Source organism: Paraburkholderia sp. D15, from assembly GCF_029910215.1.
Lineage (GTDB): Bacteria > Pseudomonadota > Gammaproteobacteria > Burkholderiales > Burkholderiaceae > Paraburkholderia.
The window spans coordinates 228,945-285,149 of record NZ_CP110395.1; the positions used below are offsets into that span (position 1 = coordinate 228,945).

The following is a 56,205-nucleotide window of genomic DNA, read 5'->3' on the forward strand; positions in this document are numbered from 1 at the left end:
GGCCACCACATACAGCGCGGCGGCGGGGTACTGCTGCCCTTGCGCGAATTCGGAGAGAGGAGTCATGAGACAGAAGACGCAGACGGACGGAATGAGGCCGACATTGTGCCACGCAGGACAAGGCGGGCTTCGGGGAGGGGGCGCTTGCGGGTCCGGCGCCGGTCATCGTGCCGGCAATCCCCGCCCATCCCGCCACAACTTTTCAGGACCAGCCGGGTCCAAAGTCGTCGGCTCGATTTTCGAAACGCGCGCGCTGGAGTTTTTGCAGCGGCAGCGGCTACGCTTCGTCGCACGCAACGTCGTGTGCCGCGGCGGCGAGATCGATCTGGTGATGCGCGACCGTGACGGCTCGATCGTGTTCGTCGAAGTCCGCGCGCGTCAGGGGCGCAGCCATGGCGGCGCGGCGGCGAGCATCGGCTGGCACAAGCGGCAGCGGATCGTGCGCGCGGCGCGGCACTATCTGGCGACGCGCGGCCAAGGTTCGCGCGACCAGCCCGCGTGCCGCTTCGACGTGATCGCGTTCGAAGCCGGCCGCCTCGTCTGGTTGCGCGACGCGTTCCGGGCCGACGAAGTCTGACGCCCGCGCGGACAACGTCCGTGAGTGCGATAAACTTGCGCTCGCGTGCGGGCCACGGGGCGACGCCGACGACGCGGGACGTGGTGCACGAAACGCACAGCGCGATGCATGGGCGTTCGCGCTGCACGTTCCCGGCGAGATTCACTGGCGCGGCCCGATTTCGCAATACAACTTCGCAATACGACTTCACAACACGGCCGCCCGGTGCGGCTCATTCGCGGTAGAAGATAGAGACTCGATGTCAGTCGAACGCATTCAACAACACTTCCGCGACAGCGCGGCAGTCAAACTCGAAGCCTTGGAAACACTGTCGATGCCGATCGCCGCCGCGATCGACACGATGTTTGGCGCGCTTGCCAACGGCAATCGCATTCTCGCGTGCGGCAACGGCGGCTCGGCTGCCGATGCGCAACATTTCGCCGCCGAGCTGATCGGCCGGTTCGAACGCGAGCGGCCGGGCTTGCCGGCCATTGCATTGACCACCGACACGTCCGTGCTGACCGCGATCGCCAACGACTATTCGTTCGAACAGATTTTTTCGAAGCAGGTGTGGGCGCTCGGCCAGCCGGGCGACGTGCTGCTGGCCATTACCACGTCGGGCAATTCCGCCAACGTGCTGGCCGCGATCGAAGCCGCGCACGAGCGCGAAATGATCGTGATCGCGCTGACCGGCAAGGGCGGCGGACGCATGCAGGAAGTATTGAGCGATACCGACATCCACGTGTGCGTGCCGTCCGATCGCACCGCGCGTATCCAGGAAGTGCATTTGCTGACCATCCATTGTCTGTGCGACGGCGTCGATGCCATGTTGCTGGGCGAAGACTGAGACTGATCCGAAGGAGAGCTGGTTGATGAGCGTATTCCGCGTCAAGAAGACACTGGTGAGAACCGTGCTGGTGGTTGGGTTCGCGGCGGGGCTGTCCGCGACGTTGCAGGGGTGCTTCCTCGCCGTTGCGGGCGCGGCGGGCGGCGGCGCGCTGGTGGCGACCGACCGGCGCACGCTCGGCGCGCAGACGGAGGATCGCGAGTTGCAGGTGAAGGCGCTCTCGCAGATCAGCCAGAACCTGCCGGACAACGCGCACGTGAACGTGGCGGTGTTCAATCGTCGCGTGCTGCTGACCGGCGAGGTGGCGGGCGATGTGTCGAAGCAGCGGGCGGAGTCGATCGTGCGTGGGCTGAACAACGTCAATACGATCGTCAACGAGCTGGCGATCATGCCTGCGAGTTCGTTCTCGTCGCGCACCAACGATACCTATCTGGAGACGCGCGTGAAGACCGCGCTGATCGCCGAGAAGAACATTTCGGCGAACAACTTCAAGGTGGTGGCCGAGCGTGGTTCGGTGTACCTGATGGGCCTCGTCACGATGGACGAAGGCAATCGCGGCGCCGACGTCGCGAGCCGCGTGCCGGGCGTGGTGCAGGTCGTGAAGGTGTTCCAGTACATCCAGCCGCAGGAAGCGGCGGCCGCTGCTGCCGCGGCGGCGACTGCGCCGACGGCGCCGGCCGCTTCGCAGCCGGATGCGAGTGCGCCGACGGTGGGCGCGATTCCGGATTCGTCGGTGAGCTCGCGGCCGCTCGATCAGCAGGCGCCGGCGCCGGTCAGCAATTCGAACTCGGTGCATCCGGGCAATCCCGCGGCGACGACGCCATGAAGCGCGGCGTGATCGTTTTCGCGTCGGTGCTGGCGGGCGCGGTGCTGGGGATGTTTGTATCGACGGCGCATGCTGCGGATGCTGGGGCTGGGGCTACTGCGACGGATGCGGGGCGTGGGCAGGCCATTGCCAATGCGAACGCCTGCATGGGGTGTCATGCGGTGGACCGGAAGCTGGTCGGGCCGTCGTTCCAGCAGATCGCCGCGAAGTATAAGGGCGATGCGCAGGCGCCTGCGAAGCTCGCCAGTAAGGTGAAGAATGGCGGGTCCGGCGTGTGGGGCATGATCCCGATGCCGGCGCATCAGTCGATGAGCGATGCGGATATCCGGACGGTGGTGGATTGGGTGTTGAAGGGGGCGCCGGGGAAGTGAGCGGTGGTGAGTTGCCTTTTTTGACTCTCGTCGTCTTCTGGTTGTCGTAGGGGCGGGCTTGGCAAAACGGAAAATCCTTGTGCTAGAATCGTCAGCACGTTGGGGGGGTAGCTCAGCTGGGAGAGCGTCGCGTTCGCAATGCGAAGGTCGGGAGTTCGATCCTCCTCCTCTCCACCAGGAATATCAAAGGGTTACAGGTGATTTGCCTGTAACCCTTTTTTGTTTCTGTGGGTCATGTAAGCGCTGTGTAACCGGATTTGGTCGACATCGATCAATCTCGTTCCGCGTGGTGACTGGGGCACCCATTCTTCGCTTCTTCGGAGTAGAACCGGATTGCAGCAGCGTTCACTAGCAGAAGACCAGCGCCCGGGCGTCCTGCACCGCAAACGAATAGCAGTGAACTCGGCGAGGTCTGCCTCATGCTGTTTCACGGCCGCTGCTGAGGACTTTTTCCAGGGTATCAAACCACGAACGTGTGCGTACGAACTGCGTCACATATTTCAAAATCAACAAACCGCAACGGGGCTATGGCGCACGACCAATCACCAAGCGACCTAACTGTGGACGGCCGAACACAGCACGGGAACACCGCTGCCACGCGGCAGCCTTATGCCCCACCGGCACCTATGCCCTTAAGAAGCAACAGAAGAGCCAAAGTCGATTTTTTATCACTATCCAGCGTACTGGATGTGATAGCTCGCTGCATCGTGATTTGCGACGACGAACTGGACGGCAGTCCAAACACCAGTCGCATTGAGGACGGGCCAACCGCATATTTGAGGATGCTCGAAACGGGCGCAATCAAGCAATGTTACCGAGCGTCCCGAGCGGCAGCCATTTTAGGCTTGAGTCTTTCCAACGCGCCCGCTGATCGGCGGCCACGGTGGTTCGACATCGCTGTGGCTAGGGGCGAGCCATGGCAAAGCGATGTGGTATCCGTCGAGGGATACAACGTTCTTGCTGAGAACGCGAGATGGGAGCACTCCCACAAGCACGAACTGCGGCGGTTCGACCAGACTGCTGGCTCGCGTTGGTCAATCGACGAAACAGGGTTCCTGCCGGCCAAGGCACGTTTAGCCGATGTGCCGCTGGTGCCACGCATGCGTCAGATAGGTTTCGATCGCGCTGAAATACTCGAGTTTCTGCTCACTGAGCACATCCCAAATACTCTCGCCGTTCCGCTCCCGGAGCGGGAAGCGCCCGTGTTGCAATCAGAAGACGGCACGGCAACTGCAACTGCGGATTGTGGATCAAATCGACCGAACGCGCGGCAGGCTAGCCGGGAGCTTGCTCACCCACTAAAAAAACTCATTAACCAAGCCATTGTGGATATAGGGGGAGATCGTACTGACGTCAATGCCGTTTGGAGTCGGCTGGTCGAGATGGCTCAAAGTAGGCCGCCGCCGAAGCCTATGCGCAAGTTCGTCGAGAAGGAAGGCATCGAGTACATATCAGGCGAGTCGACAAAATTCTTCAAGCACGACTCGCTGCGCAAACAGTTGATCCCCTCCGCTCGCGGAAAAAAAAAGAAGGCGGCGGCTAGGGCGTAGCCGCCCGTTGATCGGCACCCTGCCCGTTTCCGCCCGCTGACGCCGCTTTCCGCCCGAACTCTGGAGCGGGCGGGGACTCCGAACTACGCTTGCATCCAATCGATCGACACGGAGTTGCGAGTTGCGGGATAGATTGATGTCATCCTGCCTCCCAACTCCGAGCGACGAGAAACATTCGTTCGTCAATCCACTGGAGGCAATATGTCCCAACCCCTCTCTGTTTCCGCCCTCGATCGTTACCTCACGACTGAAGAACTCGCGGGTTTCGTCGCGTGCAAGGCACCGTCCATCCGCAAACGCTATAGCCAGACGGGCAGCTACCACGGAGTCCGGCCAATTAAGTTGAGGAATCGCCGTCTGCTCTGGCCGATGGATTCGATCGAGCAACTTGTAGCATGTGCCGGCGGTAGGATCGCGGTACACGCTGAATCCCCGGATGCGGCGTGAGGAGGCGACTATGGCCAAGATCACCACTGCGGAGCCAGCGAAGGTCGACGTCGACGCTATAAAAAAGGCGATTCGCGAACTCGAATCTCCAAGGGCCAAGCGCGAACGCGAGCGTGTGGCCTTATTTTCGGAGCTCTACCCGGACCTCCGCGATCAGCTCAAGGCGGACGTTTCCAAAACAGCGATCATCAAGAAGCTGGTTGACCACGGCGTGTCGATGAGCAACCTGATATTCGAGGAATTGCTGGAAGCTGAGGCGCTGCGCCGGGGTGAGCCGGTACCGGGAAAAGGCGACAAGGCTGGTGAGGACTTACCGGCGTCCGATAACGCTCCGCCGGATGCGCCACAGGCCGGCACGAAGGTGGAGGTGGCGACGTGATTAATCCCCTCGCCTATCCAACAGGCGGGGGCCTCATGCCCTCGTCAAGTTTCGGCTCGCAGTCACGCCCGATTGGCTATCTGCCGGCAGGCTACTATCCGCCTTCGTTACCGCAAGCTATCAGTGCTTTAACGCCGAGCCTGTACCGTGCGGCATGCGAATGTCATTCGATATACGGACCCGGCTACGGAGCCGTTCTGGCTAACTTGCTCGGCAAGGTGTCTTTCGCGGTCTCGTGCAATTTTCGTGTTTGCGATCGCAATGGCAGATCAATACCGCTAATTTTGCATATTCGGTTCGCCGGTGCACGCTTGAGCGGCAAGTCCGAGGCTCACGTGCGATTCAATGCGCCTATCGTCGCGGCGATGAAGGGCTGGAGGAGGCGTTGGCTGTTCGACAACGTGTTGCCTCCGACATTGCTGCGCAAGATACGCACTGGTTCGGTTCTGACCTTACTCAGTATGGCGGAAGGGCGCGGCCATCTGGGAGGTCCGCTCGGTCGCTCATTTCAGGATCTGAGTGACCTGTATGACAGCAATATGCCGTCGTTTGATCGTGCGAATGACGACGATGACGATCTCGTGGAGCACGCTCTGGACAGCGCTATTCTCGTCAAGTGTGTGAACGTACAGGACGATGCACATCGCGAATGGCTCGACAAGTACGGGCAGAGCGCCATTGCTTCGGGCTACCTGTTTCGCCTGCTCATGATGGAGAGCAACGAGCTCGCCGTTGAGGGCGCCGACGAGCAGCAAACGGAATTCGAGCTGCTCGACTACGATCAGCGCATCGCTGAGTTGATCGAGAGTGGCCTGAACAAGCTCAAGCACATGCCAGTAAACAGGCTCCCGGAAATCAAGGTTGAATCCGCCGCTGAACAGATCCTGCGGCAAAGTCAGAAGCGCTTCGAGTTCATGGCGAGCGCAGTTCTGCCGGAGCGTGACGCGATCGTGTTCGCAGTACGTCTGGCAGCTAACGCGCGTCGGATCGCCGGATGCATGCACGTGTTCGAGGGTTATGAGGGTACTGTATCGCCCGAGACGATGGCGCGCGCCGTGACAATCGCGGAGCATTTCGGGGCGTGCTGGCTCGCAACGATGTTTCCGTCGAAGCCGATGCCCGATGCTGTGCAACGTGGACAGCGCCTCTTGGATACCCTCCACAATTGGGCTCGTCAAGCGGGAATGTGGGCGCCGAACTGGAGAGAGGCCGACGTCGTTGCCACTGCGCCAAACTTCGGCTGGAGCAAGTCAGAAATGAAGGCGGCGATTACGTGGATATGCGGGCAGGGTTTCGCCCGGGTCGTGCCGCGCACTGAAAATGGTCGCCGAGTCATCAAGCTCGAGCTGATCTCCAACACCGTCGCGCTTCAGCCAGTCAGGCAGGCTTGGATGCCACACCACTTCTGACATCCTCTCAGACCTCGTCCGCCGTGGGGCGGACGGGGCATTCGCACGCCGAGCAATACGGGTGCTCTGTTTTGAAACGCATCACCGGACGCTACAACGCCGTCATGAATACAACGAAACCAGCAATTACTATCACTCCAGAACTCCTCGCTGGGATTGGACAGGAAATCGGCCGTAACTTCGACTTCAGAGTCAATCCTGATGGCAGCGGATCCTTCGTAGATGGCCCGGCGATTGCCCTTCTGGCGTTGCTCGATCAAATCGTCCGGTTGTCCCTTGAAACGTCGCTTCCACCTTTTCATATCAGCCGGAGGACGGTTAAGGGGCATGGTGGACCTGACTGGCGGCATGGGGAGCTTAGGCATGTCGAGTTGAAGACTGCCACCCCGAATCTGCGTTCGCCTGCCTCTGCGGAATTGGCCGCCCTTTTGCAGACTCTCAATAGTAGCGGCGCGGCACTTGGCCCTTTCGATCCGATGGCAAGCCGGCTGCAATACGCGCCGCATATTGGCTTGTTGCTGGACGTATTTCTAGCTCACCACATGAGCGCTTGCCAGGGCCACAAACGCAATGAGCCCGTAGGCGACACTGGCCTGATCAAGGCAGAGATCGATAACGATTTCGTAGCCCGGTTTCGTCAGTCAATGCTTGAGAGGAAACTGCTCCGGCGTGAACGGCACAACTGGAATCTTGGCAGTCGCGAGAACGCTGGGACTCTCACGGCTTATCTGCACGATCTGTTCGTGAAGCATGACAGCGTCACCGTGCTGCATCTGCGTTTGTTCCATACCAGGGAGCGGGCCAGCCTTCTCTCCGCATCGGCGCAGGACCAGCATCTTGACCTGCTTGCACTTCGGACCTGCCGGGCAAAGTTTTTCGACCGCATGAGGCGCAAGCCAGCGCTATTCACCGACGAGCCCGGGTACGCTTGGGCCATCCTGCCGTCGTTGACGGGAGGGTACGACCTGCACCTCACACTGCTGTTTGATACCGCTGCTTTACAGAAGATGCTGGACGACAGAAGGGTGGAAGCCGAACACACTGGAGCGGTCTTGGAAGATCACGCAGACCAGGTCGGTGAGTATTGGGTGAAGGGCGCAACCGGAGGGCGGGGAAGCTATCTTCGAGGCGATCGGAACCCCTGGCTTTATGGCCCGGACTGGGTACATGGCAAGGTTCGTGCCGATGACCGAGTGCGGCTCGGAAAGCTCACGGAAATGCTCAGCTATCTGGCGATGCGCCGTGCGCTGGTGCGCCTGAAAAACGAGCCCGCAGGGGTGTATTTCAGGACGCCAGACCGCAAGGCGCGACCCTTACGCCGTCCAAGCAAGACGGTCCAAAAGGAGCGCCAGAGCCGCGCGCCCGCACTGGGACTACACTCGAAAATCGGTATCCAAAATACCTAACCTATTGATTTTATTGAGTCGCTGATTTCGGCGGGTTCGGGCGGCGGGTGCCAGACTTCCCTCACGGTGTTGACCATCACTGCACGCTTCCTGTGCCGACTGCGCAAAATTTTTGAAGAATCGTCTGCGAGAAAACTTCGGAACAAACATGATCGCGTCCTCGCGCGCGCTATAAAACTTTAACGCTTAATCCCGGAGGAAAGTCGCGCGTAGATTTCTGTCTGCCTTGGGCGGTGGTGCACGGCATGCTGTCAGTGTAGTCGACATTGTCCGCCGTCCTAGAAACGCGGCCGGGTCGCTTACGAACTGGATGATCGACGCCAGTACGATTGAGCGTATGGAGCGACAAGTGTCGCGCTTAAGGATCGATCCTCTGTTCCTCGTGCGGCGATGCATCATCATCGGTTTCCTGCGCCCGATCCCTTTGAGGCTCTTCGGTTCAAGACCCTGCATGCGGACGCGCGTTCTGTTGTGGCACGCAGTCTTCGGCCAGCCAGCGAAAACAATGAGATGCGATGTGAAATTGCTTCCGGCGCATCATCCTGACCGGCAGGCATAGCCTGCCGCCTTGTTCGCGCTCTATCCGGGGTAGTCGTCGACAGCGTGTCATCGTTACGCAAATTGCTGCCGGTGTGCGTTGTAGTGCTCGCGATCTTCCTTCGACATGGCGCGAATCCGGGCTTGACCCATGTGGCGTTCCGGCGGCCGGTCGATGCCTTGGTCCTTGAGCGTTCGATGATCGACGCGCGTCGTGTGACCGTACTTCTCCAGCGCAGCGTTTTGCAGGTCAGCGCATTTCTTTCGCGTCGCAATCAGTTCGTCGCGGAGTTCCATCCGGTTCTTCCCGCCGCTGCTCTTTTTGCGGCCACCGTGTTCCGGATGCGTCGGGTTGTAGCGTCGGAATGTCTGCTCGGGTGATCTCTCGATACCATCATCTTCACGATCGGAATACATCAGGTGCATGTGTGTGTTCGTGCCGTGTCCGAGCGCAGCTTTCGGCGCATGGATCGCATATTGAAACGGCTTGTTGCCCACCAGTCCGGATACCAGTTGATTGACCAACTCTTGTTGCTGATCGTGCGTAAGTTCGTCGGGCAGAGCGATTTCGTGTTCGCGGTATACGGCGCCATTGGCGCGTTCGTATTTGTCGCCAGTCCTCCAGAACTCAGATGCATCATGTCGTGCCCAGTTCGGCATGTTGCCGTGACCGGAGGCGATCAGATCTTCCTTGCGGTTGGTGTGCTTGCCCTTTCTCGAGATGTATGCGCTGTGATCCGTTGCCGAACCCTTCTTGCCGCTCTTGATCGTGTGGTGAAAGCTTGCCATAGTGTGACTACCCTTTCTCTTGCGTGAATGAAAGGCCAGCGAAGCACGCTTCGCTGGCTATGTCTGAGATGGGTAGGTCAATCGGATTTCTGCATTCTTTGGTAGAAAGGTTAAGTGCGCGTCCTTTATTCCCCCTCTCTTTGCTCATGACTCGGGAGATCTTCTATCGATGCACTACACGCTTCTGTTCTACCAGTGACTTCCTACCTCCGTGACTACTCACCTCACATCATGAGAGGTGAAGTAAAAAAATATTCGCAGTAGTACAGGAGATGTTCGCGCTCGACTGAAAGCGTGGTACCGAGAGATATGCGGTGACTGCGGCCATGCAACGAGGATCTAGACCATGAAGTCGACACATTGTCGATGGCAGGTGAGCAATCTCGGCAAGGTAGCCATAGCGAAGCTCGGAAAAGCTACACTGGAGTCGTTTAAATCGTGCGAGGCATCGATGGGCATCAAAATGTCGGCGACTTTGTATGTGGTTCCACGGGCGGGTGACTGACGATGGCATTGCCTTCTTTCGATAGTGGGTGGAAAGACAGCGGGCGGACCAAGCCCCGCATTTATGTGCTAGAGATTCGGGATTGCGAGAAGCTCGGAAGCGAACTCGTTGCATGGCTGCTTATTGAGCGGCAAGAAAACTATCGACGGGATGCCTACGATGATTCCATTTGCGAGGCATCGATCCGTCTGTCTTACCAACGCGTTTTGCCGAAGTATTCTCGCCATGCAGATAGCAAGGGCTACTTCTCTGGAGGATACTCAAGAGGTTTCGGCGATGGCTCAGTGATTTCATTGACCTCGGAGTCCACTGCCAAGGGGGCTGTGTTTCTCGATCTTCCTGGCCTGAAAGGGCATCGGATCGGCACCTACCTCATGAACGAGATAGTTACCTGGGCGAAGCAGTGGGCCGATGCGCGGGTCCTTTCTGTTGAGTTGCTTGCGGGTCAAGCTGACGAAGAAAACAAGTCGAGGCGCAATCGCTTTTATGAGCAGTTTGGCCTTGTATTCGATTACCGTGATCCGGACCGGCGTGAAGGACTGTCCAAGCCGATGTTGGCTGCTGAGTTGATCAAAGTCGACACCTGGAAACAGAACATTTGCGAGCGAGATGTCCGCGAGTACCTTGGCGAGGTTTTATACGAGCGGGAGCGGGATGGGTTTGAACTCTTGCAGCGTGGACGAGCCAACAAGGATCTTTTGGATGAGATCAAGCGGGCTGAGGCGCGTCCTATGCGCTGGGCATTGCGGCGCTTGCTGTGGCGATTTATCCCATCATTCGGCCAAGTAGCGATACTGCTGGGTCTTGTCGCCGTTGTGTGGTTAGGCCTCAAATCAAGATAGGCAATCAAGAGGACAGGCGAAAACGTGGCGATCCTGCAAGGTGGGCCGAGACATATGGCCGTGAAGAAATCCAAAGAGTAAAGTCGGGCCGGCGTGGCCAACGTGCATGCCATCGCAACGGTAGCGAAGGGGCAGCATCCGGCTGCGTTCCAGCAATAACGGCCGCCTGTACTGGTGTCTTTTCGACACAATGACAGCCTGAACGAGCGATCACCCGGTGAAGCGCAGTCTCATCGCGGGTGGTTTGTAGTGGGCGAGAGGATTTCGGGCGTGAAGGTGCTGGTGGTTTGCGGGAGCGATCTACTAAACGATCAGCTAGATAGCTGACGCGATAGTTCATGAGATCCCGTATTGTGGTCGTTCGATGTTCAGCGGATTTTACTCGGGAGTGTGCTTTGACCTTCGTAAAGCGCGGCAAAGGCGCTACGCTAGAATGTGGGCGGTGCTATTGCAAGAAATGAAACTGAGTGGCGCCGATGAGTAGCGTACGCCGGCAAAGCCAACGACGAATAGGGCGGCTTCCTGGCTGTCAGTCATGAGCGGCGTAGCAGAACGAAGAAACCGCGGTCGTTCTGGCACGCCTTCCGACGGGGCGCTATCATCGGGGCTTTGACCCCATGCCGCGACTCGCGAAGTTAGAAGAGCCAAACCTGATGTCGACCCAACTCCAAACGCCGGCCGCTAAATTGACGACCTGGTTCATGAGACGCACTGCACCCAGCGCCGTGCGTCGCGTGGCGCCGCTGAACGCGGCCGTAGCGAGCGACGTCGGTGTTGTGCGCGCGGAGAATCAGGATCGAGTTGCCCTTGTGCGGGGAAGCGACCGTAGCGGGGCACCTTTTATCCTGGCCGTATTGGCAGATGGCATCGGCGGCATGAGGCATGGCGCGGAATGTGCGTCGCTAACCTTGGCGACCTTCATTGACACGGTGATTTCCGAGGCGCAGCACACCGTCGAACCTAAGGACTGGCTACGTCGGGCCTCGCTACGGGCGAATCGAGTCGTGCATACGCTCCAAGGGGGAGATGGTGGTTCCACTCTGGCGGCCATTCTACTTGCCAAGGGCCATCGAGCCGTGTGGCTCAGTATCGGCGATAGCAGGGTTTATCACGTAGCCGAAGGAAAGATGACGCAGCTTTCCCGGGATGACACGCTTGATGGCCAGCTCGGAAAGCCGATCGACGGCGGAAGGAGGTCCGAGCTGCTCCAGTTTGTAGGCGTTGGCGATGCGCTTGAGCCGCACATCGAGTTCGTCCCTTGGGATCTATCTGGCACGCTACTTCTCACTACCGACGGTGTACATTTCATCGATGCCGATTACCTGGGTAAGGTGGCGCACTTTGCCGCAGACATAGGGGTATGTGCTCGCCGCTTCATGGATCTTGCCAAGATGTTGGGCGGGCCTGATAACGCCTCAGTGGTTGCTCTCAGCGTAGACGCGCTTTCTGCAGACCCTGGTGCTCAGGTCGAGTCGGCCTTTGAAGTTTGGGATCCTTTTGGTGATCTTTGCGTGATGTTTGATCGTGGTCGCAGCTACCGGACAAACGGACCGTCGTCAATTTCAGCAAACCTTAAAGCGGGAGCACCGGAATCTAGTCCCCAGGATACCTCGGCTGCGGGCAACCCGGAGGCAGAGGGCGAGCTACCAATGGAGGAGCGTTCCGTCGGCACTGCGGCCAAGGGCAAGCCATCTAGGCAGAAAAGCGGAAGCCGCCGCAAGGCTAAGGTCAAAGGCGTCAAGATTGAAGGTGGCCCCGAGGACGGCCATGAGGGCGAAGCTCCGCAATTGTCCATCGAGTTTCCACACAAGAAGCCCTAATCATGCGCGCTATCCCCGACCGCTATGTTTCCTCCGGCCATGCGATGTCAGGCGGGATGGGTAGCGTGATTGTCTGCCAGGACACAATCCTGGAGCGCCCTGTGGCCATCAAGTTCATAAGCAGCGCCACTCACAAGCGGCGTATGGACGACGAAGTTTCAGCGCTTCTCAAACTGCGTTCGAAACATGTCGTTCAGGTATACGACGTGTTACAAGCTGATGTCGACGAGATCGGAATTGTCCAGGAATTCATCGACGGCAAAGATCTCTTCCAATCCCATCAGATTCCCGCGACCGCTACCGACTACTACAGGCAGCTCTGGCAAATCTCCGCGGGCATATCGGACATCCACGATCTTGGGGTGATCCACCGCGACATCAAGCCGAACAACATGAAGACGGACCCTGAAGGGGTGATCAAGATCTTCGATTTTGGCTTGGCACGAGACGATGGTCCCAGTGCGAAGACCAAGAGCTTCGTCGGTACGAGAGGCTTTGCCGCTCCTGAACTCTACGCGAATCCCTTTAGCTTTACCAAAGCGGTGGATACGTATGCATTCGGCGCGACTGCTGTGTATTTGGCTACCGGCGGTTTGCCGACCGATATGCTAAAGCAGCCGCCTATTACTGGTTTGGTTAGCCATTTGGGCTCGCTTCCGTTCATGATCGCGGACGAGATCACATGGCTTCTCGATGCATGCATCGCGCCTGAGCCGGCGAAGCGTCCGCCGATGCGAGAGGTGCGCGATGCGCTGGCCCGGCACATTCTCTTTGATAGGCATAGAGCCTTGGTGGTCTACCAAGGCAAGGCGTCGGTCCTTGGTGCCGACAATCGGTCTGTCAGCCTGAGCTTCGGCGATATTGCGAAGATCGCCATCCGCTACGACGGGCTCGCGTTCGTCGTCGACAGTGTCTCTGGCGAAGTTCAGATCAACAACCTGGTTGTGGTCGCCGGCTCCACGCTGCCCGGCGCGTGTGTGGTGGCTTTGGGTGGCAATCACCGTCGCAGCAACGAGCGGCGCTTCATTACTTTTGACATCTCTCATCCGGAGATTGTGCTATGAGCGGTCCACTCTCAGCAGGAGACGTCATAGGTGGGCGCTACCAGATCGAGCGCTACATAGACGAAGGCGGCATGCAGTTCGTGTACGCGGCTAAGGATCAATTGTCCAGCCGGATCGTCGCCCTCAAGACGCCCAAGAACAAGTCCGCTATCAAGCGTTTCCGCCGTAGTGCTGTGGTAGCAGCAAAGGTCAATCACCCCAACGTAGCCAAGACGCTTGACTACGTAAGGGAGGGCGAGAGCCGCTATCTCATCGAGGAACTCATCGTCGGCTCCGATCTGAGCAAAGCACTTCTGCGCAAGACCGTGTTCCTAGACCCCTACCTCGTAGCGAAAGTCTTTCACCATATGGCCAAAGGGTTGGCGGCTGCTCATCACGCGGGCGTGATTCACCGCGACCTTAAACCTACCAACGTTATGGTTGTGGGTGGTTACTCGCTGAGCGAACTCAAGATCACCGACTTCGGGATTGCCAAGATGGCCGAGGAGGAGCTCGCCGAGGCGGCTGAAGGCGGAGACCAGACCCTCACAACCTCACAGACGGCTGTGGGTGCGCTCCCTTACATGGCCCCGGAGGCCATCGATACGCCAAAGGAGGTTACTCAGAAGGCGGACGTATGGTCGCTGGGAGCGATGATGTTTCATCTGCTCACGGGGCAGCAACCCTTCGGTTCAGGTTTAAAGGCGGTGCAGAAAATCCTAGCTGCGGCGCAACCGGATGTTCCAGTGTTCGTGGTGCGTAACCCGCAGTTCGAGCCGCTTGCGCGTGAGCTTCTCGATATGACTTTTGCCTGTCTGCGGAAGAACCCGGCCGAGCGGCCCACCGCCGACGATCTGGTTCGGCGCTGCGGACTTCTCTGCTATACCGTCACGCAGCGGGGAGAGGGAGTGGTCAGGCGAGTCGACTACGACAGCTATGGCTTCATCAACAGCGAAGGACGTGACGTGTTCTTCCACATGGACAGCGTCTTCGGGCCGCCGCCGAAGCTCGCCACGGGCGACCGCGTAATCTTCTCCGCCTACGCGGGCGGTGGCTCGCCACGCGCCTACCCAGTTTTGAAAATGATTTCCTGAGGCTCCCGGAATATATCTGCTGATACAAGGCTCACCCCGTGTAACGGGGACACTTTCGCGAAATGCGGGAAGCCTTTCTCGTGCATCAATCGCCCGATCTCGAAAAGCGCGGCCAATCGTTCGCTATTGACAGGGCCAAGTTTCCTGTCCGTTCCCATCTCTCGATAGGACACTGCATCGGCGTAAATCTCCGAGAAGAAAGGACTCGTGTCGTAGACGTAAGCCGTGGCGAGAACGCCTTCGCCGGCAAGAATTCCCAGCCGCGCTGGAGTGGTTCTCTTCCTTGCACAAACGCGATTCGCGACGGCAGCCAGAGTGCCATGTGGTGATTGCCATCCTTGTGCCACGCATCGGAGGGATGCCGGTTCCAGATGTTCGCTGAGTCAACTTTCCCGGAGCCAGTCCGAGCGAGAGTAGAAACGTATGAACTGTATTTCTACCGCCAAGGTGGCACGTGGATCACGTGCCAGATGGATCTCGAAATGATTTTTCTGGCATCCATTTCGCTTCCTCTCCGTGTTCGCTTGTACGCTACCTTGCATCCACAGTTCGCGATCAGCCTGTCTTGATGCGACAGTTTAAGCGATGCTCTTTTTGAGGCCAAAGAGAGGCTTCGCGGTCGTCAGCAGCGGGATTGACCCGTGATGTCCGATTGCATGCGATAAGCGACCTCGGCGCTACTGCGGGTTCGGGGTGATTTGATGATGGCTCCGCACAAGGATGCAGATTTCAGTTGACGGATTTCGGATTTTGCACAAAAATCCGGTTGACGTTTTTCTGAATTTGCACATTTTAAAGGTCAGCGCTAATGAATCTGCCGCTTCCGGAAGTGTTTCATCCCGCTCTTCGTTCCGATTGCCTTGGTGTTATCGCGGACATCCTGATCGACGAGCATTTCACGACGTTGACTGACCTTCAAAGCGAGTACGACGATGGGTATTCCCGTGGCACGACCCGTTTTGCCCGTCAGAAGAACCGACTCAAGTCGGTTGCGTTGTCAGGCCAATATGAATGGTTGCAGTTGCGGCACGCGGGTAATGACCTCATTTTTACGATCGACGGCATTCCGTGTCGTTTTGCAACGGACGATCCAGCTAATCCGACCAAACCCGCGGTTCTCGAAGCGACGCCCATTCAGCAGTCGTTCTTCGATGAAGTGGAGAGCGGTGTCCCATGCAAATTCTGTTTCATTCTCGATGGCGGTTACGCTGAGTCGGACGATCCGCGCGTGGTCTTTGTTGGCGAGGATTTGTATGGCGCTGTGAAATGCCGGTGGACCTCGGATGGCATGAAGACACTTCATGCCGTTTCCGCCAATACGCCGCCGGCGAAAGACGTTGGCAAGGCGCCGGTTGGCCCCAAGCGCATCGAATCCGACAAGACCTCAACGCCTGAAGCGCCATGACCTTTATTGGTTCAAATCTGCGTACCGCACGTTTGTTTCATGGCTTGTCGCAGCAGGAACTGGGTGATCAGATCGGTTGCTCGAAACAATTTCTCAGTCGCCTAGAATCGGGCGTTGATGTGCCGGCGTCGACGCTCGTCACCCGGCTTTGTGATCGGCTCGCGGTCTTGCCGGATTTCTTCGTCGAGCCGGATCCCATGCCTATCGCAGATGAGCAGTGCCATTTCCGAAAGCAACTGACGACCAAGGTGGCTCTCCATCAAGGCGCGCGTGCGCGCGGCGAGTTTTTGAAGCGCATGATCAACGTGATGGACGAGCACTTGGAGTTGCCTCGGTACGATTTTGAGGAAGGCGACGCGTCGTCCGCGGAGGCGATCGAGCAGGCAGCAGAGCGTGCGCGCGAACATTGGGGCTTAGGCTTGGGACCCATCCAGAACATGACGCATATTGCGGAAAACGCAGGCGCCGTCGTTATGCCGATTAATGGATTGGCTCCCGAGATCGACGCGATTTCGTTTGCGACGCGCCGGCCGGTTATTGCGATGAATTCGGATGGTCGATCATCGTGTCGTGCCCGTTTCGGAATCGCGCATGAGATCGGCCACTTCTGCTTGCATATCGGCGTGCAAACGGGCGACAAGGTGACCGAATCCCAGGCGAATCGGTTCGCAAGCGCCTTTTTGATGCCGCGCCGATATTTTGCGGTGGAGTGTCGGGCAGGGCTGCGCGGTTCACGTCTGAACTGGTCGGGGCTGGCGGATATTAAGGCCCGCTGGGGCGTGTCGAAGGCAGCAACCCTCTATCGTGGACGGCAGCTCGGCGTGTTTTCCGATGAGCAATATCGAAGCGGTGTGATCGGCCTGACGCGACGCGGCGAGGCACGAGGCGAGTTTGAAGATAAAGACATGCCGCTTGAGCTGCCGGACCTGATCGTAGACAGCATTCAGGTGTTACGCGAAGCGTTTGGCATTTCTCGCATCGCGTTGGCTCAGGAAATGAAAGTGCAAACGTCGTTGCTGGATGAATTGCTATCGGCCCGCTTTGATATGGGGGCGTTTGCGACTAAGCCAGATAACGTTCTTTCCATGTCAGCGGAACGCCGCGCGCGAGGTGGCGCAACTGGCGTCAGCACGAGGCGTGGGCAATAGGTTCGTCGCTATCCTATGCTGAGGAACACGTCCCCCGAATTGTTCGTCGGCATGCTAGGAACCCTTTATGGCCGGTGGTGGTATTGCCGGCCTTTTTTTCGTTCGATTGATTGAATGAGACGGCGAGGTTAGCGCAATAGGATGTTGGTAGTAACAGCCAACGTACAGCGAGCCGCACAAGAAGTAGCCGCGCATTTGCCAACGCTATCAACAATGCACAATCTCGACAAGATCCTCGATCATTTAGAAAAATGCAAACCCTACGCGCCGCAGAACCCAGTGGTAGTGAGAAGGATCACATTCACCGGATGGGCGCTTTTCCTGATTGGAGCCGCTGCATTGTTTGCAGTAAAAATCACCGTAACGACTCGTCCGCTGAGCGGGCTAAACCGCGCCGTCGCGGATGGCGCCGTTATTGGCGTCGTGCTGGGATCGGCGTTGCTCTTTCTTGCATTCATCGCCCAGTTTGTCGTAGGGGTGCAGACTACGCTTCGAGAGAGAGCAGAGTCGAACCCCAGGACCACGGCTCAACGGCGGCTCGAGGTCGACGAAAATAACGTGCGATTTCTGCTCGACCAACCCGACAGATCCTTGGAATACGCTCAGTGCTATCTCAGACAAATGAATTCCCGCACAGGCGAATGGATCGCTCACGTATTCGGAAGCGCGGCACCTGTTCTGCCTCTCCTGGCTGTTTTGCTCGCCGTCTCCAGGGAACTGGGTGTAACTCACTGGCTCGAGGATGCGTTTGCACAGGGTCACCCGGCTAATCCGCTGGTCCTCCGTTTGATCTTCTTTGCGATTGCCCTCGCCGTTTTGACGGTTGCCACTGCTTTTGGTTTGGCAGCAGAACAGCGGAAGAATAGTTACAGGCTTGGACTGATCGAGATGGCGATAACGCTGAAGAACATGATGGACAAACCGGTTCGCGGGCGCAAGAGAGGCGGCGCTCGCTGAGTACACGCGTGTACCGGTTTCAATTTCCATCAGTTGTTCGCGACGACGTGAACACGGCCACTCATGCTAGCCTTTTCAGCTTTCCTCTTCTACGGAGCAATACGATGGACCCGAACGCTATAACAACAACTACCGAGGCAGCCAAGGCAGTTCAAGAGGTCGCAAAAGCGACGGGGAAGGGAATTGATGCCGCGAGGGAAATGGGTGGCTTTATTGCGAATTATGTACGAGGGCCGATAGAGCAAGGTCTCGGTATCTTTGACGACAAGCTTCGATACTCTCGGTGGGAGCGGCAACAACGGTTGATGCAGAGGGCAGCGACGTTTTTGGCAGAGCAGGGACTGAAGGAGCCGCCTAATGGAGTGCCGCTGAAGTTTGCTGTTCCGCTTCTCCAGGCTGCATCGATTGAGGACGATGACGACTTGCAGGATCTGTGGGCTCATCTATTGGTGAATGCGTCAGTCGAACCTGAAGTTGCGCTGCATAGAGTGTTTGTCAGCATGCTGGAGAACATGTCGAGTTTTGATGCCCAAGTGCTCTTTTGCCTCCAGCGTACTAGCAGGGGACCACACGATGCAATTATCACCGCCGAGTTACCGGCGTCTGCCTCAGTGTGGGGCGAAAACATGGAACAGCCGCGTACGCAACCGTCTGATGAAGTGCTTTTCTCACTTGGTAATCTGGGACGCCTCGGTGCTATTACCGGGCTTGCGACCGCAGGTGGGGGAACAGCATGGGTTGCCGTGCACGTAACAATCTTGGGGAAGCGATTGGTCGACGCTTGCTCAGGCGCAGCAACCTGAGTAGTGCCAATGGCTCTGGCAAAGAGGCAATCCGTGACATGAACTTCTCAAATAGCGAGACGCGATCGCTTTTTTCTCCGTTGCCGTGAGGACACGCGTACGGCATGCATGTTGCGTGAAAAAGAAAGATGACGAGACATCAAAAAGCGAGGGGCGCCACATGGCGCTCCTCGCTTTTTGATCTTTCCGAACGAAATTATCCGAGCCACTGCAGAATCCGCTGGCCCGGACGCGCAACGGGGTACTCCCGCTACAAGATTCGTAGATTCCGGATTTTTCCTATCTGCGGCGAGCGGCTCAAAATCATCTCCGCGATGAATTCCTGAACGAGCGCGCGGGGAATGTTCGCGGGTACGTCCTCGACTAATTGAGACGGAACCTGCACGATGAAGTTGTCCGACGCACTGGCCAGGCGGTGCTCGTAAGTGACGCGATAGTTCATGAGAAACGGTAATGCGCAAGAGCCACGGCCGGCGCACGAGACAGACGCTGCACTCTGTTTTTCGCAAGATGTGAGCGGTAGAGTTGCGATATTGCTTTTCCCCTACAAATCCGATCTGTCGAAGGCAAAAGAGGACAACATTCTGTTGCAGTTCGGTTTGCTTCCGAATGATTTGACTGAGAAGGTCATTCGGAAGACATTCAAAACATTCTTCCAGTATTGCGTAGCGACGAGTACTGTCTCGACCGGAAGCTATAGCGCTTATGCCTTCCGGCAGTGGCTGTCTTTCCGTGACATGCGCAATAAAAAGGCGCAAAGAGATGTAGCATTTCGTATGGTAGAAAAGATGCTGGTTCTCGCATTGACAGCGGTCGGAGCGTGGGCAACCTTGTTTGTCGCCGGCAAGTGGCCCTTGCACTGACACTCGGCAGGTCGAGTGAAATCGCCGATGACCGGTTGCCTTTCTCTTCGCCCTATTAGGTACCACACGGTTCTAGAAATGATCCTACACGCTACTGGTTGGCAGGTTATCGCGTCCGTTTCAGGTGTCAGTCTCCAGGTCATTGTTGCATGGTGGGGTGCGCGCCTGACCAGCAGGAACGCCAGAGCCACGATCGACGTGCAACGTTTGGTGACTGAGCGCACGGCGTCATCCTTCATCGCCGACAAGCGCCAGAAGTGGATAGACGAACTACGCACGGACGTGGCCCGATGTCTTGCACTCGGGCAGGAAATTAGCGAAGCTTGGCGAGCTTGGTTCTCCTGCACCGGTGAAATTCTGGATGAGGTCAACAGAGATCCGCGCGATCAGATCGAGGAGGTTGAAAACCATCGCAGGGTGTTCATCAACTTGAATGCGCCGCGTGATCGCGAGCACAGTGAACACCTGTTGCGCGTTCGGATGCGCCTTAACCTCGCTGAGGGCACCCATCAGGACTTGATGCGCGCGCTCTTCCACATGCGTGCTACTCTGGATGAACTTGCGGAAGCGGCTAAACTTCAGCAATACGGACACAACGCTAAGTTTGACTCGATTGACGCGGATGTCCAGCATGCCTCAACGTTCGCATCTGTGATACTCAAGGAGGAATGGAACCGCTTGAAGCGTGAGGTTGCCCATCCTGACCAGTTGCTCGCTTCAATTCCTTCTTCTCCATGAGTTTTCGTGTTCCGAATACCCTGCGTGGAATTTAGAGGACGGAACCTCGGAATATAGTCTTTCGGAACTTGGGCGGATGAGCTTTCGATGCCACTGTAAGGGGTGCGACGTTGAATGCGAGTTGTCGTGACTGAGTGTCTTCAATGACCCAATGCGAAATTGTGGATTGTCGGCCTGAAAGGGTCGTCGTCCGTCTCTGTCAGGCCAGAAACCCAGGCGCAGTCGCTTAAGTTAGTGACTAGCGAGTCCCCGGGGTTCCGCCGTAGAATCGGGACTGGCTGCCAAACTCAGCATTCGCTACCCATGAGAAACGAGCACGACTCACCTGTTCTCGCTCTTGAACATAACGTGACTTGGGCGTTTGAGCACGCAACACCCTATGCGGGAGCACGACTAGCGGAAGCAGTTGCCAGTGGAGTGGTTGCGCCCGAAATCGGATTGAACTTCGATGACAGCACAGCCCCCCCCAAGGGCCCATTCCTCCAGAGGCGCGGCAAGACGGATGTGCCGGAGATGCACATCAGTTTGAAGCATTTGGAGTTGCTTTGGTCCTTCACATACTCGTGGATGGTGATCTACGAGCGTGGTATCCAGACACCTCTCATCGAAGGCAAATGGGTCGGCGAAGTTGATAGTTCCGATCCGGTCTTGCGGCGTGCACTGCGACTTCGAGATTGGTCTGCGTCACTGCAGACCCGATGCACGCCGTGGCCACAAGAATTGCCGTCCCCGCGTAGTTACGCATGTGAAATCGAACGATGGTACGGCGAGAAAGCGAATTTGGTGTTCCAACAAGCAACCGCATTCTTGTTGGGACATGAGTTCGCTCATGCTGCTGGCGGACACCTCGACTTCGTACCAGCCAACGCACCCGACTGTGATGCTATCGAAGCTGAGCAAGATGCCGATGTTGCTGCCTTTTCGAGCCTGGTGGAGTCTACCGATGATGACTCTGAAAAACTTAGCAAAGCTTGGGCGATTCTGTCCGCGCTCTTGAGTACCATGTATCTAGGCGAGGAGACACGCACGCCGTTTGTGCAGAAGCGCCATCCGCCCCTTCATCATCGTCTCTCGAACTTCACGCGAATGTTGGATTTCGAGAAGGAACAGTATCGCTACTACTTCCCGATGCTGACATGCATCGTTCTCGAATGGGCGCTTGTCGAGCTGGATTCGATTCCGCGCTCAGCATCTCTGTACGAAGATGCAGAAGAAGCTTTTAGCGACACACTTGACCGGATCGAGAACTGGATCAAGCAGCACTGATACCGAAATTCTTAGACGAACGACAGCTGAGTGCCTGCCGCGAAGCAAGCGGGTCTTTTGGCCAATGCTTTCGCCCCACACAGGAACGTGGATGAACCTGCTGCGCAGGGGCGGGACTCGCTCAGACGGAAACGGGGTTGGCGAGTGAATGGTTCCTACACTCACTTTGCGCGTGCGTGGGACGAGGAATACGTCATGCGGGCCAAGGTTGTCCGTTCTGCCGTGACAGCGCTGGCCGATGCACTCCAATGGTCGATCGTGCCGGATGGAGATGAGCGATCCGAAGCGCTGAAGATCATGAAAGAATCCTGGTTTCGTGACAGGATTTTTGACAAGGATCTCTGGATGATCGGATCAGGTGATGAAAACAATATTGGTAGCTTCACCCGAAACTGCCGTGATCCTGTATTTAGAGAGGCCAGCGTGAGCAATGTAAATATCGGAATTGATGAGAGCACCATGCTCTTCTACGAAGGCTCACCGAGCCTTTACGGGCATGCAATCTGGCCATCCCCTTTCGTTTCTCTTGCTAGTCATGTGGGCAGCCGTGCCGACTGGAAGCGGGAACCGTACAGCCAGAGTTTTGCGAGCGCGCCGATGCTTTTCCGGGAAGATTCGTTTGATCCCGTCGCGCGCGTCCGTCGCGGCAGGCTATACATACGTCGCACTGCCGAAAATCCCGCTGTCTGGCGTGTGCAGCGCCACCCGGCATATGCGACTGCTGCGCAAAGCAATATGGGTGGGCCGAGCGTGCACATGAATCCGGACGCGAGCGGTTTCATCCCCACGCGACTCGCCACGTTTACGTCGTGGCATGCGTCGGACCATTTTCTGGCCAGTCGGTACGACGCCGTACTAGTCATGGGTGCCGGTGATCGCGCGATGGTGCATTCTGTCCTCGATGTCGAAAGGCTGGCAACCGGGGAAGAGCTGATCACCGTTAGAACGCGCCCTAGCTTGAGCGGCTTGCCGGAGCTGATCGTTGCACTGATTCCGGAGGCGTACACGCGAGTTGTTCTCGACCAGTACGAGAAGGCCGCCAGTTCCGCTTTCCGTGATGATGCGGAGAGCGTTATCGACAGGTGTCGTGAGGCCGCCACGGCGGCGCTGAATGCCGAGCGTGAAGCCGTGGGAGGCGGCAATGGGACGAATGCCCAGGATCTGGCGGATCTGGGTAAATTCTTTTTGTCGGAAAGACGGGACGTTCTTGGCAACGCGGCCCTGATCCTTGCCCGGATGCACTCACGTGGGAAGTCGGCCGAGCAGATCAAGCGAGGAACGGTGCCGCCGACCGAAGCTGATGCGGATGCCGCGATCGCATTGCTTGGGCTTGTTTATAGGGAGTTACGCTGGGCTCGATAGTCCCGCGTTGCAAGCGTAGCGATAGGGTCATTACTATTAGGATCGTCGTGTCGGGGTTAGTACTGTGCTATGGCCGGCTACATTCGAGGGCGGCTGAATGAGTTTACGAGCCCACATGTTCGCGAACCGCCAGATCTTCGCGTCTACACCGCATCGGCGCTAGACTGGGCGACGCACAACGACCCGCACTCGCCGAAGAGGAATGACCGGCACATGACAAGAAGTAACAGAGATGAGTTCAGCGCCAGGGACAAGATGACGCTTTGCATGCGTGCGGGCACGCATTGCTCAAACCCGACATGCCGTAAGCCTACAACCGGCCCGACGACGGACAGGCGCAAGGTCAATAACATCGGTCAGGCTGCGCACATCACTGCGGCCGCACCAGGCCCGGGAGCCGCGCGCTACGATTCGTCAATGACGGCGGCCGAGCGCAGCGACATTGATAACGGCATCTGGCTTTGCCAGAACTGCGCGACGATGATCGACCGGGATGCTGAGCGCTATACCGTGGCGATGTTGAAGGAGTGGAAGCGTCAGGCCGAAGAGGCGGCGGATCGCGAACACGGCCAGACGCCAATCGCGGCAGCGGAGGTCGCGCTTATGCGCGCGGCAATCTTCAAGGCACCACTCGGCCGCTCCGTGGCGACCGCCGTTGCCGAGATGGCACGGCTGGCTGAGCGCGAACTCGAGCAGGCCGACCCACGATTCGCAGTTCAGGTGAATGCGGTAGGAAACACGACGCAGATCGTCTTTCGGGCAAAGGAACCCGTCCAGTTTTCGGCGAAGGTGGCGTCGACCCACCAGACCGAGTTTCAGACCAGAATGCGGGCGTTGATAGAACATGGCGTGCGAGTTGAAATGGATGCTTCGATCATGCGGCTGGAGGGTTCCGCACTACTTGACATGATGCCGCAGGGCGAGGGGACGATCACATTCGACACGCATGCGCGGCACAAGGCGGCACAAAAGGTGTTGCTGCATGATCACGCGACCCGGGCGGTGTTCGTGATGGACGACTTTGTCGGCGAGATCGTTGGCGGCAGTCAATCGTTTACGTTTGAAGGTCAGGCGTTCAATGGACTGTACAGCATGCGCTATCGGTTCGAACGCAAGAGCCAGTATGAACAGCAGAGGCAGGACATCCACTTTGATTTTTGCTGCGATAGCTGGCAAGGGCGCACGGTTCGCGAGTTGCCTTACTTTGAAAAACTGTATCGCTATTTCGACGCGCTGCGTGAGGGTTGGGAGATTTCCCTGACGCTGGAAGTGGAAGGGGTTGAATTGTGGACAGGCAGTAGCCCGGGGCTCATGACGCCGGAATCGCTCGACGAAATGCACCTGTTTCTGAAGTACGTCAAGTGCGTCCGCGAACTGCTCGCGTTATGGAACCTCGACCTGCTCTTCAACGATTCACCCGTATGGGCAACGGAGATCGAGCAGGTTTTCAATCTGTGGTCGCTCTTGTGCGAACGCCCGAGGCGGCATGGGGCCGAATTGCCGCCGGGTCATTGTCGGGTCATGCCGGAAAACGACGGGGAAGCAGCGGCATTACAAAGCGCGCTCGAATCCGGCGTCCCGTTGGCGATCGCGTATGCTCGCGAGTTTCCCGAATCGTTCAACCTGATGGGTACGTACGTGTCCGTGAGTCCCGTTCGTCTTCACTATTCACAGGTCATGCTAAAGGTTGATGTTCCTGTGACGAAGGTGAAGCCGGGCAGGTCTGTCCGACTGGCGGTGACGCCGGTAGAGGGCTGTGTGTTCTCGGTCGAGCAATCAGATCCGCCATGTATTTTTGTCAGCGGCCCGGAGAAGAGCGTAGAACCGGCCAGCGAGGTCGGTTGCAGTCGGAATTCGAAAACTGACCAGTTACGCCAGCACTGACGGTCCGCAGCGGTATCGCGCCTTGGGGATGGCCGGGATCAAGTGAAGTCCACTGATTCGCCAGACAGCCAATCCTCAACCTTTGCGAATCGCTCCTCCATTTCGGCTACGCCATCTGCGGCATTTGCAATGCCTGCTGCTGCTTCTGCGTATGGCCCCCAATTCAGATCTGTCAAAATCTTCCCGTGCATCCAGCGCGTATCAGTCTGCAGGAGCCTGCGAATCTGGCGGTTCGGAACTGGCTTCAGACTATCCACACGTAGATGCACCATAAGTTCATCAAGGAAGAGGCCCGCCTGTATCTTGAGTTCGGTCTTGCTGATGTAGGGGCGTAGACGCGGTACGATACGCCTTACAACTTCTTCATCTGAAGGCTTCTCAGGCCTCGTCACCTCTGAATACGCGATCTGCAGATACGTCTCTTCGAGAACGCATAAGCTCGTCATGTGTCGGTACATCTCCGTGATGTTGTGCGGACCAGTTAAAAATTGTTTCGCAACGTGATCCTGGGGATTCTGGAGGGACGCCTTAAACGCAAATATACCCTTGAAGAACGGTGGTCTGCAGTCGTCCAGGGCGCTGACTTTTCCCATTGTGTCGAGGCAGTCTTTAAGGGTCGCGTTACTGCCGAGATCTGTCTTGACTTCGATGACAGCACGCACCGCGCTAGCGTCGATCACGACAAGATCGCCTTCACGAAACAATGGGGCGTACTCAAGACGATCATAGATCAGTATGTCAATCTGTTTGGGACACTTGTGAATGAAACCGGTGGCGACGTGGTAACGCTCAGGGAGATGTTTGCGCAGCAAATTTCGCAGGAGGCCTTCCCTGTATTCGCCATTTGTGGGGTTGTGACAACGGTAGACCGATTCGCTCGCTGAGTGCGGTGAGTTCCGACCCAAAGCTACCGGCGAAAAGTCTACCATCCTCCGCAGCGAGAATTGCGGGGCTCAGCTTAAACAACGCAGGAGAGCTGCGACTGAATCTGATGAAGTGTTTTTCGGCGATGGCACTTCTGGCGACTGCCTCGAGGAGCCACAAAGGATAATTTTTTAATGCCTTCGTGCCGGTCAACTCGGCGAGCAGTTCCGCATAGGTCTTTTTTTTGTTGCGCAGAAAATTGCACAATGCGTCATGCATTTTGTTAGCGGCGCCGACGAATGACGGATATTGAAGTTCAAAGGACTCACTGAGTGTATTGGGACGCAGGGCGAAGTGAGCTTCTTGTTTCTCCCACGGCCTAAACGTCACTTGCTTGTTGTCCCCTGTGTGTTCAACACCATACCGCCCCGACTGCCACTTCCACAGAAGCGGTTTCACATTTTCCGGGGCGACGTCGTTGTCGACATACCAGCAGCCGGTCTTCAGCGTTTTCCTCTTGTTCTTGTCTGCGTTCGGTTTGGCAATCATGTTTTCGGCAAAGCCCCCAGATATTGAATACGGTTGATCTCGTCTGCGATTTCGTCCTCAGTGCGCGTCACCCAATATTCAGTGGTCGCGAAGCGTGAGTGGCGTGAAAACTCTGCACGTCACGCAGCGGCATGCCAAAGCGAACGGTTTCGCTGACGCCAGTATGGCGCATGATATGCAGCCACCTTCATTTGATCGTCCATCAACCTCTCCCGGTGTAACGTGACTGTCTGTGACTAAATTCCGTATCCACTGCACGGCGTGTGGTTCGATCTCGTTGTAGTAACGGCCAAGCACGCCCCATCCTTAGAAGTCATTCCACCTGGATACCAGCGGACCGAGCGCCGAAAAGCCCGGAATTCACGCAGATCGTCGTGCTAGCATTCGTCAAAATTCCAACGGGGTAGGGCGAATGTCTAACTGGAAGGCCGTACTTGGTGCTTTTGGCGCAATAGTTGCCGTTGTGCTGATCGCTCACTTCGGCGCGACTTCTGCCGGGACGCAGCCCTACAGGGCCGACGCAATGGCGAGCTGGATGCAGGCGATCGGTTCGGTTGCTGCAATTCTTGGCGCGTACTGGATTGGAGAACGCCAGTCTGCGTCGGCGTTGAGGGCCGCCCGTGAATCGGAGATCGCTTCCCTCAAACGACGACTCGATGCGTACGCTGCGGTCGCTAAAAGTGCTTGCGATCAGGCCATGAATGTTTCCAAGTTGGCGGGAGCGTTGAGCGGCCAACAGTTTAAAATCAACTGGATTGATCAGAACGGTCCCGTATATCGGAGTGCCTTCGCTTCCACGGAAAGCATCCCGCTTCATGACTTGGGCTCGGCCGAGGCCGTTCGCTCTCTGATTATTCTGAAGACTGCGCTTGCTCGGATGGAGCGTTTCATTGAAGCACAGGCGGACGCCGGTGAACTGGACGAGGCCACACATGCTTTCAACCAGAAGGAACTCTTCGGTATGGCGTGGGTTATCGACGAGTCCTGGCAAGATCTTGCGCGCCGTCTCGAAATTGGTGCTGATACGTTGCGGGCTGCGCAAATCCACGACTTAGTGTAACGACGCATCATGCCGCCTTCCTCGAATTTTCAGCGCCAGCGGAGAAAAAAAAGACTCCGAACGAGTAGGTGCACCCACCGGGGCGCACCTGTCATGTCCTAGCCAAGTCGATCCGGCTGCGCGGGGTGTTGCCACTGTCCGTGCTAGAGCTGCCGCTTTCCGACTTGAATGCCCCGACCGGATTGCGCGCAAACGGTCATCTCTGCGAGCTGCTGGCTTCACCGCTTCGCAACTCATCTTCGAGGCGCAAAAGGTCTTTCGAGCGGGGTTTTATACGCCGCGCAGGCGCCCCAAAATACACCCCCCCGCGGCTTGAGCGTCTTGGTTACGAGCGACATTGCACCGACCGACACCCCTTCGCCAAGCGCGCAACCCGGCAAGATGACACTGCCTGAGCCGACGATCACATGGCGTCCCAAGTGCACTGGCGCAACCTTCACGTGTTGATACGCGCATAAAACTGACCCACTTCCGCTAGAAATTTGCATCGAAAATTGACCCACATGTTCAACTGCCTGCTTGGACGCCAAGCAGGAGAACGGAGTGATAACCGTGAGCATGTTGGCCAAAATTCGGCGGATGCATTTCCGCGATGGCGTCCCGCTCCGGGACATTGCAAGACAGACAGGGCTTTCGAGAAACACTATTCGACGATGGTTGCGCGAACCGTCGGAAAGCGAGCCGAAATTCGCTAAGCGCATCAGCAACAGCGTCGTCGACCCGTGGTCAGAGCAACTGCGACTATGGCTGGTCGCCGATACGAGGCGTACAAGACGGGAACGGCGCTCGGCAACGCAGATGTATGAGGATTTACGGGCGGCTGGCTACGACGGGAGCTACGACCGCGTGTCTGCCTTTGTGCGCAACTGGAAGAAGGAGCGCGATTCCGGAGCGCAGCGTGGCGCCTTTGTGCCGCTCGCCTTTGAGTATGGTGAAGCATTCCAGTTCGACTGGAGTTGCGAGTATGTCTTCATCGGTGGACTCAGACGACGCGTAGAGGTCGCACACATGAAGCTCGCCGCGAGTCGTGCCTTCTGGCTTGTGGCCTATCCGACCCAAAGCCATGAGATGCTGTTCGACGCCCACGCACGAGCATTCGTCGCGTTAGGCGGCATTCCCCGGCGCGGCATCTACGACAATATGAAGACTGCCGTCGACAAGGTTGGCCCGGGTAAGGAGCGAGCTATCAATGCGCGCTTCCACGCGATGTGCGGCCACTACCTGTTCGAGCCTGAGTTCTGCAACCGGGCCGCTGGCTGGGAGAAAGGCATCGTTGAAAAGAATGTCCAGGACCGCCGCCGGCAGATTTGGCACGATGCAATCGGTATCCGGTGGGAATCGCTTGAGGTCCTGAACATATGGCTGGCAGAACGCTGCCAACAGGCCTGGAAGCAACTGAGACATCCGCAATGGCCTGAGCTCAGTGTGGAAGACGCCCTCGCGGATGAACGCCCTCGGCTGATGCAGGTTCCAAAGCCGTTTGATGGCTACATTGAGAAACCCGTGCGCGTCTCGCCGACGAGTCTGGTACATCTCGACCGGAACCGTTATAGCGTGCCGACGGAGTTTGCACATCATATTGTTAGCCTGCGTAGCTATCCGACCTACATCAGCCTGGTGGCTGACGGCATCGAAATTGCCCGCCACCCCCGCAGCTTCGACCGCTACCAAACCTTTTATGACTGGCGGCACTACATCGCTTTGGTGGAACGAAAGCCCGGCTCTTTGAGAAACGGCGCGCCGTTCCTGACGATGCCAGAACCGATGCTTCGCCTGCAGAGACACCTACTAAGGCAGACCGGTGGCGACCGCGTAATGGTCCAGGTCCTGGCGGCCACCCCCGTTCATGGCCTGGAGGCCGTGCTGGTTGCCGTCGAGCTTGCGCTCGAGTCCGGACGTCCCAGCGGAGACCATGTCCTGAACATCCTTGCCCGACTGAAAAGCCAGTCGGCTCAATCGGGCGACGGGGTGAGGACAGCAATAACGCTCAAGGTCGAACCGCTTGCAGACGTCTACCGTTATGAACGACTGCGCGTAATGCGCGACGAGGAGGATGGTCGTGTCGAATGAAACTGCCGCACTTCTCAAGGCGCTAAAGCTTCACGGAATGGCGCAGGCGTGGCCCGAACTGGTAGCACAGGCACGACACAGTGACTTTGAACCGGAGAAATTCATGCAGATGCTGCTGAAAGCAGAAACGGCTGAACGGCAGGTTCGGTCAATCAACTACCAGATGGCCGCCGCACGCTTCCCCGCGCACCGTGACCTTGCCGGCTTCGACTTCGAGCAGGCTAGCGTCGATGAAACTCTTGTGCGAGAGCTCCACACTGTCCGCTTCTGCGAGTCCGCGCAGAACGTAGTGTTCATCGGTGGACCTGGCACAGGAAAGACGCACCTGGCGACGTCCATCGGTATCGACGCGATACAGAATCATGCAAAGCGGGTCCGGTTCTTCACTACGGTTGAACTCGTCAACCAGCTTGAAGCCGAGAAGGCAGCCGGCAAACCAGGGCAACTGGCAAATCGTCTCATGTATGTCGACGCCATTGTTCTGGACGAGTTGGGCTATCTCCCGTTCACTCAAACGGGCGGTGCACTGCTGTTCCATCTGCTCTCGAAACTTTACGAGCGTACGAGCGTTCTCGTTACAACCAATCTGAGCTTCACTGAATGGTCGAACGTCTTCGGCGACGCGAAGATGACAACTGCGCTGCTTGACCGGCTCACCCACCACTGCCATATAGTGGAAACAGGCAACGATTCCTGGCGCTTCAAAAACAGTACGGCGGGGCAGCCCGCTTCGCGGGCTGCAACCCGTAAAAGCTCACCCAAACGACAAAAAGAGGAGGAAATCGACGCACCAGATTGATGTTTATCAGCATCAGGGGTGGGTCAATTTTAGATGCAAAAAGTGGGTCAGTTTCCAGTGCAAATCAACACCTTCACGTTCAGATAGCGACGGGGCACAGTCGGATTGGTGAGTGCCGCACTGGAGTAATCATCGGAAGCGCTGTAGATGCGAACACCCTGTGAGAGTCCGGAGAAATCTTCCAGAACGATGCCTCCACCGCCCGCCAGAAAGCGCATGCCGCCGATATGCACATGCGAACCGATTTGGATGTGGCCGCCCGATGCCGACAGGACCGTCGGTCCATCAATGCGTACGTTGCTCTCGAACGTTATATTGTCGACGCCTATGACGATGCAGTTGCGTGCTATAGGCACATTGCTTCCCACAGATGGGAAACCGATCTGGGACAGGTCGTCTTCGGTAAGGTAGCCGGGATTTAACGGGTTGTTCATAGTGATCTCCTGCCGGGGGATGGGCATGTGTCCCGACTCGTCGGTGAGATGGTGCCAGGTGGATGGATGTGACTTGGGGGAGCAGCGGACCAGCCATGTGCCGTGATGTCGTGGTGGGTCAGGGCGCCGGCTTTCCGTGTTCGCACCACGACCGCCATTCGCCGAGCTGATCCGCAGTGACGATCGAGTCGTCACCGTTTTCGTGGTGATACGCGACGGTCCATCTGGAGACACAAGCATCCGTGCCGCCCGGCGACGTGTGGGCCGGCTCTACGGTTGACGTTACTTGCGATGTACCCGCGCCGGACGCTTCCCTGCAAGCCGCTTCCCATTCGTCTCTCATGGCGGCATTAACGTTCTCACCTCTGCCGAACACATTGAACGCTGTATATTTGCGATCAAGGCACGAACTGATTGCGTCACTGTCCGGCAACTCCTGACCAGCCTGGTAGTCTTTTTCGTAAATCAGTTTGCCGCTGGCGTCCCATCTCCTGACGGTCCCATTAAGCTTGCCATCCACGTAGCTGGCGTTGCCGGTCGCTTTCCCTGTCTGTGGATCGAAGGCTTCTTCGACTCCCTGCTTCAGTCCGTTTGCGTAAGAGACCCGGTAGATCACCTGCCTACCGTCCGGCGCGTAGGCGGCCATTGCGCCGTCGTATTTCCCGTCGACGAGCGACGCCTGAAGCACCCGGTTCCCGGTGTTCTCATCGAAGCCTTCCTCATCGCCGCTGAGCACGCCGTTGTTCCAGGTCATCGTGTGGACGAGACGATGCGTAGCCGGACTGTAGACCTCCATGCGGCGATCCGGCTGCCCGTTGCTGAATGTGATCTTAGCGAACAGACGGCTGGTGTCGTCCGGTGCGTGCGACTCGAGGTCTCCGTCAAGCGCGCCGCCGGAGAACGTCATGGTCAGCAGAACATTTTCTGTATTGGCTGCTTTACAGGTGACCTTTCCGTCCAGGTAGCCATTTTTCACCTGGGTGTCGCAATACACCGGCACGGGAATACGCGGGTCGGTCGGGAAGTTGTCGATTCCGACGGCGCGCACATAGTCGAGCGTGAGTGACGGCAGCGTTTTTTCGAGCGTGACCACAGCGTTTCTGAATCCCTGCTGGGGTCCCAGAATGACGCCACTCGGGACGTTCGTGAGCTGGCCCGAGAATGCTTCATTGGCGTCGCCAGCGTAGAACTTGCCGTTGACGATTTGCGCATTGCGATAGTCGAGTGCCTTCTGACTACAGGCCGCAAGGCCAGACAGAGAGACGGCGGCACTGGCCGCCACGAGCGCGCGGGTAAGTAGCTTCATGATCTGACAGAAAGAGATGTAAGGTGGGCGGACGCGGCGTCGTGCCAGGATGTGGCAAGGCACGGGTAAGCCAGCGAGTTGCATGGGGGAAGGGCCGGCAGCGCTGATTTGCTACCGGCCCTTCGGCCTTCGGGCCGGGCGCGACGGCTTACTGGCCGCTGGCAGCCACGGCGGCGTTGACCGCCGTCAGCAGCTGTGCATTGAGCGTCCCCGCGAACTGCACCGTTTTATCCGCATAGGTGGACGGAAAGAGCCACCCCAGACGCAGATGGCCATTGCGTAGCGCGACGACCAGCTTTGCGCGCTTCAGAAGCGGCGTTAGTACTGCGTCGGCGAACTCCTGGTTCAGCGTATTGGCGTCCACGTCAAGCACGAGCACGTCGCTGTTCCGGCTGTACGGCGTCCACGTGCCGACGACATGGGTGACGGTCTGGGTGTTGCCGCTGCTGTCGCCGTTGCTGGTGACGTACTGGACCTTGCCGTCGGCGGTGAGCGTCATGGCGAAGCCGCCGCTGCGACCCTGTAGCGACAGGCCGATGACCTGCGACACCGAGGTGTAGGTCACCGCCGGGTCGCCCGTGATTTCGCTGATTACCCCGTCTTCCATCACTGCGGGCTGGGCGCCGTCACAGACCATGCCGCCGGCAATCACCGGATTGGGACAAGCCGGCTTCCATACGGGGACCACCACGCGATCGTCCGCATAGCTCAGCAACCCCGCATAGGCCTTTGTGCCCGCGCTGAACGTTGCGCCCGTCAGTGTCGGCCGGTTCCACAGGCTGATCCAGCCGTAGTTGAAGGGAACCGCAGATGAGAGCGGCTGACCCGAGAGGTCCACCGAACGGTATTCGACCGTGTAGCCGATACCATTGTTCGGATCGGTGCCGGAAAGTACCGTCCCCGCTTTGCTGACAGGCAGCGTCGCCTTGTACTGCGCAACGGAATTGAAGCCCGACCACGACCCATCGCTCCTGAGCTCGTATGCGCCGTACAGGGTGTCGAACTTCGTGCCGGTCAGGTCAGACCAGCCACCGTTCGCGAACCCCTGCTGACGGCTGACCAGTCCATCGCCCTTGAGCTGGCGCACATCCTGGGCCACGACCTTGTCGCTGTCGCCGGGCGTAAAACCGTCATCGAATGAGAACAGATAGCTGTCGAGCGCGTAGGTCGGGTTCGCCAGTACCGCTGATGCGTCCTCGCTCGCATAGACGGGTCTGGCCGCCTGCGCCTGCACGTCGGCGAGTGTGACGGATGCCACGTCGCCCTTCTCGACGATAGCGTTCATCGTGTTACGTACCGTGGCCGCGTCGACCACGCCGTTTGACGCGAACGACACGAGCTTGTCAAGGATGGCGGACGCGGTCGATGCCGCAGATGAATTGCCCGCGGCGATGTAGTCGGCGTTGGGGTCGACGTTGCCGCCGAGCAATTGGGCAACCGCGGCCGTGGCCTGAGCCTGGGACAGCCCGCTCGCCATCTGGGCCGAAATCATCGTGGTGAGCGGAGAGATGTTCTGCTGCCCGGACGCCGTCACAGTCTGGCTCATGGTGAATGTCGCCGGAAAAGAGTAGCCGGGACGCGACAGATCCTTCGTGCCCGGCGTCACGGTGACCAGCAGCGTCTTGCCCTGAAGGTTGCCGGAGTCCGGCAGCGAGTAGCCGCCGCTGGCGTCGGTGGTGCCGCTTGGAAGCGACGTGTCACAGGCACCCTGACCGTTATCGAAGCAAACCGACGCGCCGACCAGATAGCCGTCGATTGCTTTCCCGGTCAACTGGCTCGAAGTGGCAGGTTTGGACGGCGTAGATGTCGTAGTTGCTGAGCTGCCGCTCCCACCGCCACCACAGGCTGCGAGCAGCGCGGCCGCCACTGCGGACAGCGTGAGGTTCACGAATTCCGTTTTAAGATTACTTTTCACTTTCTTATTCCTTTTTAATATTGCCCCTGTGGGAGCGCGTCAGAACCACTACAAATCGCCCGGCGAGACGGGTGACCCGCACGAGTCACGCCGCTTTCGTCCCGTCAGCCATTTGCAATCCGCGACACCTTGTGACTGCGACTATTGAAGTGGCGCGTTTCTTTAGTGCCGCCTCAGTGTTTAACGGCAAATACTAAGAAAGTCTTAGTGTGGAGGATGCTCAGGACCGACAGCATGTTTCCCTTTCAGGGAGCTAGCAGATGTCGGCCTTCGCAATGCGATTAAAGCAGGCGCGGAAAGCAGCGGGGCTGTCACAAGAACGCCTCGGTGTCCTTGCCGGCATTGATGAAATGTCCGCAAGCGCGCGGATGAATCAGTACGAGCGTGGTAAACACGAACCTGACTTTGCAATGGTCAGTCGGATTGCCAAGGCGTTGCGACTCCCGGTCAGCTTCTTCTACTCCGAGGACGAAGCTGAAGCGAAGTTGATCGCTGCATATCACAGACTGGACTCGGCGCAAAAGGCGTCGCTCGTTGCCCAGACGTTGGCTCTCGCGGGCATTGCAGATTCTGACTGGTTCTAAACGATGTTCTGCTGCTAATACTCCTCGGGTAATAGCAGAGTTGATGTCGAACGATCCGCTTCCGTAATGACCCACACGTGCTTGTCGTCCCTGATCAAGTAGCTCGACAGCAGTCGTGCACCTGACTCCAGCGCAAGCTCGTTCTGCTGCCGATCCGCATCGCCTAGTTCACCCCAGTCGCCGCACACATGCCGCATTAGCAGGTGCAGGGCCGGTATGGCGGCGCTTTCAAGTGCATCGAGTGCGGCGGGCGTCGCCAGGATTCGGCCTGGTCTAAATCGCGGGCGGATGTGATGACGGGAAGGGAGATTCATTTTCGTTCGCTCCGGATGAGAAGGCGTCCGGCCCGCAAAGGGACCGGACGGCAGATAGAAAGAAGGGATGGGATTTGCCGGGCGAGAGCCCGGCTTATGCCGCACGGTCTTGCTGTTCGAGCTGTCGTCGCAAGGCGATAGCGCGGGACTGGGAACATCCCAGGTGACGGCGGATGTCCGCGACGGTCGCGCGCAGGTGGCCTGCGGCGATGTCCTGCGCCAGTCGTGCGAGTTGCGACTGGTGGTCGCCCAAACCGGGCAGGGCACTGGCGGCGACTTCCGGCTGGTTGACCGAATCGGGCGCACGACTGACCGCGGCGGCGGGCTGTGCTGGCGTGAGCGGCGGCGCGGTGTCCACTGGGTGCGGTTCCAGCGCTACGCTCCATAGCAGGCAGGCGACGCTTTCGAGTACCGCGGCAAATGTCAGTCCCGACAACAGATCGATACTCGCCGTGGTTGCACCGAGTAATGCGCCCAGTCGCGTCGTGACGGGATCGGCGACCAGTGCGTCACGCCGTGACTCGATCCGGTCGTTCGCGACCTGCCGCCGTCGTATCTCGCTGGCCTCGGCGTCAAGCGCATCGAGCTCCACGACGAGCGCGACACGACGGCTTTCAATTTGCGTGCAGTCAGCCACACAACGACGGGCGGCAAGCGCCGCCAGCCGGGCGATGACGCCCGCCCGCTCGCCCATGACGTCGGTCAGCCCGCGACCGGCAGTCACGACAGCAGTCACGGGCGCGACTGCCGCGACCCGCAACTCTCCGGCGTGACGCTGTGCAAGCAGGAAGAAGGTCGCGTGACCGTAGCAGGCGCTTGCCATGCAGGCGAGCCAAAGGACTCCAGCTACACCGCGCACAACAGGCCGCGACTGTCTGACGAACGCGGGTAGCAGATGGGCGGTGGCGACCAGCACGACGCCGATGGCGGTCCATACGAGCCGCTCCGGTAACGTGCCGCCGCGCTGCCAGCCCGCGAGCACGGACAGGCAGACGGCGGTCGCGGAAGTACAGGCCGCGAGCAGCAGAACCCCGCGACGGGCCGTCGTCATGGCGTGGTCGCATCGAGTTGCGCGGCCTTGCGCTCAAGCTTTGCCCGCAGGCCGCCGGGTGGCCCTGCTGGTAGATCGCCGCTGGCTTTGCCCTCTTGTGAGGACTGGGCCGGACCCGCAGCAACATCGGGATAGAACTCTTCCGCCACGGCGGCGCGTTCATCCGGACTGTCCTCGAACGCACCGTTTGCAAAGCCCTGACGTGCAGCGGCATCGAGCGCCGCCTGGTCGAAACCTGCTGCACGACGCTGCCCGTCGACTTCCCGCGCCTTCGTCAGCGTCTCCTCCAGCGTGCTGCCCGAGCGCACGGTGAGATCGACGTAATAAACTGGCGAACGGTAACTCTGCGTGGTCGACTTGCCGCGCAGCTTCAGTTCCAGTTGCAGGCAGGCGAGCAGATCGCCCGAGACTGCGCTGAAATAATGAAGTCGGGCGGCGAGCGTCCGGATCGAGTTATACGAGGTCGTTCTGAAAATGAACGAGCCGAGTTCGTCCTCGTCACCAATGGCGACGTTCAGCCGCCCGTAGGGCTTGCAGTTGCCGGCGCGACCGAATGCGCAGCCGTCCGGCGATGGACAGGGCAGTTCCTCGATACCGGCGTCGCCGGCGCGCCTGCACGTCTCGCCGTTGCCGACGCAGACCGGACGACCAGTATCCCGGTCGAATAGCGAGTACTCAGCCCGGAGGTTAAGGCCGGGATCGTTGAACAGAAAACGCACGGGAATTGCACGCAGCTTGCCCGATGTGGCCTTGCGCAATGTCTCGTTGAGTGGATGCAGCATCCAGCCGTCGCGCTGCTGCACCTGGGTTGTCAAAGTAAATTGATCGTCCTTTTCAGGGAGCCGTTTTCCGGCCTTTTCGACGACCCGGCCAATCGAGATACGCCCGACGACGGGCGGAGTAATAGCCAGACCCTTGAGCATGGTGGTCCTCTGGATAGAAGGGAAGAAAGAAGTGGAAATCAGGTGGAAACGAGAAAGCGCCGGGAGCCGGGCTTCGGGAGGGCGTACTGCGCTTCAACCTCGGGGTGGGCGGCGAGCAGCCGTTTCAGATCGACGGTGGACGAGTCCCGGCTACGCCTGAACGACACCGAACCCGTCTCGAACACGGCCCGGGTCGCTTCGCCCATTGCCTGCTGGATCGTCTGCTTCAGTTGCGCTTCGATTGCCTGCCGCGCCTCGATTTCGGCCCGCACAGCAACCAGATCAGCAAACACGGAGGACAGATGACGGTCATTGCTGAAGTCGATTGCGCCGCCGTTGCCTGGATAGAGATGCCGCAGCGCGCGATCGGCTGATTCCGATCCGTCCGCGGGCGGTGGCGAGTCAGTCTCCACGAACCGCCAGAAGCGCGCTTCGAGTTCGATGAGCCGCCCAATCAGTGCGTCGTCGCGTTCGATGCGATGCACTTCCAGCGCCTGCCCGCACAGCAGGACGGCGACGTGCGCGGCCTGCTTGCCTGTGACGGCCAACTGGTGTTGCACCTGAAGTTGCACATACTCGGGCACGCCATCCCGCCAGAGCCGCGCGCCGAATTCGCCCGCCGTCTTGCACTCGAGCACCTGCACATCGGGCACGCCGACAACTTCCCTGTCGATATTCGCCAGCATGAAAGGAATCGACCGATGACGCAGGACCGCGTTGACCTTGCGAACCTTGTTGCCGGTCTGCTGCGTGTAGACGGCGGCGACGATAGGTTCGAGCAACGTCCCCCAGTACGTTGGCGATGTCGTATCCGCCGGATCGGGGCGGGGCAGGCCTTCGGCGCGTCCGGTCTTGTCGAGCCATAATTCGAGCGGGCTCAAGTAGGGATTGAGACCCACTGCGGCGGCAGCATCGGACCCACCTATGCCGGTACGGCGCACGGCGAGCCAGTCGTCGCGCGACAGATCAGCGGTCTTGACGAGCTTCAGCGCGGGCTTTCGCGCAGATGGCGGTTCGGGTTGAAGGGCGCTCATGGAACCTCCAGAAACAAGGAAGCCCGGCAGGCAAACCTGACCGGGCCGAAGGTGAACGAAAGCGGCGGGGATTACACGACAAGCTTGAGTGCTTCATCCCACGCCCTCTGCTTGATGGTCGATCCCTGACCGAACCAGGCGGCGTCGCGCCGGTGATCGTCGCTGCGCGCGCGGCGGTGGTGATCGACGTACTCCGTGACCGCATTGAGGAGCCCCCAGGCCGTACCGGAGGCGGACGCGAGATCCGCACCCTTGCCGCGTCCGGCGTAGAGCTGGCCGACCGCCTTGATCGCACGTTCGTTGACCGCGAGCGCGTCGCGATCCGTGAGATTGGCCGTCGGGTAGGTCAGTACGCGTCGCAGGAACGTTTCGGCGGCTGCGTCCGACACCTTGCGTTCGGCCAGCGCTTTGGTCCGCGCCATGAATGCATCCCATGACGAGATCGCGATGCCCAGCTGGCGCTTGACGGCCTGGGCGTCAAACTGCGAGCGGTGCGGAACCTTGACCGCGGCGCCCGCGTTATCGCCCAGTGCGATTTGCAGCGTGTTATTGCAGACCACACGAACCGACGTGAACTGGGCGGTCGTGGCAAGCGAGCCGTCGCAGGCTGTCGCCAGAAGAAGGTACCCATTGACCTGATCGCGTCCCTTGAGCGTGGCACTCTGACCGGTTCGGGCGAGCGCCCACAGCTTACGGCCCTCCTTCAGGACGCCCGCGGTTTCGAGCTGGAAGCCACCAACCTCAGTGAGGTCGCGGTAAAACTCCAGGATTTGCGAGGGTTGTACGACCTGATAGCGTGCGGAGACGACGGACAGAGGTGCTTTTGTATCGCTGCGGTACAGCACCTTCTGTTCCGGAAAAGGGTGAATCGAGCCGAGACTGCTGTTGCCGGCGGCGACGAAGCGCACTTCGGCTTCCTTGATGCTCCAGTCCATGCCCGCGGCTTTGGCCCACATTTCGAGCGGCTGCTTCGGGGCAAGCCTGTTGCCCAGACCATGCCAGGGCTGTTCTCCGACGTAGGCCATGTTTTGTACGAGATGCATGTTGTTGAACTCCTGGGGAATAGAGAAACGGCATAAAGCCCGGCAGAAGCCGGACAGGGTTTGGATCAGCGAAATGAAGCGGGGAAATGCGGGGAAAGGGGAGCAGAGGGCGAATGACGGCGACGATTGTTGTTACCGGCCGCTGAAGGCAAGACCACATGAGAGGCATCGGTAGTTGTCGAGAATGTTGTCGTCAATGGCTGATCCGACGGCGGAGCCGGCCGCGCAACCTGCGGCGCTGCCGACCAGACCGGAGATCACCGCGCCGGCAAGGCCACCAAAGATGGTGCCGATGGGACCGACGATGGAGCCGACGGCCGCGCCGGTTTCCGCGCCGGCGAGCGCCGCGGTCATCGCTCCTGTCGCTCCCGCCACACTGCCGATGGTGCTACCCGCCTTGCGGGCGCGGTTGCGCGTGTCGATGCAAGAGGACTGGCAATGCGGACAACGCAGGGTGTCTGCCGGAGAAGACGGCGCTGCGGTGGACGAAGGGGCCGTTGTACTGTCGTGCGGTTCGCGGGTGAACGAGCCGAACATGTCACGCAGCTCATCGTGTAACGCGTCACGCGATTCGTCACGCACGTTGCCGGTGTGTGTCGGCGCAGCGAGGGATGCTTCCTGGTCGGCGGACGGTCGTGCGGCATGCGGGTTTTCATCGATGTCGATGGAGGCATGAGCGACGTGTTCGTGCCAGTACGCGTTGGCTTCGCACTCGTCCAGTTCGTTGGGCGTTGATGTAGCGTGCTGTGCCTGGCGGGCACTGGGACGCGGGCTGGCGGGAGACGTCGGAACGGGCTGCGGGCGGTTGATGGCCGCGAGCGAGCGCAGACCAACGACAAACATGATGACGAGCGCGAGCGTAAGGACGGCGGGCAGAACGAAAGTGGTGAGATTCACGTGTACTCCTGAGCGAAGTGCGCCGATGCGGGAGTGCATCGACGGAGCGGCCTTGATTGGCCGTGCTCAGGGTGGTGATATGGGGCTGAGAATTAATGGATTCGACCCTATGAATTATTTCGGCTGCTTAAGTACAGGTTCGCAACAAGCTCCTTTCCCGGCCATCAAACTGTCACGAATTCGGCGAAGGATTAGCGTTCAACGTCGATCGCTGGAGTACGATCATGCGGCATGCCATGACGGTTGAAGAAGCGAGCGGGGGCAGGAAGATCCCGGTTGCGCAGTACACGCGCATGTCGACGGAGCACCAACGTTACTCGACCGAAAATCAGGCGCAGTTTATCGCCGCATTCGCGAGCGAACACGGCATGGAAATCGTGCGGTCGTACCAGGACGACGGAAAAAGCGGGCTGAACATTGAAGGTCGAAAAGGTTTAAAGCATCTGATTCAGGACGTACAGCATGGGCAAATCGATTTCGTCGCAGTACTCGTGTATGACGTCAGTCGCTGGGGCCGCTTTCCGGATCCGGATGAAGCCGCAGTCTATGAGCAGACGTGCAAGCGCAACGGCGTGCAGATCATCTACTGTGCGGAGCAGTTCGGAAACGACACCTCGTTAGGTTCGACTCTGCTCAAGAGTCTCAAGCGCAGCATGGCGGCCGAATACAGCCGGGAACTTTCGGTCAAGGTATTCGCGGGCCATCGCAACCTTGTTCAGCGCGGTTATCGACAGGGCGGTGCACCCGGTCTGGGCCTGCGCAGGCAACTGATCGACGAGCACCACAACATCAAGGGGCTCCTCCAACGTCGTGACACGAAAAACATTCAGACCGATCGCGTGGTTCTGGTGCCGGGACCTTCAGAGGAGATTGCGACGGTACACCGTATCTACCGACTGTTTCTCGAGCAGGGGATGCCGGAACGGGTAATCGCATCACTACTGAATCGTGAAAACGTGCTGACTGACTACGGTCGACCTTGGACCAGAGGAACGGTCCACCAGATTTTGACGAACGAGAAGTACATTGGTAACAACGTCTACAACCACACGTCGTACAAGCTGAAGATCAAGCATGTCCGGAATCCTCCTGACCAATGGATCCGCAAGGAGGGGGCGTTCGAGTCGATCGTTCCCTTGGACTAGTATCTGAAGGTACAGGCGGTCATCGCAAGTCGCTCGCATCATCTCGACGATGGTGAAATGCTCAAGTTGCTGGCAGGGATCCTGGAGAAGTACGGGGCGTTGTCCGGGTTGATCATCGATGAGGAAGACTGCGCACCATCAAGTGCTGCATACCGATCGCGGTTCGGTAGCTTGCTGCGCGCATACAACCTGATCGGTTTTCTTCCCGGACGCGACTACTCCTACCTTGAAATCAACCGGGCCCTGCGACAGCGACATCCTGAGGTATTGACGGAAATACAGAGCGGCATTGAACAGGTTGGTGGTTTCGCTCATCGCGATCGCGAAACGGACCTTCTCAACGTGAACGGGGAGTTCAGTGCATCGCTCGTTATTGCGCGATGCAAGCCGACGCCAGCAGGAAGCTACCGCTGGCGGATCAGACTCGATACAAGCCTGTCACCAGACATCACGGTCGTTGCCCGCATGAATCACGACAACACCGCGCCGTTCGATTTTTATCTTCTTCCATCGATCGACTTCACATCAGCCTTCCTGCCTTACGCCGAGCGCAACGGGTTTGCGCTGGATGCGTACCAGTTCGAGACGCTCGATGTCTTCTATCTTCTCGCGGCACGCGTGCCGCTCGCGGAGGCCGCATGAACAGCGAATCCGGACAGATTGTGATGATTCCCGTCGATGCAATTACGGTGGTCAATCCGCGAGAGCGAAACAGGAGGACTCATCGCGAGATCACCGAGAACATCCAGCGCGTCGGATTGAAACGGCCGATCGAGGTGCGACGTATGCCCGGCAATTCCGACAGGTACGCGCTCGTGTGCGGTCAGGGTCGGCTGGAGTCCTTCAAGCTTCTGGGACAGACGGAGATTCCTGCCATCATTCTCGATGTTGATGAGGAGACCGGGTACATCATGAGCGTGGTGGAGAATGTCGCCCGGCGCAATCCCCCGGCGAGCGAGATGCTGGCGCAAGTCGACGCGTTGCGCAAGAAGGGATATTCAGACGCCGAAATTGGCAAGAAGATCGGTTACACGGCGTCGTGGGTCAACATGGTGGGAACGCTGCTGGAGCGTGGGGAAAAGCGCCTGCTTGCTGCGACCGAAGCCGGGCATATTCCATTGCATCTGGCGATCGACATTTCCCGGGCGAGCGATTCCGAAGCGCAGCATCTATTGCTTGAAGCTGTGAACAGGGGCGAAATCAAGGGAAAGAAGGTGACGACGATCCGCCGGCTTCTTCAGCAACGCGTGCGGGTCGGCAAGGCAGTCGGTGAGCAGGCCGGAGGGGGCGCTAAACGAAAGAAGCTTAGTCCAGAAGATCTGATGCGGTTGTATCAGCGGGATGCGGAAAAACACAAGCTGATTCAACTCAAGGCAGAGCGCGTGAGCACTTCCCTGCTTGTTGTTAACGAGATTTTCAAGGAACTGTTCTCGAATCCGGAATTCGTAAGCGTGGTGAAGGCAGAAGGTTTGATGACCGTCCCTCAGCCATTGGCCGAGGCGGCTAGCCGCGGAGGGCTCGTGTGATGGAAAAGTCTCGCGCGAGAGTCGTGGAGTGCGGATTCAATCGCGAGTGGTTTGACATACCACTCGCGGTGCTCCACCCGTCGAAAGCGTTACCGGCCAGAGTGAAAGATAGTGCCAAGTATGCGCAGATCAGGTCATCGGTAGAGGTAATCGGGCTGGTCGAGCCCGTTGTCGTCATCCCGCACTCATCCACTCCCGGCCATTTCTCGATTCTCGATGGCCATCTTCGCGTTGACGCATTGAAGGAGATCGGAAAGGCGCACGCCCGTTGTCTGATTGCGAAAGATGATGAAAGTCTCACGTACAACAAGCGCGTCAGCCGGCTGGCCGCGATCCAAGATCACCTCATGATTTTGCGGGTGTGCGAAAGCGGCGTATCAGTGGAGCGGCTGGCCGCGGCGCTCGGATTGTCGACCAACACGATCAGAGACCGTTTCAGAATGCTGGACGGAGTATGCGACGAGGCGATCAAACTGCTATCTGACAAACGGGTACCCCATCGCATTTTCAAGATCCTGCGTCAAATGAAGCCGTTCCGCCAGGTTGACGTGGTGCACGCGATGATTAACCTCGAAAACTATTCGGGAAAATTCGCGCTGGCGATGCTTGAAACTACGCCAGACGATCAGCTTGTGGAAGGCCCGAGGGAGCGGCCAGCGAAGAGTGGGGCGCTGGAGGTAATCCGGCGTCTGGAGCGCGAGCTGGCTGTGTTGCAGGCCGACACCAAACTGTTCGAAGAGAACTATGGCCCGGACAGCCTGAAGCTGGTGGTGATCAAAAGCTATGTTACCAACCTGCTCGACAATGCTCGCGTAGTACGGTGGCTGGCCCAGTTTCGCGCCGACTATCTGCAGCAGCTACAGGCGATTGCCGAGGTAAAGACGTTGACACCGGATAGCCGTGGCGAGAAGGCGGCCTGACACGACCTCCGAATTGGGTGCCTTGTGTCATACACCGCATTGTGCGCGGATTGACACCTTTAGCAAAAAATTTCAGTAGCTGACCGTAGGTCTCGTGCGCGGTACGTCTGCGCTGCGATGGATGCTAGCGTCAGGTCGGTCGTCACTTACGTGGGGGGATCCGAGACCACGAAAAACTCCTGAGTGAAGTGAGCCGATACGGGATTGTGTCGGCGGAATGGTGCGTGCCGTCGGTGGTTACGACACAGTTCTCGACGATTTCGCGGATCGCGCTCGTCACGACGTCGACGTTGAGCTAGCAGAGCGCGGAATCGTAGTCGCTCGACAGCAGTATGCGCTTGCATCCGAGCTGATAGCCGGGCGTGAGCTTCGCGCGCAGACCTGACATCACGAGAGGCCCTGGATTGGGTCTGTAGTTGATTCGAATTCGTGCCCCGTGCGCATCGGAAGCAGTACTTCGCATCGTGCCCCTGTCAAATGGTGTCGAGCAGTTCGAAGCGATCGCGGGCGAGTTTGCGTCGGACCAGGTCGAGTTCGCCGTGCCCAATCAAACACATCCAAAAGTCGGGAAACATCGGACTATCAAAACGCTGTCGGGCGTATGGCGGCTCATTCGCGCCCCGAGGATACGAGGCTGGAAATCAGTACTGCGCCACAGGACGTCTTGTGCTTATCGAAGGCCGCGGGTTTGCCGTCCACCACGAAAGTCGGGTCCCCCTCGACAATGACGCAGGCCTGATGTCCCGCGATAGGGCACACGCACAGGTCGCCTATCCTGGCTACCTGACGACCCATAACCTCGCTCACGGCGCTACCACAGATTACTTTCCCGCCGTGGCTCGTCGCATCGCCTACCCGAATAATGCCGCGCATCGCTTTCTCGTTCAGTACGAATAGCCCTGCACCTTGTAATCCGTGTCCAGGCGACGGCCCCACCACGGCAGGTAGGCGTTGTTCTCGCCACGAGCGCGGAACCAGTCGCTGTCAGAATTGATCGGCGTCAATCTCGACGGTGGGACGATTACGACGGCCCTCGGGTGTTCGGCATCTGTTGTGCCTGCAACCAGCACATTGCCGCCCAGATGGTTTGCTCGACCGATCGCGTGTTGATTTGCACCGAATCCTGACCCAGGAGCGGCCATGCCCTCATGAAATTGCGCGGTGAAGGCAGGTTCTCCCATTACGTATTCGCTTCCGGTTTTTCTACCACATTTGTGGTGCAGTAACCGGAAGTCAACTTCTCGGGCGCACCCATGCTTGCGACGGTTATTTTCCACGAGCCAGCCGATGTCGATGCTCGCCTTGCGCTATTGCAGCTCGATCGGCAGGTGCTGATTGATTCGCTGGTGCAGGCGAACATGTATCGGGCGCGCCTCACACCCCATCATCCCAATCTGTATCGGCATGCGACGTTGACTAACGAAACGGTCGCCGCGTTGCGGGATTTTCTGGTGCCTCGTGGGTGTGTGGGTAAAGCAGGATGAAGGAAACTACGAGCTGGTCGTAAATTCTGAGCTGAATCTGGCAATCGCAGTTGCGTCTGGAGATGTTGGGACGGGGAGGAGGGACCAAACGCCTTCGAATAAGAGCGAGAAAGGGCCGCGCACTGCTAAAGCCGTTGATGACAACAGGACAGCCGATCTGTTTCCTGAGACCTTGCCCGCTGTAGAAGACGAGGTACGGAGTCTCGATACGTGGATACTCTTACACCGGCTCGAAGGCGGTGAGATTCGCCTCGAGCTTTCGCGACCGAACGGCTACGATTCGACCGAGCGTTGCGTTACGTCATGGTCGGAGCGCATTGTGCTCGGGTCGATCGAGCTTGATGGCGATTCCACGCCACTTCCTATCCAGCAACTACCCGACGTTGATTTCGTCGTTAGCCGTAAATCTGCCTGAGTAATCGATGTTTAATGCAAAGCGTTTCTCGTTGGCAAGGCGGCGGCGAGGCATGACCAAACGCGAGATTGCTGAACGCGTTGGCGTCAGCGAGCGGTCAGTGTCTGCCTATGAAAAGGGCGATCAGGAGCCCGATCCGTCTAATGTGCGGCGTATTGCGGCGGTGCTGGAATTCCCGGAAGCTTTCTTTTTTGCCGGTGACCCAGAAGAATTGACGGACGGCGTAGCGAGTTTTCGCTCGATGTCCAAGATGAGTGCTCGGCAGAGAGATAGCGCACTTGGCTCGGGAGCGATCGGTTTGCTACTGAATGAATGGTTGGAAAAAAAACTTCAACCTGCCTGGACCCGACCGGCCGGATCTGGGCCGTGAGCCCGGCGCCTTGACTGACCCTGCACCGCGCGAAGATTTTAAAGAAAAGACTCCTTTTCCCTCGCGATCGACTGCGTACGGCCCAGAGGCAGCGGCTGAGGCGTTCCGCTCCCACTGGGGACTGGGTGAACAGCCGGTCAAGAATATAATTGCCCTATTGGAATCAAAGGGTGTACGCGTTTTTTCGCTTGCGATTGATGCGAAAGAAGTGGACGCTTTCTCCATGTGGCACGGTGGCAAGCCTTTCATGTTCCTGAATACGTACAAATCGGCGGAACATTGCCGTTTTGACGCAGCGCATGAGCTTGGACACCTGGTTTTGCACCGGCATGGGCAAACCCAGGGACCCGAACTTGAGCGTGAGGCTAATGCGTTTGCATCAGCGTTCCTGATGCCTCGTAAAAGTGTGCTTGCCCACGCACCGCGCGTCGCTACGCTACCGGGGCTGGTGCGCGCAAAGCACTATTGGAAGGTGTCAGTCGCTGCATTGAATTACCGATTGCACGCACTGGGTATGACTAGCGACTGGATTTACCGCACGCTATGTATTCAGTTGGCTGAGGCCGGCTATCGAACGAAAGAACCGGAGAGCGCAGCACACGAAAAATCGCTTACGCTGGAGAAGGTCTTCAAGGCCCTTCGGGACGAAGGAACATCGAAGGCGGATGTCGCGAGTGCGCTTTCTATTCCGCTCGGCGAAATAAATGCATTGACGTTTAACTTGATGCTAGACATTCTCACAGGTGGCGGGGAAGGCGGCGGTACGCAGACGAAAGGGCAACGCAAGATAGTTAAGCTGATTCACTCGTCGGAGCGTTCCAGTTAGCATAGTGCTCGATGTCGTCAGGGGATCTACGACTATGGTCTTGTCGGGTGCGAGAGGGCGTTTGAGGTATCCGCCAACTAAGCATGACTGGGTTGTTTCTGCCGGTCGACGGTTTGGGGTATTTGTGCTGGCGTTCGCGTTGTGCGTGTAATCGAGCGCGTTACCAAGCAGTCTATTGCGGTTCTCTCGATGAAAAAGGGGCGAAGAGATGAAGCAGCCAGGATTGGATGGTCGCCATCGTGATAAGAATGGGCAGATCGAGCAGAAGCACGGCAACACGAAGAACAAGAACTTACCGCAGCCGATTCCTGGGTTCGGTCCGAACACAACGCTCAAAACGATGCGGGATAAAACCGGCGAGACGAGTGAAAAGGGTATCCGAGAGGCGGTCAAGCGCAAGCGCTGATGGCATGTCAGCCGTAAGGTGTGGAGCACACACGTCTGGTCGGGGCACCTAAAATGGCTCCTTGACCGTAAGGATGCCGTTGCTGAGTCGAATCCATCACGGACCGCTCATGAAGGCCGCGATTTTGGCGATCAGTGTTGCTCTGTCTCGAAGCTCACATTCCCATAGTGTCAATACCGACCATCCCAGTGCGTCTAGGCTCTCAGCGTGAGCTACGTCACGCAACTGGTTACCCACAATCTTTGCTGACCAGTAGCCTTCATTCGATTTCGGGCGTCGCGCCCCCTCTTCGCAATTATGTCCATGCCAGAAGCATCCATGTACCAAGATGGCTTTCCGTTTGCCTAAGAAGGCAATGTCTGGTTTTCCCGGCAAGTCTTTGCGGTGAATCCGATAGCCTGTGTGACCGAGTTCCCGCAGCAGTTTTCGCACAGCAAGCTCGGGCGCGGTGTTCTTGCTTCGGATCCGCCGCATGTTCTCGCTTCTGCTAACAGCCATACACAGGTCAGGTTGCTGCGCAAAGTTCGGAAAGCCAGCGTTCCAAGCTGATCAACCGTCCATCGTCAATATATTTGATGACATGCTGCATTGAATCAGCTTCGCCTCTTTCGGCGTTAAGCTGTCCATACGTGGCTTTAATGGCGTCCGTACTGATATGTACAACGTGATTGAACATCAATGCGTTGCCGGAGAGCTGCTCGCAGGCACGCATCAGACGAGCTGGGTCAAATTCGTTAGTCACGAACACATATTCGAAGGGCTTGCGGTCTGATTCCGCGGCAATGTAGTCGGCAAAGTCCGTCGTGAATTGTTTTTCGCGGTCTGCCCGCACGCTCCATTTTGCTGTTACGAGCGTGCGCATTCCTGGGCGAATCGCTGCAACATCGACTTTGTTGGGCTTGTCGCCAGTGCGGGCTCGGTTGAAACCCGGAAGTTCGTGGAGGGCCCGCCGCGTGTGAATTTGCAGATCGTCGCGGCGGCAGGTGCGTCGGATGACCTCCGAAAGCACATCTTCAAAACCTTCGCCTACCAAGTTTTTGCGTTTATTGTCGAGCGTAAGATATTGACGGATCCGCTGGACGAGGAGACCCCAGACTTCGGGCGATGGCTCCGTGTTCAGATGATTGCCTAGCATCTCTTTTACGATAGCAACAAGCTCCGGATCTTCTCCAGGACGAGGAAACCCACGCCCTTCGTACGGCTTGCGTTGCGCTTGCGCCCTTGCTGTGATTCTTGCGGCCTTGCGGATAACGTCGGCTGCCAAATCTTCTGCTGCTCGCAAGAAAAGCCAGTCGATGTGCTTCGCGAGCTCGTTCGGTGATGTTTCCAGGGCATCGGAAACCCACTCATGAAAGGCAAGAGACCTTGCGTACCAACGCTTTCCCGGCTGACTTTTATCGCTCTCGTAGCAGTGCCCAAGCCCCGTTGTCTGATCGACCCACAGGAGTAACCGATAGACATGCGCCCAAGCCTTGGCAGGCGTAATGTCGGCGGCATTCTGCTCAGAAAAATACGCGTCGATTAATCGCAGCCGATTCTTGGCGCCAAAGGCTGATTTAACTGCCCCATTATTTTCAGTTTGCTGATTTTCTTCTGCCATCATGCTCGCGCCTTGGTCCGGCGTCGCTGTTGCGGAAATGCAGCGCTTAGTTCTGCGAGAAGTCTTTGCGCTACTGCACGTGCAAGTAGGGGAGGCACGGCATTGCCCACTTGCCTGTATCGAGAATGCGCGGGGCCACCGTCATGGCGGCCATCGATCATTCCTCGACGAGAGTCCGTGGTGAAGACAAATCGGTCGGGAAACGATTGCAGACGTGCAAATTCCCGGACCGACAGCGCTCGAGCTACCGCGTAGTGGTAGACGGAATCGCCCTTCGTGTTTAACGTCCAAGCCCAAATGTCTGGATGTAGCCGTCGGTAGGCATAGAAGTGTCGTCGTGACAATTTGCCAGAGCCGTTGCTTTGCCCCCATTTTTGACCAGTTAGGTAACGTTCCAACAGTTCCTCTTCAAGATCTCGATAGTTGCCGCCCGGAGGAATTCCGTTCAGCCGCAACTCAGTATCTGCATTGATCCGTGGAACTTGAACATTCATCAAGATTTTGCCGGAACCCTCGCGCATCGCACGCTGGTATGCACTATTCGGCTTGCCGACCTGGCTATATGGCATAGCGTCGGCGCGGTTGCCCGTGGGAAGGCTGACTAGATCGCCGATCGCTTCGGCGGCAGTTACTGCAGAGAGGTTGTCGAAGTTGGACAACGCTTCGCCCGTCCGCAAGCTTCTGATGTGCTGTTGGACAACTACCTGATACCTAGGTTTTCGCTTCCCAGTGAACCTCGTCAGCGCGATTGATTCGGTCGCTCCGGATCCGTTCAACAAGGGCACGTCCATACCCGTTCCTGCCCGGACACCGATAAAGAGGAGTCGTTTTCTTGTCTGCGGAACGCCAAAATCAGCGGCGTCGAGAATCTGCGGATGCACGTTGTACGCACCGTCTAGAGAGAGGTCAGTAGCGATTTGCTCGCGGACTCCCATCTGGTCCATTCCTGTGACATTCTCGACGACGAACGCTGGGGGTAGCGTCTGCCCTAGCACATCGACGAACTCTCGATAGAGACTGTTTCTCGGATCATCGATCATTCGCGTATGGTTGCGGACTTGTGAAAAGGCCTGACATGGCGGTCCACCTACCAGTACGTCTGCGTTTCGCGCTACGGAGAGAATTCGTTCTTTTATGTCTGTCGAACGAATATCGCCAGTGATAACCGTGGCCTCGGGAAAATTTGTCGCGTAAGTCGCCGTCGCGTCCGGGTCGTTATCTGACCCGGCGACAACTGCGAAACCTGCTTGCCGGAATCCCTCCGACAAGCCGCCTGCGCCGGCGAAAAGATCTACCACCTTGAACGGCGTCATTTGTTTTCCTCAAGCAAGCTTATTTGTCGCGGGGTAGTTCGTGTCTTTCGAAGCGCAGCCGCTCGGTCGGGACGCGCTTTTCGCACTCTGCCGGTTACGTAACCTTCGGTTTTGACGATGAACGTAGCAGCACCGAGGTTTCGCAAAAAGGTTGCAAGCTTCGTGAGATTGGGAAAAACGCGAGCGCTGCCTCGTGCACTGGCGAGAATTCTTTCGGTGCCGCCGTAGCCAATCGTGACAACGAACCCGCCTTCCCGGCCTACGGCAGCCACGGAGTCAATGGAGTTCGCGACAAGCAATTCGCGGAATGTCGCCTCGACGATTGTATTTTCCACCGCGCCGGTCCGGTCGGCAAATAAGATCAATAATACCTGCAGATAGCATTATTTGTCGATCCCAAGATTTGGCCGCAAATGTTTGCGAATCGTTTACGTGGATTGGGCCGAGAGTTCGCCCATGTCATCCGCACGCCGGTAGTAGTAGTTGGACTTCCGTCGCTATGCTTTTTGTAGCCGCTTGAGAGGGCGCTGTTTGCTTTCAATACAAGATGTTTCGATTTTTGCCGTTAACCGTTTTTACTGCCATCGCATTTGCGGGTCGCGCGGCGAGCGTCAATGGGGTTGAGGGGGCGTAGGGCTCAAGTTCCCAGCCTTTGTGGTGAGAGCGGCCGCCACGCATACTGGCCGGGCACGTTTCGTGGCGCTTGTTCTTGCTAAACTTCCCCCACCGAACGGAAATTCACGGCCAACTACTGGTACCGAGCCAACATGACCACAAGAAGATTGAGCAGGTCGACTCATGCAATTAACCTTGAGATCGAACAGTCCGATGAGTACGACGAGATTGCTGACGAGCAGGAGGAGCCGCTGCTTGAGGCGGTGTCCGAAAGCGCTATTACGACCACTGACTGGACGGTTGAGACTATCGTTAGTCAGATTCAAAAGGGCAACATCGACCTTAGCCCACAATTCCAGCGGCGATTCGCGTGGACGGACCTCCGGCGTAGCCAGTTCATCGAGTCGCTCGCGCTCCGCTACCCAGTGCCGCAGATAGTGCTTGCGCGTGATCCGTCGCAAGCGAACAAACTATTGGTGCTCGATGGAAAACAACGCTTAATGACACTCGCGCAATTTTTTGGCGTCAAGAAAATTGGGCGCACTCCACTCACCCTTGAGCCGCTCAAATTAACCGGATTAGCTATTAAGAAAGATTGGAACGGCCAGACACTGTCCTCAATTAAACGCGGTGTTAAAAATCGTAAGTTAGTGGAGGACCTAGCGGTACTCGAGAACGCTACCATCCGCTCTGTCGTGGTATCGAGTTGGCAGTCAGAGGAATTTTTGTACAGTATCTTTGTGCGGCTTAACCAAGGAAGCTTGCCGCTTTCGCCGCAGGAGCTACGACAGGCGCTGAAACACGGCCCGTTCACGTCCTTCGCTGACGATTATTCGGGCAAGAGCGTGGGTTTGCGGAAAATACTAGGGCTGAAGGGACCTGACTTCCGGATGCGTGACGTGGAACTATTCATCCGGTATATAGCGTTTCGGTTGAGGGCGTCTGCCTATCGCGGGAACCTAAAAGTGTTTCTCGACGACACCTGCGATTTCTTGAATCAAAATTGGATGGAACAAAAGGCGGTGGTAGAACAGGAATGCAGGAACCTTGAAGCCGGCATAACCATGGCCCTCGAGGTCTTCGGCGAGGAAAATGCGTTCAGAAAATACCTGAAAACGGGTTACGAGACAAGGTTGAATCGAGCGGTGTTTGACGTCGTCGCGTACGCATTGGCCGAGCCGGATGTCTGCAAGGCACTCAAGCAACCAGCAAAGGCGAAAAAGTTAAAGAGCGAATTTGAGCTCCTGTCACTAAATCCACAGTTTAGGAAATCTGTTGAGAGCACAACCAAAAGCCTTGATGCGACTAGAACTCGGTTCACGCGTTTTATCTCGATCGTTAACAAGGCTACAGGTTGCGACATCACATTTGGCCTGGAGTAACGGATTTTGGACGCGCTTGTGAGGCCATTGGAAAAATATCAGCGTAGGCTGAAATCTCTCGAACATTTGATTGAAGGTGGTGTTGGCATATCGAAGCGGGGCGAACCTTTGCCAGAAAAAGAGTTGGATAAAACGAAGGCATTTGTGATCCTTGCTTATGCAGAAACAGAGGATTTCATCGAAGGCTGTTCGCTGTATCTTATCGCAACCATTGAAGAACTTTCTGTGCGCATAAAAGGGGAGTTGAAAAAAGGAAAGCCGGTTTCTAATAAGCAGTTTGCCGGGACCTTGAAGGGCTGCTTTGGAAAGCTTGTGCCTAGTCAAGACAGGCGTAGGAAGGACCTGCTTGACGTTTGCGCGATGAAGCCGGTCGTTGATATTAACGCTGCGAATCAGGCGTTTGCGTTTGCGCGTGCGTGCCTCGCGGCAAAGCGTAATGAAGTTGGAAAGAATAACGGACTGAATAAGGCGGACCTGAGCAAACTTTTCGATAAGCTGGGTTTCGATACAGAGGAAAATTTCGTCAATCTACGTAACGATCTCGACTTACTAACAACGAAACGTTCAGGCTTTGCCCACACCGGTGCTGGCTATCTGGTAAGTGCTGCGCAACTGTTGCCGGATCCCATTGCGGAGCGGAATTTCGTTCAGCAGCTTAGTCGAGGTATTGAGGAATTTGTCACCGCTTTCAGCGTGTTGCCAGTGCTTGAATGAGTCGATGTCCGATATTCGACCCAGAGAGATTTATATCACGGTTACACGATCACATCTTTTAGATGACGGTTGCATGCCGGCCTATTGGTCGATGGCTGGTCTAGGGGGGCAGCGCGACTCCTCTCGCGAAAGCGAAACCCTTGGGGCGATCGTCGAATCAATGGATCGCCCATCTTGCGCGCATCGCGTTTTGTGCGTATTCGACTGCCCGTAGCTACAGGATCGCTATCGCGTCCAACTTCGCCCACGTTCGGTCATGTCGAAGATGCCCATAGTGTTTATCGATCATCTCGGTTGACGTACCCGCCATAGGCGCGACTTCAAAATTGTCGATGCCGTTCGCGATCATCTCACTGATGGCCGTGTGTCGAAGTGAGTACATCGCGACAGAAGCAGGAAGCGGAGCCGCTTTGCCCTCTTCGCCAATGCATGTGTCGAAGGCTGGCATTGCCGGGCTGCCCTGGCCTTGACTCGCTCCCAAGAAATTACCTGTCGATCGGCGGCGAAAGTCATGCGGCGGGCGGGGTCGCAGGTGGGGGATGAATGCCTCCGCGTTGTGCGGTCTGTCTCGGCTTCCTCGCCGGCCTCGATGCTCCGGCCGCATTTCTAGCGGGCTTATAGTTGGCGGTTTTCAGAAAGACTGGATCGACGTCGATGCGTGCTAGCGCGACTCCGAAGCCAAGCCCGTTCAAGCCGATGATGGCGTTCTTGAGCGTGATCTTCGAAAAGAACGGCAGATCTTTTGGAAGATCCTTCGTGGTTGCGATGGCGTAGATGATCCGATAGTTCTCGGCCTTAGGACGCGCGAGAGGGTCGTCGAGCTTGATGCTGGCGGGGAGCTTTTCGTTGAGCTTGACCCGAAACTCCTCATGGCGCATGAAGGTCTCGGCCGACACGCTTCCTTGGGCGAAGAGGTGGCTGAGCGTGGCCGAGCTCCTATAGAGCTTCACGTGGATGAGATCGCGTCCGTCGCGCACGAGGTCGCAAAATTCGATCTTGTCGTAAGCGTTGCCAAACGAAATGTTTTTCTTGTCGAGCAGCTCGTATCCTGAGTTCTCCGTTGCGACGCTCGCGTTGTATAGCCCTTCATTGGCGTGTTGGTAGACGGGCATCTTCGCCGAGTCAACTTCGAGCCGCTTGAAGTGAGCGTCTATCTCATCGACGAACTTGCGGCTGACTTCATACCACAGGCCGTTGCGTAGAATAAAGGTCTCGTCGCCCATGGGGAGTTCCGCGTATAGGCACCGATAGGCCGCCCAGCTTTTGATCGACTGGTAGTTTGCATCGTTCACGTGGACGGAGATGGATCGGAGCAGTGTCGCGTTAGGTTTGTCGCCATGCTCGGCGATGTAGTCGAGCAACTGGTCGAGTTGGAGCGTGCGGTGGTGCGCTGTCTTGGACCGCTGGTCGAACGAGTAGCCGGACTGCTTTTCCCAATCGACAATCTCCGGTTCCCCAAGCCAGAGGTTCTCCGGTCGGGGATTGGATTGCAGGGCGTCGGTGAGCGCGTCGTCGAGGCATTCGATCATCGTTGAATCGCGGACTCGATGAACATTGTCTATCCAGGCGAATCGCTCGGGGAGCGGCTTGTCCCGGTGGGCCAGTGCCTCGGCCAGAATCTCTGGTAGGTCGTCGAGAGTCGCTGGTGGGTTGATGGTCAGCGCGTCGCGGCCACTAATGTGCTCGCCGAAGAGCGCGACCTCAGATGTGCCTGTGACCGCATGGACCATGTCGAGCTCGGGGTCGATATTCAAATCGAATATATCGGCGTCTCGCGAGCTTTGGCTCCGTATGTGCAACGAATTGACCTCGTGGCTCGCCTTGTCGAGGCTGCGCAGCTTTTGCGGGTCGATCGAATTGAGCGTCACACGCAAGCCGAAGTCCCGATCGGCGAGGTCAAGGTTGATGAGGTGGTGCCCCATCCCGAATGAGAGCGCGAAGACCGCGCCGGCGTGCCGGACCAGCAGGACGGCTCCCTCGGACCGGTTACCCTCGAAAAGATCGGGCGGCACGTCTTGGTTGCGGACGAGAAACGGAGCCCAGTCTGGCAATTTCGGACGCGAGCTTTTCTTGGCGTAAAGGCTGGCCTTTCCCTCGCTGATTTTCAAGTCAATAGGCGGCTTTGCTCGGTCGGTTTTGACGATTTGGTCGTCTTTCAGCTTCGCATCCCTGACCAGATAGATCGTAAGATGTTCTCGTTTGGATTGATGCTCTCTCATCATCGCCCCCGCCATCATTTTCTTTTTCCCGGCATCGCGCCCAGCGGGCGCGAAACTGAGTTTCGAAACAGTGCTCCCAATATGCGGCGATCGTCAATATCCCTCGACAAAATGCAGCCCCAAGGACTTGAAAGCAAATTGTGAGAAAGGATGACTCGTTCCGCCTACGCCCTTCTCTACCTTGCTACGTCGGTGGCTATGATCGAACGTAAACTTCGATTGCTTAGAACAAAGAGGAACGCCGATGGCAGACGCCGGGATTTCGACTTTATTCAATCGCGAGCAACTATTCGGGGAGGTGTGGACCGCTCCAATGGTGCGCGTCGGCGAGAAATACGGCATTTCTGGCGCCGATGTTCGGCGAGTATGTGACGCTCTTCACGTGCCGGTGCCTGCACCAGGGCATTGGACGCGCGTTGAACTAGGGCGTGCAGTAGCGCGGCCCGCACTTCCGCCTATGTCGGCACAACAAATTATGACGGCTACTTCGGCGATCGAAGCTGTAGTCGATCGTCCGAGACGGGGCGTAGGCGTGCGAACCCGCGAGCGGGCGCGGCGAAATGCCAGCGATTTGATTGAGACTGCGCAGGAACGGCAAGATTGGCATCGCGCTATCAAGGGATTGCGCGACCAAATGGCAAAAGACGCTTCTCGTGCCGATCGCCTTAAAAAGCGACATGAGTGGGAGCAGGCTCATCCGGGAAAGCGTTATCCACCTGATACCGCTGCCACATATGGAAGCTGGGAGTACTTTTGTGACGCCGGTCAACTGCTGCTGACTGCCACGCATCGCAAGCTTGTTGCACGTCTGTCCTTAGGTAGTTATAAACGAGGGCTGTCGGTGCTCAACATAATCTGCCATTCGGCAGGGCTTGGCGGATACGCAGTCGAGATGACAAATGGTGACGAGCGATTAAAGTTGTCGAAAGATGGCGCCTATGTTGAGATTCGCGTCACCGAAAAGCTGACTCGGGATACTCGATACCGTATCAACAGCTGGGACAAGTCTCGCGAACCCGTGCGAACGCTGACCCCCACTGGAAAGCTTGCGCTATTTGTCGAGCAGCAAGGCACAGGTCACACAGAGCTACCGGACCTTCCGGATCAACCGCTCGAATGCCAGCTTGAACGCATTCTTGCGGCCATCGACTATCGACATCGTGGCTCTCTCGAAAGGATCATCGAATGGGCCGAACGTGACCGGAAATGGAAAGAGGCTGAAATCAGTCGACAGGAAGATGAACGGCAGCGAAAGGAAGCAAAAAGGAAGGTCGAGGAAGAGGCTCGACGACGCGAAGCGTTGCTTCTAGAAGTCGAGAGTTGGCAACGTGCGGAACTGATCCGTGCCTATCTCGCGTTGCTCGATAGCAGGTTAGGAAGCGCTGCTCGGCCCGCGGACGGATACAGCGCTTGGCGCGAATGGGCGGCGACGGTTGCAGATGAGCTAGATCCTACCCGTCGCCGCGTGAGCAGCATGTCCACAGATCGAGACTAAGCCTGCCAAGAAGTGAAGCCGCAGTGTCTTAACTCTTTGGCTCGAACGAAATTTGCGCTTGCTCAAGCATCCAGGCTTCAATCTT

At 57.7% G+C, this 56,205-nt stretch carries 58 protein-coding genes, 1 tRNA gene and 2 pseudogenes (2 of these 61 running past the window's edge); 37 read left to right on the top strand and 24 right to left on the bottom strand.

The features are described from left to right. A protein-coding gene (gene rsmI, locus LFL96_RS00910; RefSeq protein ID WP_280997048.1) for a 16S rRNA (cytidine(1402)-2'-O)-methyltransferase crosses the window boundary here: on the bottom strand, positions 1–66 show its start. Its footprint begins 813 nt before the window's first position; 66 of the gene's 879 nt are visible here — the first part of the coding sequence; the start codon lies at positions 64–66; the stop codon falls past the left edge of the window. Between rsmI and LFL96_RS00915 the strand changes: the two genes are divergently transcribed. The 9 genes from LFL96_RS00915 (at position 65) to LFL96_RS00955 (ending at position 7,791) form a co-directional block, all read left to right on the top strand. Next, entirely contained in the window at positions 65–577 is a 513-nt protein-coding gene (locus LFL96_RS00915) for a YraN family protein (RefSeq protein WP_280997049.1), read from the top strand. The genes rsmI and LFL96_RS00915 overlap by 2 nt on opposite strands. 238 nt (positions 578–815) lie before the next feature. After that, positions 816–1,403: a phosphoheptose isomerase gene (locus LFL96_RS00920; RefSeq protein ID WP_280997050.1), complete on the top strand. Its 588-nt coding sequence runs from the start codon at positions 816–818 to the stop codon at positions 1,401–1,403. A 25-nt stretch (positions 1,404–1,428) separates the two neighbouring features. Continuing rightward, positions 1,429–2,229 carry a BON domain-containing protein gene (locus tag LFL96_RS00925; RefSeq protein ID WP_280997051.1) on the top strand — a complete coding sequence of 267 codons (801 nt, stop codon included), beginning with the start codon at positions 1,429–1,431 and terminating at the stop codon, positions 2,227–2,229. Continuing rightward, positions 2,226–2,600, top strand: a complete 375-nt coding sequence (locus LFL96_RS00930; protein WP_280997052.1) for a c-type cytochrome — start codon at positions 2,226–2,228, stop codon at positions 2,598–2,600. Before LFL96_RS00925 ends, LFL96_RS00930 begins: the two co-directional genes overlap by 4 nt. Positions 2,601–2,701: 101 nt before the next feature. Then, positions 2,702–2,777 (top strand) — tRNA-Ala (locus LFL96_RS00935). Between the two features lie 449 nt (positions 2,778–3,226). Beyond that, on the top strand, positions 3,227–4,150 hold the full coding sequence (locus LFL96_RS00940) for a hypothetical protein (RefSeq protein WP_280997053.1): 924 nt from the start codon (positions 3,227–3,229) through the stop codon (positions 4,148–4,150). Positions 4,151–4,607: 457 nt separating this feature from the next. Next, positions 4,608–4,976, top strand: coding sequence for a hypothetical protein (locus LFL96_RS00945; RefSeq protein WP_280997054.1), 369 nt, complete (start codon positions 4,608–4,610; stop codon positions 4,974–4,976). Between the two features lie 311 nt (positions 4,977–5,287). After that, positions 5,288–6,385: a DUF3987 domain-containing protein gene (locus LFL96_RS00950; protein WP_280997055.1), complete on the top strand. Its 1,098-nt coding sequence runs from the start codon at positions 5,288–5,290 to the stop codon at positions 6,383–6,385. Positions 6,386–6,456: 71 nt separating this feature from the next. Further along, entirely contained in the window at positions 6,457–7,791 is a 1,335-nt protein-coding gene (locus LFL96_RS00955) for a hypothetical protein (RefSeq protein ID WP_280997056.1), read from the top strand. A 612-nt stretch (positions 7,792–8,403) separates the two neighbouring features. Here LFL96_RS00955 and LFL96_RS00960 read toward each other — a convergent pair. Further along, a complete protein-coding gene (locus LFL96_RS00960) occupies positions 8,404–9,117 on the bottom strand; it encodes a MobA/MobL family protein (RefSeq protein WP_280997057.1) in 714 nt (237 codons plus the stop codon). Positions 9,118–9,624: 507 nt separating this feature from the next. Between LFL96_RS00960 and LFL96_RS00965 the strand changes: the two genes are divergently transcribed. The 8 genes from LFL96_RS00965 to LFL96_RS01000 all read left to right on the top strand — a co-directional run bounded on the left by LFL96_RS00965 (position 9,625) and on the right by LFL96_RS01000 (position 18,734). Then, a complete protein-coding gene (locus LFL96_RS00965) occupies positions 9,625–10,464 on the top strand; it encodes a hypothetical protein (protein WP_280997058.1) in 840 nt (279 codons plus the stop codon). Between the two features lie 653 nt (positions 10,465–11,117). Next, positions 11,118–12,284: a PP2C family serine/threonine-protein phosphatase gene (locus tag LFL96_RS00970; protein WP_280997059.1), complete on the top strand. Its 1,167-nt coding sequence runs from the start codon at positions 11,118–11,120 to the stop codon at positions 12,282–12,284. 2 nt (positions 12,285–12,286) lie between these two features. After that, positions 12,287–13,348 (top strand): serine/threonine-protein kinase, encoded by a 1,062-nt coding sequence (locus LFL96_RS00975; RefSeq protein ID WP_280997060.1) that lies wholly within the window; start codon positions 12,287–12,289, stop codon positions 13,346–13,348. Beyond that, positions 13,345–14,421 carry a protein kinase gene (locus LFL96_RS00980; RefSeq protein WP_280997061.1) on the top strand — a complete coding sequence of 359 codons (1,077 nt, stop codon included), beginning with the start codon at positions 13,345–13,347 and terminating at the stop codon, positions 14,419–14,421. Before LFL96_RS00975 ends, LFL96_RS00980 begins: the two co-directional genes overlap by 4 nt. 808 nt (positions 14,422–15,229) lie before the next feature. Then, entirely contained in the window at positions 15,230–15,826 is a 597-nt protein-coding gene (locus LFL96_RS00985; protein ID WP_280997062.1) for a hypothetical protein, read from the top strand. Beyond that, positions 15,823–16,974 (top strand): XRE family transcriptional regulator, encoded by a 1,152-nt coding sequence (locus tag LFL96_RS00990; RefSeq protein WP_280997063.1) that lies wholly within the window; start codon positions 15,823–15,825, stop codon positions 16,972–16,974. The genes LFL96_RS00985 and LFL96_RS00990 overlap by 4 nt, the downstream gene beginning before the upstream one ends. A 213-nt stretch (positions 16,975–17,187) precedes the next feature. Further along, positions 17,188–17,931: a hypothetical protein gene (locus tag LFL96_RS00995; protein WP_280997064.1), complete on the top strand. Its 744-nt coding sequence runs from the start codon at positions 17,188–17,190 to the stop codon at positions 17,929–17,931. A gap of 104 nt (positions 17,932–18,035) precedes the next feature. Next, positions 18,036–18,734, top strand: coding sequence for an Abi-alpha family protein (locus tag LFL96_RS01000; RefSeq protein ID WP_280997065.1), 699 nt, complete (start codon positions 18,036–18,038; stop codon positions 18,732–18,734). 250 nt (positions 18,735–18,984) lie between these two features. On the opposite strand, the gene LFL96_RS01005 is transcribed toward LFL96_RS01000, so the two are convergent. Continuing rightward, a complete protein-coding gene (locus tag LFL96_RS01005; protein WP_280997066.1) occupies positions 18,985–19,176 on the bottom strand; it encodes a hypothetical protein in 192 nt (63 codons plus the stop codon). On the opposite strand from LFL96_RS01005, the gene LFL96_RS01010 reads away from it, so the two are divergent. From LFL96_RS01010 to LFL96_RS01030, 5 genes are all read left to right on the top strand, one after another. Further along, a complete protein-coding gene (locus LFL96_RS01010; protein ID WP_280997067.1) occupies positions 19,175–19,597 on the top strand; it encodes a hypothetical protein in 423 nt (140 codons plus the stop codon). The two genes, LFL96_RS01005 and LFL96_RS01010, sit on opposite strands and share 2 nt — an antisense overlap. A gap of 78 nt (positions 19,598–19,675) precedes the next feature. Next, positions 19,676–20,335 (top strand): hypothetical protein, encoded by a 660-nt coding sequence (locus LFL96_RS01015; RefSeq protein WP_280997068.1) that lies wholly within the window; start codon positions 19,676–19,678, stop codon positions 20,333–20,335. 303 nt (positions 20,336–20,638) lie between these two features. Next, positions 20,639–21,601, top strand: a complete 963-nt coding sequence (locus LFL96_RS01020; protein WP_280997069.1) for a phage exclusion protein Lit family protein — start codon at positions 20,639–20,641, stop codon at positions 21,599–21,601. Positions 21,602–21,745: 144 nt separating this feature from the next. Next, the gene (locus tag LFL96_RS01025) at positions 21,746–22,963 is read left to right on the top strand and encodes a hypothetical protein (RefSeq protein ID WP_280997070.1); all 1,218 of its coding nucleotides are present in this window, start codon (positions 21,746–21,748) and stop codon (positions 22,961–22,963) included. A gap of 213 nt (positions 22,964–23,176) precedes the next feature. Then, the gene (locus LFL96_RS01030; protein WP_280997071.1) at positions 23,177–24,847 is read left to right on the top strand and encodes a hypothetical protein; all 1,671 of its coding nucleotides are present in this window, start codon (positions 23,177–23,179) and stop codon (positions 24,845–24,847) included. Positions 24,848–24,885: 38 nt separating this feature from the next. Here the strand turns inward: LFL96_RS01030 and LFL96_RS01035 are convergent, their stop codons facing one another. Both LFL96_RS01035 and LFL96_RS01040 read right to left on the bottom strand, forming a co-directional pair. Beyond that, positions 24,886–25,659, bottom strand: a complete 774-nt coding sequence (locus tag LFL96_RS01035) for a DUF6602 domain-containing protein (protein WP_280997072.1) — start codon at positions 25,657–25,659, stop codon at positions 24,886–24,888. Continuing rightward, positions 25,637–26,260, bottom strand: a complete 624-nt coding sequence (locus LFL96_RS01040; protein WP_280997073.1) for a hypothetical protein — start codon at positions 26,258–26,260, stop codon at positions 25,637–25,639. Before LFL96_RS01040 ends, LFL96_RS01035 begins: the two co-directional genes overlap by 23 nt. A gap of 412 nt (positions 26,261–26,672) precedes the next feature. Here LFL96_RS01040 and LFL96_RS01045 point away from each other — a divergent pair, with 412 nt between their 5' ends. Beyond that, a complete protein-coding gene (locus LFL96_RS01045) occupies positions 26,673–27,320 on the top strand; it encodes a hypothetical protein (protein ID WP_280997074.1) in 648 nt (215 codons plus the stop codon). A 233-nt stretch (positions 27,321–27,553) separates the two neighbouring features. Here LFL96_RS01045 and LFL96_RS37030 read toward each other — a convergent pair whose 3' ends face one another. Further along, entirely contained in the window at positions 27,554–27,934 is a 381-nt protein-coding gene (locus LFL96_RS37030; protein ID WP_348638403.1) for a hypothetical protein, read from the bottom strand. Between LFL96_RS37030 and istA the strand changes: the two genes are divergently transcribed. Further along, a complete protein-coding gene (gene istA, locus LFL96_RS01050) occupies positions 27,873–29,390 on the top strand; it encodes an IS21 family transposase (RefSeq protein WP_280996892.1) in 1,518 nt (505 codons plus the stop codon). The genes LFL96_RS37030 and istA overlap by 62 nt on opposite strands. Beyond that, complete coding sequence (istB, locus tag LFL96_RS01055; protein ID WP_280995363.1) at positions 29,374–30,189, top strand: IS21-like element helper ATPase IstB; 816 nt, start codon at positions 29,374–29,376, stop codon at positions 30,187–30,189. Before istA ends, istB begins: the two co-directional genes overlap by 17 nt. Before the next feature lie 47 nt (positions 30,190–30,236). On the opposite strand, the gene LFL96_RS01060 is transcribed toward istB, so the two are convergent. The 3 genes from LFL96_RS01060 to LFL96_RS01070 form a co-directional block, all read right to left on the bottom strand. After that, complete coding sequence (locus LFL96_RS01060) at positions 30,237–30,623, bottom strand: hypothetical protein (RefSeq protein WP_280997075.1); 387 nt, start codon at positions 30,621–30,623, stop codon at positions 30,237–30,239. A 118-nt stretch (positions 30,624–30,741) separates the two neighbouring features. Further along, positions 30,742–31,929 carry a hypothetical protein gene (locus LFL96_RS01065; RefSeq protein ID WP_280997076.1) on the bottom strand — a complete coding sequence of 396 codons (1,188 nt, stop codon included), beginning with the start codon at positions 31,927–31,929 and terminating at the stop codon, positions 30,742–30,744. Between the two features lie 148 nt (positions 31,930–32,077). After that, positions 32,078–33,844: a hypothetical protein gene (locus tag LFL96_RS01070; RefSeq protein WP_280997077.1), complete on the bottom strand. Its 1,767-nt coding sequence runs from the start codon at positions 33,842–33,844 to the stop codon at positions 32,078–32,080. Between the two features lie 260 nt (positions 33,845–34,104). Here LFL96_RS01070 and LFL96_RS01075 point away from each other — a divergent pair, with 260 nt between their 5' ends. Next, the gene (locus LFL96_RS01075) at positions 34,105–34,428 is read left to right on the top strand and encodes a helix-turn-helix transcriptional regulator (RefSeq protein WP_280997078.1); all 324 of its coding nucleotides are present in this window, start codon (positions 34,105–34,107) and stop codon (positions 34,426–34,428) included. Between the two features lie 14 nt (positions 34,429–34,442). Here LFL96_RS01075 and LFL96_RS01080 read toward each other — a convergent pair whose 3' ends face one another. From LFL96_RS01080 to LFL96_RS01105, 6 genes are all read right to left on the bottom strand, one after another. Further along, complete coding sequence (locus LFL96_RS01080; protein WP_280997079.1) at positions 34,443–34,742, bottom strand: hypothetical protein; 300 nt, start codon at positions 34,740–34,742, stop codon at positions 34,443–34,445. 94 nt (positions 34,743–34,836) lie between these two features. Beyond that, positions 34,837–35,793 carry a hypothetical protein gene (locus LFL96_RS01085; protein WP_280997080.1) on the bottom strand — a complete coding sequence of 319 codons (957 nt, stop codon included), beginning with the start codon at positions 35,791–35,793 and terminating at the stop codon, positions 34,837–34,839. Further along, positions 35,790–36,716 carry a phage capsid protein gene (locus LFL96_RS01090; protein ID WP_280997081.1) on the bottom strand — a complete coding sequence of 309 codons (927 nt, stop codon included), beginning with the start codon at positions 36,714–36,716 and terminating at the stop codon, positions 35,790–35,792. The genes LFL96_RS01085 and LFL96_RS01090 overlap by 4 nt, the downstream gene beginning before the upstream one ends. A 38-nt stretch (positions 36,717–36,754) precedes the next feature. After that, positions 36,755–37,750: a lambda-exonuclease family protein gene (locus LFL96_RS01095; protein WP_280997083.1), complete on the bottom strand. Its 996-nt coding sequence runs from the start codon at positions 37,748–37,750 to the stop codon at positions 36,755–36,757. Positions 37,751–37,821: 71 nt separating this feature from the next. Then, on the bottom strand, positions 37,822–38,793 hold the full coding sequence (locus LFL96_RS01100) for a DUF932 domain-containing protein (RefSeq protein ID WP_280997085.1): 972 nt from the start codon (positions 38,791–38,793) through the stop codon (positions 37,822–37,824). Between the two features lie 132 nt (positions 38,794–38,925). Beyond that, positions 38,926–39,690, bottom strand: a complete 765-nt coding sequence (locus tag LFL96_RS01105; protein WP_280997087.1) for a hypothetical protein — start codon at positions 39,688–39,690, stop codon at positions 38,926–38,928. 224 nt (positions 39,691–39,914) lie between these two features. Between LFL96_RS01105 and LFL96_RS37035 the strand changes: the two genes are divergently transcribed. The 4 genes from LFL96_RS37035 to LFL96_RS01120 are packed head-to-tail and all read left to right on the top strand — an operon-like array spanning position 39,915 to position 43,281. After that, the gene (locus tag LFL96_RS37035; RefSeq protein ID WP_348638404.1) at positions 39,915–40,835 is read left to right on the top strand and encodes a recombinase family protein; all 921 of its coding nucleotides are present in this window, start codon (positions 39,915–39,917) and stop codon (positions 40,833–40,835) included. Between the two features lie 57 nt (positions 40,836–40,892). Beyond that, positions 40,893–41,477 carry a hypothetical protein gene (locus LFL96_RS37040; protein WP_348638405.1) on the top strand — a complete coding sequence of 195 codons (585 nt, stop codon included), beginning with the start codon at positions 40,893–40,895 and terminating at the stop codon, positions 41,475–41,477. After that, positions 41,474–42,361, top strand: coding sequence for a plasmid partitioning protein RepB C-terminal domain-containing protein (locus LFL96_RS01115; RefSeq protein ID WP_280997089.1), 888 nt, complete (start codon positions 41,474–41,476; stop codon positions 42,359–42,361). The genes LFL96_RS37040 and LFL96_RS01115 overlap by 4 nt, the downstream gene beginning before the upstream one ends. Next, positions 42,361–43,281: a plasmid partitioning protein RepB C-terminal domain-containing protein gene (locus LFL96_RS01120; RefSeq protein WP_280997090.1), complete on the top strand. Its 921-nt coding sequence runs from the start codon at positions 42,361–42,363 to the stop codon at positions 43,279–43,281. The genes LFL96_RS01115 and LFL96_RS01120 overlap by 1 nt, the downstream gene beginning before the upstream one ends. Before the next feature lie 202 nt (positions 43,282–43,483). Here the strand turns inward: LFL96_RS01120 and LFL96_RS01125 are convergent. From LFL96_RS01125 to LFL96_RS01135, 3 genes and pseudogenes are all read right to left on the bottom strand, one after another. After that, positions 43,484–43,660: pseudogene (locus LFL96_RS01125) on the bottom strand (4-hydroxyacetophenone monooxygenase); the annotation flags it as partial. A gap of 230 nt (positions 43,661–43,890) precedes the next feature. After that, positions 43,891–44,154, bottom strand: a complete 264-nt coding sequence (locus tag LFL96_RS01130; RefSeq protein WP_280997092.1) for a PAAR domain-containing protein — start codon at positions 44,152–44,154, stop codon at positions 43,891–43,893. Between the two features lie 11 nt (positions 44,155–44,165). After that, positions 44,166–44,384 (bottom strand): annotated as a pseudogene (locus LFL96_RS01135) (hypothetical protein); the annotation flags it as partial. 150 nt (positions 44,385–44,534) lie between these two features. Here LFL96_RS01135 and LFL96_RS01140 point away from each other — a divergent pair. The 4 genes from LFL96_RS01140 to LFL96_RS01155 all read left to right on the top strand — a co-directional run bounded on the left by LFL96_RS01140 (position 44,535) and on the right by LFL96_RS01155 (position 46,782). Beyond that, entirely contained in the window at positions 44,535–44,765 is a 231-nt protein-coding gene (locus LFL96_RS01140; protein ID WP_280997095.1) for a hypothetical protein, read from the top strand. A 467-nt stretch (positions 44,766–45,232) separates the two neighbouring features. After that, the gene (locus LFL96_RS01145) at positions 45,233–45,550 is read left to right on the top strand and encodes a helix-turn-helix transcriptional regulator (RefSeq protein ID WP_280997097.1); all 318 of its coding nucleotides are present in this window, start codon (positions 45,233–45,235) and stop codon (positions 45,548–45,550) included. A gap of 10 nt (positions 45,551–45,560) precedes the next feature. After that, the gene (locus LFL96_RS01150; RefSeq protein WP_280997099.1) at positions 45,561–46,376 is read left to right on the top strand and encodes an ImmA/IrrE family metallo-endopeptidase; all 816 of its coding nucleotides are present in this window, start codon (positions 45,561–45,563) and stop codon (positions 46,374–46,376) included. A gap of 208 nt (positions 46,377–46,584) precedes the next feature. Further along, a complete protein-coding gene (locus LFL96_RS01155) occupies positions 46,585–46,782 on the top strand; it encodes a hypothetical protein (protein WP_280997101.1) in 198 nt (65 codons plus the stop codon). A gap of 96 nt (positions 46,783–46,878) precedes the next feature. On the opposite strand, the gene LFL96_RS01160 is transcribed toward LFL96_RS01155, so the two are convergent. The 4 genes from LFL96_RS01160 to LFL96_RS01175 are packed head-to-tail and all read right to left on the bottom strand — an operon-like array spanning position 46,879 to position 50,030. Continuing rightward, positions 46,879–47,280 carry a very short patch repair endonuclease gene (locus LFL96_RS01160; protein WP_348638406.1) on the bottom strand — a complete coding sequence of 134 codons (402 nt, stop codon included), beginning with the start codon at positions 47,278–47,280 and terminating at the stop codon, positions 46,879–46,881. Between the two features lie 7 nt (positions 47,281–47,287). Further along, positions 47,288–48,385 carry a hypothetical protein gene (locus LFL96_RS01165; RefSeq protein WP_280997103.1) on the bottom strand — a complete coding sequence of 366 codons (1,098 nt, stop codon included), beginning with the start codon at positions 48,383–48,385 and terminating at the stop codon, positions 47,288–47,290. Then, positions 48,382–49,695, bottom strand: a complete 1,314-nt coding sequence (locus tag LFL96_RS01170) for a DNA cytosine methyltransferase (protein ID WP_280997105.1) — start codon at positions 49,693–49,695, stop codon at positions 48,382–48,384. Before LFL96_RS01170 ends, LFL96_RS01165 begins: the two co-directional genes overlap by 4 nt. Further along, on the bottom strand, positions 49,692–50,030 hold the full coding sequence (locus tag LFL96_RS01175; RefSeq protein WP_280997107.1) for a hypothetical protein: 339 nt from the start codon (positions 50,028–50,030) through the stop codon (positions 49,692–49,694). Before LFL96_RS01175 ends, LFL96_RS01170 begins: the two co-directional genes overlap by 4 nt. Before the next feature lie 432 nt (positions 50,031–50,462). Between LFL96_RS01175 and LFL96_RS01180 the strand changes: the two genes are divergently transcribed. Further along, entirely contained in the window at positions 50,463–51,692 is a 1,230-nt protein-coding gene (locus tag LFL96_RS01180; protein WP_280997109.1) for a DUF262 domain-containing protein, read from the top strand. A 6-nt stretch (positions 51,693–51,698) separates the two neighbouring features. Then, the gene (locus LFL96_RS01185) at positions 51,699–52,406 is read left to right on the top strand and encodes a hypothetical protein (RefSeq protein ID WP_280997111.1); all 708 of its coding nucleotides are present in this window, start codon (positions 51,699–51,701) and stop codon (positions 52,404–52,406) included. 509 nt (positions 52,407–52,915) lie between these two features. On the opposite strand, the gene LFL96_RS01190 is transcribed toward LFL96_RS01185, so the two are convergent. Next, positions 52,916–54,628, bottom strand: a complete 1,713-nt coding sequence (locus LFL96_RS01190; RefSeq protein ID WP_280997113.1) for a TIGR04141 family sporadically distributed protein — start codon at positions 54,626–54,628, stop codon at positions 52,916–52,918. Positions 54,629–54,869: 241 nt separating this feature from the next. On the opposite strand from LFL96_RS01190, the gene LFL96_RS01195 reads away from it, so the two are divergent. Continuing rightward, the gene (locus tag LFL96_RS01195; RefSeq protein WP_280997115.1) at positions 54,870–56,120 is read left to right on the top strand and encodes a hypothetical protein; all 1,251 of its coding nucleotides are present in this window, start codon (positions 54,870–54,872) and stop codon (positions 56,118–56,120) included. A 28-nt stretch (positions 56,121–56,148) separates the two neighbouring features. Here LFL96_RS01195 and LFL96_RS01200 read toward each other — a convergent pair whose 3' ends face one another. After that, positions 56,149–56,205, bottom strand: partial view of a tyrosine-type recombinase/integrase gene (locus LFL96_RS01200; protein WP_280997117.1) — the final stretch only. The gene runs 1,308 nt beyond the window's last position; 57 of the gene's 1,365 nt are visible here — the last part of the coding sequence; its start codon lies off the right edge, out of view; the stop codon is at positions 56,149–56,151.

Bases quoted from the DNA above. Each gene is read 5' to 3' on its own strand.
- LFL96_RS00915 (WP_280997049.1), top strand. From the start codon at position 65: ATGAGACAGAAGACGCAGACGGACGGAATGAGGCCGACATTGTGCCAC.
- LFL96_RS00920 (WP_280997050.1), top strand. From the start codon at position 816: ATGTCAGTCGAACGCATTCAACAACACTTCCGCGACAGCGCGGCAGTC.
- LFL96_RS00925 (WP_280997051.1), top strand. From the start codon at position 1,429: ATGAGCGTATTCCGCGTCAAGAAGACACTGGTGAGAACCGTGCTGGTG.
- LFL96_RS00930 (WP_280997052.1), top strand. From the start codon at position 2,226: ATGAAGCGCGGCGTGATCGTTTTCGCGTCGGTGCTGGCGGGCGCGGTG.
- LFL96_RS00940 (WP_280997053.1), top strand. From the start codon at position 3,227: ATGCCCTTAAGAAGCAACAGAAGAGCCAAAGTCGATTTTTTATCACTA.
- LFL96_RS00945 (WP_280997054.1), top strand. From the start codon at position 4,608: ATGGCCAAGATCACCACTGCGGAGCCAGCGAAGGTCGACGTCGACGCT.
- LFL96_RS00960 (WP_280997057.1), bottom strand. From the start codon at position 9,117: ATGGCAAGCTTTCACCACACGATCAAGAGCGGCAAGAAGGGTTCGGCA.
- LFL96_RS00965 (WP_280997058.1), top strand. From the start codon at position 9,625: ATGGCATTGCCTTCTTTCGATAGTGGGTGGAAAGACAGCGGGCGGACC.
- LFL96_RS00970 (WP_280997059.1), top strand. From the start codon at position 11,118: ATGTCGACCCAACTCCAAACGCCGGCCGCTAAATTGACGACCTGGTTC.
- LFL96_RS00975 (WP_280997060.1), top strand. From the start codon at position 12,287: ATGCGCGCTATCCCCGACCGCTATGTTTCCTCCGGCCATGCGATGTCA.
- LFL96_RS00980 (WP_280997061.1), top strand. From the start codon at position 13,345: ATGAGCGGTCCACTCTCAGCAGGAGACGTCATAGGTGGGCGCTACCAG.
- LFL96_RS00985 (WP_280997062.1), top strand. From the start codon at position 15,230: ATGAATCTGCCGCTTCCGGAAGTGTTTCATCCCGCTCTTCGTTCCGAT.
- LFL96_RS00990 (WP_280997063.1), top strand. From the start codon at position 15,823: ATGACCTTTATTGGTTCAAATCTGCGTACCGCACGTTTGTTTCATGGC.
- LFL96_RS00995 (WP_280997064.1), top strand. From the start codon at position 17,188: ATGCACAATCTCGACAAGATCCTCGATCATTTAGAAAAATGCAAACCC.
- LFL96_RS01000 (WP_280997065.1), top strand. From the start codon at position 18,036: ATGGACCCGAACGCTATAACAACAACTACCGAGGCAGCCAAGGCAGTT.
- LFL96_RS01010 (WP_280997067.1), top strand. From the start codon at position 19,175: ATGAGAAACGGTAATGCGCAAGAGCCACGGCCGGCGCACGAGACAGAC.
- LFL96_RS01005 (WP_280997066.1), bottom strand. From the start codon at position 19,176: ATGAACTATCGCGTCACTTACGAGCACCGCCTGGCCAGTGCGTCGGAC.
- LFL96_RS01015 (WP_280997068.1), top strand. From the start codon at position 19,676: ATGATCCTACACGCTACTGGTTGGCAGGTTATCGCGTCCGTTTCAGGT.
- LFL96_RS01020 (WP_280997069.1), top strand. From the start codon at position 20,639: ATGAGAAACGAGCACGACTCACCTGTTCTCGCTCTTGAACATAACGTG.
- LFL96_RS01030 (WP_280997071.1), top strand. From the start codon at position 23,177: ATGACAAGAAGTAACAGAGATGAGTTCAGCGCCAGGGACAAGATGACG.
- LFL96_RS01040 (WP_280997073.1), bottom strand. From the start codon at position 26,260: ATGATTGCCAAACCGAACGCAGACAAGAACAAGAGGAAAACGCTGAAG.
- LFL96_RS01045 (WP_280997074.1), top strand. From the start codon at position 26,673: ATGTCTAACTGGAAGGCCGTACTTGGTGCTTTTGGCGCAATAGTTGCC.
- LFL96_RS37030 (WP_348638403.1), bottom strand. From the start codon at position 27,934: ATGTCCCGGAGCGGGACGCCATCGCGGAAATGCATCCGCCGAATTTTG.
- istB (WP_280995363.1), top strand. From the start codon at position 29,374: ATGGTCGTGTCGAATGAAACTGCCGCACTTCTCAAGGCGCTAAAGCTT.
- LFL96_RS01060 (WP_280997075.1), bottom strand. From the start codon at position 30,623: ATGAACAACCCGTTAAATCCCGGCTACCTTACCGAAGACGACCTGTCC.
- LFL96_RS01065 (WP_280997076.1), bottom strand. From the start codon at position 31,929: ATGAAGCTACTTACCCGCGCGCTCGTGGCGGCCAGTGCCGCCGTCTCT.
- LFL96_RS01075 (WP_280997078.1), top strand. From the start codon at position 34,105: ATGTCGGCCTTCGCAATGCGATTAAAGCAGGCGCGGAAAGCAGCGGGG.
- LFL96_RS01080 (WP_280997079.1), bottom strand. From the start codon at position 34,742: ATGAATCTCCCTTCCCGTCATCACATCCGCCCGCGATTTAGACCAGGC.
- LFL96_RS01085 (WP_280997080.1), bottom strand. From the start codon at position 35,793: ATGACGACGGCCCGTCGCGGGGTTCTGCTGCTCGCGGCCTGTACTTCC.
- LFL96_RS01090 (WP_280997081.1), bottom strand. From the start codon at position 36,716: ATGCTCAAGGGTCTGGCTATTACTCCGCCCGTCGTCGGGCGTATCTCG.
- LFL96_RS01095 (WP_280997083.1), bottom strand. From the start codon at position 37,750: ATGAGCGCCCTTCAACCCGAACCGCCATCTGCGCGAAAGCCCGCGCTG.
- LFL96_RS01100 (WP_280997085.1), bottom strand. From the start codon at position 38,793: ATGCATCTCGTACAAAACATGGCCTACGTCGGAGAACAGCCCTGGCAT.
- LFL96_RS37035 (WP_348638404.1), top strand. From the start codon at position 39,915: ATGCGGCATGCCATGACGGTTGAAGAAGCGAGCGGGGGCAGGAAGATC.
- LFL96_RS37040 (WP_348638405.1), top strand. From the start codon at position 40,893: ATGCTCAAGTTGCTGGCAGGGATCCTGGAGAAGTACGGGGCGTTGTCC.
- LFL96_RS01115 (WP_280997089.1), top strand. From the start codon at position 41,474: ATGAACAGCGAATCCGGACAGATTGTGATGATTCCCGTCGATGCAATT.
- LFL96_RS01120 (WP_280997090.1), top strand. From the start codon at position 42,361: ATGGAAAAGTCTCGCGCGAGAGTCGTGGAGTGCGGATTCAATCGCGAG.
- LFL96_RS01130 (WP_280997092.1), bottom strand. From the start codon at position 44,154: ATGCGCGGCATTATTCGGGTAGGCGATGCGACGAGCCACGGCGGGAAA.
- LFL96_RS01140 (WP_280997095.1), top strand. From the start codon at position 44,535: ATGCTTGCGACGGTTATTTTCCACGAGCCAGCCGATGTCGATGCTCGC.
- LFL96_RS01145 (WP_280997097.1), top strand. From the start codon at position 45,233: ATGACCAAACGCGAGATTGCTGAACGCGTTGGCGTCAGCGAGCGGTCA.
- LFL96_RS01155 (WP_280997101.1), top strand. From the start codon at position 46,585: ATGAAGCAGCCAGGATTGGATGGTCGCCATCGTGATAAGAATGGGCAG.
- LFL96_RS01160 (WP_348638406.1), bottom strand. From the start codon at position 47,280: ATGGCTGTTAGCAGAAGCGAGAACATGCGGCGGATCCGAAGCAAGAAC.
- LFL96_RS01165 (WP_280997103.1), bottom strand. From the start codon at position 48,385: ATGATGGCAGAAGAAAATCAGCAAACTGAAAATAATGGGGCAGTTAAA.
- LFL96_RS01170 (WP_280997105.1), bottom strand. From the start codon at position 49,695: ATGACGCCGTTCAAGGTGGTAGATCTTTTCGCCGGCGCAGGCGGCTTG.
- LFL96_RS01180 (WP_280997109.1), top strand. From the start codon at position 50,463: ATGACCACAAGAAGATTGAGCAGGTCGACTCATGCAATTAACCTTGAG.
- LFL96_RS01190 (WP_280997113.1), bottom strand. From the start codon at position 54,628: ATGATGAGAGAGCATCAATCCAAACGAGAACATCTTACGATCTATCTG.
- LFL96_RS01195 (WP_280997115.1), top strand. From the start codon at position 54,870: ATGGCAGACGCCGGGATTTCGACTTTATTCAATCGCGAGCAACTATTC.